We start from the raw sequence: 47,767 nt of genomic DNA, 5'->3' as shown, positions 1-47,767 counted from the left end.
CATCTCCAGCACCTGGCCCTGTGCTTTCGTCTGGCCATCAGCGCTGATGAACATCCCTTTGTGTGCCCGGATGGCTCCCCACTTATCCGTCCGCAGCTCAAAACCCTCACCGCGCTTCTGCTTCTCAGCATCCACTAAATGTCCGAGATTCAGCTGGCTCTTGCCGCCGTATTCGGTGGAAATCTTGATGTGCTCTTTACCGCGCTCGTCATCGAGGCGGATTTTGTTGTTCGCCGGGGTACGCAGCACGTTACGTTTGTAGTTGCGGATGGTCACGTGGTCACCGTGGGCCGAGTCGTGCAGCACGCCTGCGATGTACGGCCGGTCCGGGTTGCCGTCCTCAAAGCCAATCGCCACCTCCGTGCCCGCCAGCAGCGGCAGGTGCAGACCGTAGGTGTCCCCGGCATACGGGCGGGACTGGCGTACCCACAGGCTCTCGAATCCGGTTTCCCAGTTATCGCGGTCGAACAGCATGTTTACCCGGTAGCGGCCGTCTTTATCAATGTGGCCGTAGGTGTCGTTTTCGGTGGTGCTGGTGACGCGCGCCGGTACGGTGCCGGCCATCACCGGGCGTAAGCCCGGCTCCGGGCGGAAGCAAAAATCCGTGCTGTCCGGGATGCCCTCAAAATGCACGCGAAAGTCTTCATCCCGCCGCGCCCGGCTGTGCATCGCCGTGATGACCACGCCCTGCGCAAACACCTCCGCCACTTCATAACCGCCGGTGACTTTCAGCACCTGACCCGGAGAGAGGGTCGGGCAGCTGGTGATGGCCCGGGTCTGCGTCTGGCCGTTCAGGTAACGCTCATGCCGGATGCGGGCATAAAACGCACCGGACTCCGGTGCCGGACTGCGGTCACAGGTACGGCCCGGTGACAGGTAGTTATCCGCCCAGTGGTAGGCATCGCCGTAGGTGGTCGCATCCCCGCGGGTCACGTCCACCAGAGCGTTCATGTCTTCCGTGGCCTGACGGTAGTTGTAGTCCCGGGTGCTGACCTGCTTCTGCACCACGCTGTGATGACTCTCCATCCCCCACACCGAATCCACGCCCTGCGAGTGCTGCCCCGACGGCGGCACCGACGGCAGCGTCAGGCCTTTCTCATAGCCCTGCTGACCGTCGCAGAACTCCACCACGTCGATGTTCAGGCGCGTGTCGGTGGTGAAGCGGAACCAGATACCGACCTCGCCCAGCAGGCGGGTGATGAAGTGCAGGTCGTCCTCACCGTACTGCATCACCTGCTCACGGCGCGGGTACTCTTTTGACAGCGAGAACAGAAAATCCTGACCGCGCATGTTGTGGCGCCCGCGCAGAATTTTTTCCACAATCTGCGGCACCGACATGTCCTGGTAGATGGCGTTCTGGTGCGAACGGTCAAGCAGCGCCAGGCGCGGCCGGAGCGTCAGGGCATAGCGGGTTTCCTCTTTAGAAGTGCTGAGGCGCTCAAAGCCGGTCACCACGCCCTGAATCACCCGTAACGTCTGCTGCACTTTACTACCGAAACCCGTGTCAGCCGGGGCCTGCAGCGTCAGGGAACCGGGCTTCATCAGCATCATCTCTTTGCTGATGGCATGGTCTGTACAGGTGAATTCAATCCGGTAGCGGAACGGTCTGCTTAAGGCTTCATCGCCTTCAAAAGCCAGCACATCAAGCTCTGCGCCACATCCCTTCACCGAAAGCCGGTGGTGGTTGTGACTGAATCTTATGGGGGGATTGTTGCTCATATGGCCACTCCTTCAGTCCGGTTGAACTCCAGTGAGACACCTTCTTCATCGCTCCAGCCGAGCGCCAGTTTGCGTGGTTTCTGCTTCGCCGCCATATGGGTCAGCAACTGCTGGCTCAGTACCGGCAGAATCTGCTGATTCAGCAGGCTGTCGACGTTACGCGCCCCGGTGTCCGGCAGCAGACAGGCGGCGGTCAGTGCGTCATAAAGTGTTTCGTCGATGTGCGTGGTTAACCCGTAGTGACGATGTAAGCGTTTGCTGACCTGAGCCAGTTTCATTTCCACGATGGTACGCATGGCCGCTTCCGCCAGCGGACGGTAAATGACGGTCTGGAAGCGGGCGAGCAGTGCCGGCTGGAAGTGGTCGCGCAGTATAGGGCGCAGCAGTTCGTGCAGGTCGCTTTCGGTGGCATCCGGCTGTTCATCGAGCAGTTGCATCAGGTGGTCGCTGCCGAGGTTCGAGGTCATCAGAATGACCGTGTTGCGGAAGTCGATTTCCCGGCCTTCACCGTCGCGCATAAAGCCACGATCGAACACCTGATAGAACAGGTTCATCACGTCACGGTGGGCTTTTTCCACTTCATCCAGCAGCACCACGCTGTACGGGCGTTTGCGTACCGCTTCGGTGAGGATGCCGCCCTGGCCATAACCTACGTAGCCCGGCGGTGAGCCTTTCAGTTGGGAAACGGTATGCGGCTCCTGATACTCCGACAGGTTGATGGTGATCAGCGATTTTTCACCGCCGTACAGCACGTCTGACAGCGCCAGCGCGGTTTCGGTTTTACCGACCCCGCTCGGGCCGACCAACAGGAATACGCCCTGTGGACCGTTTTCGGACGTCAGCCCGGTCTTCGCAGCGCGCAGGCGCTGGGCGATGGCTGCGAGCGCCACGTCCTGCCCGACCACGCGTTTACCGATTTCATTTTCCAGGGCCAGCAGATCAGTCTGTTCGTCTTTCATCAGCGACGACAGTGGCACGCCGGTCCAGTCGGCGATGACATTCGCTACGGTGCGCACGTCCACATCCACCGTCAACAACGGGTTACTGTGCTGCATGCCGTTCAGCGCCTGTTGCAGCCTGTACATCTCGCTCTGACGGGAAGTGTCCTGGCGGCATTCCATCAGTTGTTCAGTGAGTTTCAGCTCCTGAACGTACCGGGTTTCCAGCTTCCCGAGTTGCGCCATCAGGTGCGCTTCTTCCTGCTCAATCGCCGTCAGGCGTTCACGGTGGCTCTGACGACCAACGGCAATATCCTCCAGCAACGCCTGCTTCTCTATGTCGAGCGACGTCATCTGCGAGCGAATGCGGATCAGCTGTTCCGGTACAGTGTCCAGGCTCATGCGCACACGGGCGCTCGCGGTATCAAGTAAATCCACCGCCTTGTCGGGCAACTGGCGGCCTGTTAAGTAACGTCGGGAAAGCGTAACGGCAGCACGCACCGCATCGTCGGTGATGTGCACGTTGTGGTGCTCGGCATAGCGGGATTTCAGGCCACGCAGCATCAGACATGCCGTGTCATCGTCCGGCTCATCCACTTTCACCCTCTGAAAGCGGCGCTCCAGCGCGGCATCGCGTTCGAAGTACTGCTTGTATTCGGACCAGGTTGTCGCGGCAATGGTGCGCAATTCGCCACGCGCCAGCGCAGGTTTCAGCAGGTTGGCGGCATCCGCGCCACCGGCCTGGTTACCGGCACCGATAATGGTGTGGGCTTCGTCGATAAACAGCAGGATCGGCACTGGTGACTGCTGCACGGCATCAATGACGTTTTTCAGACGCTGTTCAAACTCGCCTTTCACGCCTGCGCCTGCCTGCAGCAGGCCGAGGTCAAGGGTGCGCAAGATAACCGGTTTGAGCGATTCCGGTACGTTGCCCTCGGCAATACACAGCGCCAGGCCTTCGACCAGTGCGGTTTTCCCTACGCCTGGTTCACCCACCAGGATCGGGTTGTTCTTGCGGCGGCGGGAGAGAATATCCACCATCTGGCGGATTTCCGTATCACGCCCAAACACCGGATCGATTTTGCCCTCTCTGGCTTTGGCTGTGACGTCGAGAGTGAATTTATCCAGTGCGTTCTGTAACGCTGGGTTCAGTTCGCCTTCCTTCACGTCCTCGCCAACCGGGCGAACCACAAATTCAACCTCCCCGCCGTGTCTCTGCGCCAGTTCGGCTTCCTGCTGCACTTGCGGGCGTTCGTCTGACTGTGCGTCCAGCAGCGGACGCAGGCGTTCAAGCTGGCTTTGCCCCAGGGTCAGCAGCGGCCATAGACCATCACAGCGTACCAAATTCTGTTTTTCAACCAGCGCCATCAACAGGTGGTGACTTCGGATCTGTTCTTCACCGTTAAGCGAGGCAATCAGCCAGGCTTCCTGCATCAGAGACTGGATATTATCGGAGAGCTGCGGTCGGTGGCGCACGGAGCGCGGCTGTTTATCCAGCCAGCCGAGTAAATCCTGCCAGATGCTGTCCATGTCCCACTCGTAACGGCGGGCCAGCACCGTCAGGTCACCTTCCCCCTGTTCGAACAACTTCAACAGCCAGTGCTCCGGCAGGATTTCTGCATGGGCGCGGGTCTGACACAGAGAGGCAGCCCCTTCCATCGCGCGGGCGCAGTAAGGGTTGAGACGTCGAAGAAGGATTGCCGGGTTTTCCATGTTTTTAAACTCGCTCTCTGAAGACCTTCAGGCACGCTACCGCCCATCGCTTTCCTGTTGTCAGGAACCTAAGCGCATCAGGTCAGATTTCTCGGTTGTAGGATGTTTTGCTCAGTACCCGCCGGGCAGGCACTCAGAAAAACTGCGGACAAGTCGCCCTGCCCGCATCAGGCTTACGCCGTGGCGCGTTCGTTCCACGAATCGGAATGAATGATGTTGCCGTCTTTGTAGGTCCAGGTGATTTTTTCGTAACGCAGTTCAATGCGCTCAAGGTGGTTGTGCTTCTCTTTAGAAGGGTCCTTGATGTCGTACATCTCAGGGTTCACTTTCACCACTTTTACGTTTTCCAGTTTAGTGTTGAAGTACTCCACTTCCTGGCCCGCATCGTTGATCTTGAACCACCTGAATTCCGCAGACTTGAGGGTCTGGCCGGTGGTCACCGCCTTGTAGAGATACGGGCTGGAGGAGTCGATCTCCTTGGTGAACAGGAATGGGGTGTGAATGCGGGTACCGGTCAGCTTGCCGGTGTTGTTATCGGTCGGGATATACAGGTTATGCTCCTGAGCCACCACTTCGATGCTGCCTTCACGATCCTGAACGTCCACAGACCCTTTAATGTCCGCGCCGCCGTCGTCTTTCAGCCAGAGATAAACAGGAATTGCCATGGAATTACTCTCCATTGTGTAGTGATGCGCCATCATCCTGAGATGACGCCTGGGTGTGGCCCGGTACCTGGCAGGCATTGGCCTGTGGTACCAGACTGATTTCGACACGGCGGTTGAGCGCGCGCCCATCCGGGGTGTCGTTGGTTGCGATCGGACGGCTTTCGCCATAGCCCTGCACCGCAAAACAGCTTTCCGGCACGTCGCCGGTGTCACGCATCCAGTCGCGCACCGATTCGGCACGTTTCAGTGACAGTGTTTGGTTGATCTTCGGGTTACCGCTGTTATCGGTATGGCCGGACACAACAATCAGCCAGCCCGGCTTCGCTTTGATGCCGACCAGCGAGTTCACCAGCATTTTGGTGGAGCCGTCTTTCAGCGCCGATTTCCCCGAATCGAACAGCGACATGCTGTTGAGGCGCACGATTTTTGGTTCAGATTTGGGTGTCGGCTGTGGTGCGGATGGCTGTGGTGCGGATGGCTGTGGTGCGGACGGCTGGGGAGGCGGCACATACGAACGGATCGCATCCAGCACGGGCATTCGCAGGCGCTCGCCCCGATACAGACCGAGGCTCATTCGGATCGGCTCACCATTGCGCGCCCAGCTATCCAGTTCTGCCGCATCGTTACGCAGGACAGCAACGGCAGCGGCTTTGGGTGCGACATCATGCATCGGGATACGGTCATAGCGGGCAATATCGAAGCTTACGCGTTGCAATAGCTGGCGATTGTTCCAGCCACTGCTGAGCAACGAAGCAATCGCCGCCACAGTGAACATTCCGAGCGCCCAACGGAAGGCTCTCCCACGTGGCGTCAGTCCTTGCCCTTCTGGCAGCAGCGGCAGGATAAAATCCGGGAACGGGGAAATAACCGTGCTGTCGGTTCCCACCGGCTGCCAGCCCTTCACCTGCTGCATCCCAGTGTGACGGGAAAGCCATGCCGTCCAGGCCGATGTGGCCAGGCTTCCGACCAGAATCGGCCCCATTCCCCACAGCACCGCAGTAGGTGCCATGACAGGAACATCGGGGTTTTCATCCATAAAGACAGCTTTGACATGCTGATGGAACCAGCTCATCAGGCTGTTCATCAGCACCTGCTGCTGCATCGCAGGCGTTCCGCCGGTAGTGACCCATGCCGCGATTGAGGCCGGTGCTGAAGATTCGCGCCAGACTCTCACCCCTTCTCCCGGGATAGCCGCCTGCCAGAGCGGGTTAGTCGTCATCGCGCTGCCGATCTGACCATTCAGAATCAGCGGCACTGCATGGCCGGTCTCTTTACGCAGTTGGCTGATTTGCCAGCGCAGGGCCAGCAGGCAACAGGTCAGGGCTTCGCTGTCTGCGTGTTTCTGCGGACAGACGCTGACCATCACCGACAGCTGACGTCCCCAGTCCGGACGCAGCCACAGTACTTCACGGGCTACCTGCTCAAGATCCTGACCATCCGCCACGCGAATCCAGCATCCCTGCGTGACAGTGAGCACCGGTGACGGCTGCGGCCAGGCCAGCGGCAGATCGCCACACACCAGCACAACGGGCTGACGGTAAGTGGCTTCCGGAAGATCATCCAGAGGCAGGGTAACGTTGTGCTCCGCGCGACGACTGGCGACAGTCCAGAACGCCAGGATAAGCCCCAGCATCGCCAGCAAGACAAGCACAGATCCCCATCTGGATATCGGTAAAAAACTCAGACATACCGCCGCGCTCAGCACGGCGGCCCACAGCGCAAGCCCACGCTGTTGTGCAGGACTCATTTCACGGCCCCCGGCAACAGAGTCAGCAGCATCTGATCCAGCCAGTGATCCAGTCCCCACCAGAGTACGGCAACCACCACCACGCTCAGGCCGATACGCACGGGCCATGACGCCAGCACGCCGCCCATTCCTCGTCCGATATGGCTTTCCGCCAGTATCGGATGGTTTTGTGGATAGCTGAACGGTGTGACATATTCACTGAGTGCGTTAACGAGTTTCTGGCGCTCAGGGTCGTTTAGAGAGCGGAAACTGCCGAGGAATCCCAGCATCATGACTCGCTGGAAGCAGGTCACGACAGCATGGTCAGGCGCCGGTTCACGCAGCACTTCGCGCATCCGATCGCACAGCGTATCACCGGCGTCCATGGTGCCGAGGAAGTGCCCCTGCAGAGGAATGTGATACCACTGCACACAGGCGTCATCCTCCACACCGCGACCTTTGACCGCCTCATCAAGCAACGCACACTGTGCAGTGAGGATGTGCTGACAGCTGGCTTCATCAAGTTCGCTCGCTTTCAGCTCACGCTGCACACGCTCGACATCAGCGATGCAACGCTCCCACAGCGTACGCCCTTCTCCATCCTGAAATTTCGGGCCGTGACGCAGGCTGACCACCTGTAGCCAGGTATCCTGCAGCAGGGCATCAATATCAATGGACGCGGCAGCGCCGCGTTTACCCTCACTCATGTTCTTAGTACCGCAAAGAGTTCAAGTTCAGGCTCGCCAAGCATACCTGGAACATAAAACATACAGGTGCCGCTCTGGAGCATGTCGTTGGCCAGAGGATGAGAGACATCAAGGCTGAAATACTGGTTTTCCAGACGCAGTGGAATGGCGGCAGGCACATGACGCAGTGGCGTCAGAGGTACGCCCACCCGCGATGAATTGACGATACTCCTGACATGATCGGGACTGCCGACCTTACACTGGCGCGGGAACTGTTCCTGCAACTGTGCCACCGGAATCGGTGAACGCACGGACAGATAGTAATCCGCCCCTTCACGCAAACGTGGATCGTGCAGCCGGGCCTGCCAGACGTGAAGTCGGGCATCATGCTCAAGCGCAATCGCCACCACCCGCGACGGCAGGCTGGCTTCCAGCAGATCGCCCAGTAAATCAAACAACGGCGGGAAGACGTGATTCAGTTGCTCATGCTGCCAGACCGGGATTGCACTCACCTGGTGCTCCAGCGAGAAAGTCAGCAGGCTGCCAGCGAGTCGTGCCAGTTCCAGATACAGGCGCTCAGGCGGGCTTTGCGGGTGGCGCTGAAACTGTCCGAGCACCGGCTCGGCGCTATTCAGGGCATTCAGCAGCCAGAAAAGGGACACGTCGGCCACGGCAAAATCGGCCATCCGCTCATTGCTTTCACGACGCATTGCCATCAGACGACTCAGTCGGGCACGTAACTGGGTCATCAGCTGCTCCAACTGGGTCAGCAGCCAGTGGCTGCCCTGGATGGTCAGAAGTGGGGGCAGAAACGTCTCATCACGTTGCCACGATCCCTGCGAATCCTGCTGCAGGCGCGCGACCGGACAGGTCAGGTAATCGCTGTTGTTCTGATGGCTAAACCGCAGCGTCAGCTCGGGTTGCATCACCGCAATCTGGCGGATATCGTCTCCGAACGTATTGCGGACATCCCGCCAGCACTGGCGATAACGCACAGGACGCTCGGCCACTTCATCAGGTTTAAGGCAGTTACCGCCATTCGCCCGCAGCAGCGGAAGTGCCAGAACCACCACGACCTCCTGTGATTCCCCCTCAAGCGCCAGTACCGGAGGCAGGTCGTCAGCATTATCCGTGTCGATAAGCGTCCCGTCCGGAAAGCGGATGTGCAGATGGCTGGCCTGCAGGCGGCCCAGTTTCAGTGTTTCCGGTTCAAAAGCGACATTGATCACGCCCCAGGGCTGTGTTAATCCCATTCGGGCGATACCTTCGGCAGACCAGGCCGCATATGCGACCTGTTGCTGGAAGTGCTGGGGAGAGATCATAATGCCCCTGCCCCATAACGGTTGTTCCGTTTTCATCGGCTTCCTGCCTTTCGTTACGATTTCGCCTTCGGCATCTGGGAAACCAGTGACAGGTTGACGTCCATGCCTTCTACCTGGAAATGCGGCACCGCGAAGAGTTTCACGCGGAAGAAGCCCGGATTGTCTTCGATGTCTTCCACCACCACTTTCGCATCACGCAGCGGGTGAGACGCCTGCAGCTCATCGCCCGGATCGGTCATCTCCGTGACCAGACTGCGAACCCAGGTGTTCAGCTCAAGCTCCAGCAGACGGCGGTCTTTGGTCGTACCGATATTTTCACGCTGGATCAGCTTCAGATAATGGGCGATGCGTGACAGCAGGAAGATGTAGGGCAGACGGGCATTGATACGGCTGTTGGCGGTCGCATCCGCTGTATCGTACAGCGCCGGTTTCTGGGTGGAGTTCGCCGAGAAGAAGCACGCGTAGTCACGGTTTTTGTAGTACGACAGCGGAATGAAACCCAGGTTGGCGAATTCAAATTCGCGGGTTTCCGGGATCATCACTTCAGACGGGATCTTCACCTGATTACCGGTGCCCAGATCGTACAGATGGATAGGCAGGTCCTGAACGGCACCGCCCGCCTGTGGGCCGCGAATCTGGACGCACCAGCCGTTGTTGATAAAGCTGCGTACCATATTCGCGGCAAAGGCAAACGAGGCGTTGGTCCACAGATATTTGTTATGATCCGGGCCTTTCACCTCTTCGACATAGTTGAAGCTGCGGACCGGCGTGGTATCCGGGCCATACGGCAGGCGGCCCAGTACACGCGGCATCACCAGACCGATATAGCGGGAATCATCGGTTTCGCGGAAGGATTTCCACTTGATGTATTCCGCGCGGTCAAAGTAGTTGCCGATATCCTTGATGGCCGCCACCTCCTCCATGGCGTCCTTGAGGAAAAATTTCGGACCTGCGGAGCCGATAAACGGCATATGTGCTGCGGCAGAGACTTTCGAGATATTGCGCAACAGGGCCACATCCTGTGCAGAGGCATCAAATTCGTAGGCGGAGATCAGCGCGGCAATGGGTTCGCCACCCGGTGTGTCATATTCATCAATGTAAGTGTGTTTATACAGTCCGCTCTGGATAATTTCCGGGCTGTCTTCAAAGTCCTGACGCAGGTCTTCTTTCGACATATCCAGCAGTTCAACTTTCACGTTCTGGCGGAAATCGGTTTTATCGACCAGGGATTTCACGCCGCGCCACAGACTTTCCACCGCCTGAAAAGCATCGTGATGCATGACGGCATCAAGCTGACGGCTGATCTGGTGATCCAGTTCGGCGATATGATGGTCAATCAGGTTTCTGTCGAGTTTCTCAACTTTTGAGCCAGATTTTGTCAGGCATTCCAGAAACACCTGCATGCCGGCGGTCAGACGTTCATCCGCCGTTGCATCCGACATCGCCTGTGCATCCTGCCAGATATCCAGTGCGCTCAGCTCAGACACCGGGTTCAGATTGATTTTTTCAAACAGGGACGCATAAACCCCACCCGCGGCTGGGCGTTCCAGTACCACGCTTTCGCCACCCGCAGCCTTCTCATTTTTTACAGACATCAACATCTTCCTTATTAATCCGTTATTAATCCGTCAAAACACTCTGACCGTTAGGGCTGTTTCGGGGCCAGAGCAGACAGCTCAGACCGAAGTTCGGCACTTAATGCCGGATCGAGCAGAATGTTTTCCAGCTCTTTTCGGAAAGTCTGGTTATCCAGCAGGTTGGCCTTTAAATCACGAAGCAAATTGCGCATGGAAAGCATGGCTTTCAGTTGAGGTATTTGTCGGGACACCTGTTCCGGAGAGAAATCTTTCATGCTCTGAAATGTCAGACGGATATTTTCTTCGCTACCGTCACCGGCAAGCGTGTTTTGAACGGTAAGATTGACTTCTGGGGAATATTCGGAAAGTACGGCGTCGAAATTATTTTTGTTCAGATTAACTTTTTTTCGCTCGGATAACGGTGCGGTCTCCTTGCCATGACTGAAATCACCCGCAACAAGTAATTTCAGGGGGAGCTCTGTTTTCTTGCTCGCGCCACCGGTATGCAGTTCAAGTTTTAGATTAATACGTGCTTTCGGAATTTCGGACTGATAGGAAGAATTAGACATGGCTGTCCCTGTTCTATTGCGTTATAGAAACGGTCAATGCCAGCGAGAAATTAATAAGAAAAGCAAACCCAGCAAGAACAACGTCCCGGTTCACGTCATCCGACGAGAATAAAAACCCGGAATCAAAAGCGGGTGCATTCCATTCACCAGCATGTCGACACTGTATTGTTGAGCGTTTATCTGTGATGGAAAACATTCGGATAAACGCCAACGGACAGAGTGTAAGAAGGTTAAACACATGACAGTAAATGAAAAAGTGTAACAAAACGTTACAATAATCAGGCTTAACATTTTTATATCATCTTTTTGATTTATATGACTTTTAATTAATAACCCTTTCATGCCGCATGGGACAAGGGTGTTCAGTAAGTGATCAATTTAGCTTAGGGATTGAATCCCGAAAAATCCCGACCACAATGTGAAATATTTAATTTTAGTTTTAACAAAAATAATAATCAGGATGCGACTGCACTCGGGAAAATATGAAGACATGGTCATACTTTCATAATTCTCTTTTCGTTAACCTGGGGGTTATTTATTTTTATTGAAGGAGAGTAACGATCACCACTGGGCTCTTCACCTTTTTCATGCCAGTGCCTGTGACAGGTAAATCTCAGGCACCAGGTGCCTGGACGATCGGGAACAACAACCGTCCAGGCGGCAATAAGCAGGGAGCGGCGCAACTCACTTTTCAGCGATCTGAACGCGTCGATAAACTGAATGGCATCATCGACAGACAGAATTCGGTAACATTGCCTGCTCAATAGTGATGAGCCAGATTAAGGTAATATTTTAAAACTTCCCATCCATCCCCTGATAAAATCGTGCAAATCACATTGGTGACGCGAGCGATTAGTATCGTTTGGCAGCGGGCCCCAGCAAACTAACGCCGTGTGGTGCTGAAAATATCCGGGCGGTTGAGGTTGATATAATCTACCCCCGCAGACGCTATTTCCTGATGAACCTTTATGTCGTCACCACCGTAATAAACCATGATCTCAAGGCCAGCCTTACGGCTTGATTCAAGGATTCCGGGATTACGCATCTGCTCAACGTTCACCTCGATGATAGATCCATGATGCAGGGTTGCAACAAGAGAGGGAGACATGGCGATATCGAGGGTCATCATTTTGCGAAACTCCGGTGCCACAGCCTGAAGGCCAGTGCGCATCGCGTCGGAAAACGAAAAGAAGAACGTGTCGCGCACCATACCGAGATCCCGTACTAACGCAGCCACTTTGAGTGGATCGCAGTATTTCAGCTCAATATAGACACCCGCGCGACCGCGCAGATGTTCAAGGTAGTCATCAAGCCGCGGCACAATGGCACCTTTAAAGCGGTCGTCGAACCAGCTTCCTGCATCCAGTGTATCAATATCGCGCGACAAGGCATGGCCAACGAGGCCCGTGCCGTTCGTCGTGCGATCCAGGGACTCGTCATGGATAACGTAAAGCACACCGTCTGCGCTCTCTCGCACATCCAGCTCAATGTAATCGGCCCCCTGCTCAAGCGCCAGGTCTGCGGAAAAGAAGGTGTTCTCTGGTGCAAAATGGTTGGCACCACGGTGTGATACGACTCGGGTCATTAACGTATTTTCCTGTTAGCTAGCCAGCATAAACATGTTTGCTGGGGTGGCAGAATACAGAGAGGTTGGCATGAAGATCGACGATGCGTTTACCAGAAGCATTGAACATAAGGGTCAGTTCGGGTTGACATGCGATACCGATCCGGGAACCGGTCGCATGACGCACCGCTTCACCATATTCCAGCGCGCGGAGAATGCCGGCTGGCGTGTCAATCGTGTAGAAAACTTCACGTCCCATCGGCTCAACGGTGATAACGTCACCACAGAGAGGCGCATGATCGGCGGCAACCAGGTTGATATCCTCCGGACGCAGACCGAAACAAACGGGGCCATCGTATCCGTGATTCAGTTCAAAGGATGATTGTCCTAATTGCAGAAAACGGCCAAGTGCCTGTCCTTTCACAAGGTTCATGGGCGGTGAGCCGATGAATCCTGCAACAAAGAGATCGTCCGGGCGCCTGTAAAGGTCGTCTGGCGTGCCGATCTGGACTATCTCGCCGTGATTCATACAAATGATCCGATCGGCCATCGTGATGGCTTCCAACTGGTCATGGGTGACGATCAAGGTGGTGAAGCCGAGGCGTTTCTGAAGATTCTTGAGCTCCGTGCGCATGGTGATACGGAGTGTTGCGTCAAGGTTAGAAAGCGGCTCGTCAAGTAACAGGATATTCGGTTCCTTGACCAGTGCCCGGGCCAGCGCCACGCGTTGTTGCTGCCCACCTGAAAGCTGCGATGGGCGTCGATCGAGCAGCGCGCTTATTTGCACAAGAGTAGCCGCCTCTTCCACGCGCCGGGCCATCTGGTCCTTATCTATTTTTTTAAAACGTAACGGAAAGGCGATGTTGTCGCGCACCGTCAGGTTTGGGTAAAGCGCATAAGACTGGAAGACGATACCGACATTACGATCGCGGGCATCAATGCGATTGACATTGTGCCCGTCAAACGCGATCTCACCGCTGCTCGGCGCATAAAGCCCCGCCAGAAGAAACAGCGTCGTCGACTTACCGCATCCGGATGGGCCGAGAATGGCAACGAATTCACCGTTCTCAATGGCAAGATTCATCGGTTTCAGGACCTGGGTCTCACCCCAGTTTTTGGTGACATTGTTGAGCGTGATCGAGGCCATGACAATTATCCCTTAATACCGCCAAAACTCATTTGGGTGATGTATTTCTGCGTGAAGGTGTAGAGAACAAGCACGGGAAGTAAGTAGATGATGCCGACGGCGGCGATCATGCCGTAATCTGCGCCCGTATTATCCTGTGCAACAAAGAAAAGGTAGAGGCTCATGGTCATCTGGCTTTTGTCGATAAGTAGCGTCTGGACAAAAACGTACTCCTCCCAACCGCGCAAAAAGGTGAAGGTAGCAATCGCAATCAACCCGCTACGCACCTGTGGCAGAACCACCAGGCGAAAGGCCTGGAAACGGGTCGCGCCATCTGTCACCGCACTCATCTCAATATCCCAGGGCACGCCGTCAAAAAAACCCTTAAGGACGAAAATCGCGTAGGGCAGCTCCAGCGCACTCATCACCATCACCACGCCGGAGAGATGGTTGAGCAGGCCCATATAGTGAAGCTGGATGAAGATAGCGATGGTCAGGGCCAGCGCGGGAAAAGCATGTAACAGAAGCAAACCGCGAAGGAAATTTTCCCGACCGGCAAAGGCAAAGCGCGATAACGCGTAGGCTGCTGGCGTCGCGACGATCGTCACAATCAGTGTTTGGGAGACGGCAAAGATCAGGGAGCTCCCCAGTGCCGTCCAGGCCGACGGCATCAGCTCCACGCGCGTTGTGCCGGTATTCGCAATATCCCGGTTCCACAGAAAACGGTAGTTGTGCACTGTCATATGGGGCATCAGGAAAATCATCACGAGGAGCAGCACAATGATACCGAGCGCAGTCCAGGACAATATCGGTCTGCGCAGGCGATCTGCCAGAAAGGCAAGCACGATCGCCCCGAAATAAGCCACGCCCGCAATGGCGCTGGTGCGCCAAAGCACAAGCCGGCTGACGGACTCATCAGAGGTGGTCAGGGATTTTGCCAGGAGCCAGAGGTAAGGCAGCAGAATCGGGACCGAAATAATCGTCAGGAAGAGAATGACCGCAGACAGGAAGCCGACACGATTGACGGTGCCTCGACGTTCAAGACGCGCCCATTTCGATTGGGCAACCGCTGTGGTTTGTACGCGTGACATCACAATACCTCGATTTTCGGCGCGGCAAAGGTCGCGCGCATATTACTAACACGCCATTGCACTAAGGTCGCGGCCACGCCAATCACCATCAAACCAAGCGCCAGCGCCGCGCCATAGGCGTAAGCCCCATTTTCAAAGGCACGACGGTAGATGTAGAGCGCATACGGCGTGGAATCGTAGACAGGGCCGCCTCCGGTGATGAGCAGAATGTATTCGTAGGTGGTCATTAGGGAAAGGCCCTGATAGATCGTGATAAATCGAATGGGCTGAGACAGCGCGGGGGCCACCACATAACGCAGCACGCCCCATTCGCTCGCCCCGTCTATCCGCGCCGCATTGGCGAGATGTGAGGGGATGGAGCGAATTGATGACGTCAGAATGACCATGGCAAAGGATGCCCCCACTAACCCATTCGCCACGACGATCAGAAACAAGGGGAAGTCATTGCGCAAATTCACAGGCGGCAGGCCTAAAGACCCGGTTACCTGATTAAGCAAACCGGACGGCGTGGGATCGGCAACCCATATCCACAGAATGCTGTAGAGTACGGCCGGTGACATGCGTGGCAACAGCCAGAGACCGCGAAACAGATTACCGAGTCTGTCGGGGATGGCCGTCGACGTTATGGCCAACAGGGCACCCAGCCCGACATTGAAAATAAACAAAGTCGCCGTGACGTAGATTAGCGTCGTCAGGAGCACGCCAGGAATGCGCGCATCGCGTGACACGATCCGCTCGAAATTCTGCAGTGTAAATTGGCCGACCCGAAGATCCGCGCCCATATCGGTAAAGGCGATGACAGTATTGACGATGATGGGCGCCAGGAAAAAGACGACCAACAACGCGATAGCGGGCGCGAGATAGAAAACGGGTCGGGCTGGCCGGTGCGCCCGAGGCTGGAACTGAGACATGACCTCATCTCCTTAAATATTAACGATCACACTAAGCGCGACACCCGACGGGCTAAACACTATTTGTTGGCGACAGAGGCGCGAATCTCAACATCGTCGCCGAACTGCAGTTCAAGCTCTTCAGCGATAAAATCAACCGCCTGTTTTGCGGTCATTTTCCCTGTCTCAACGGCCTGAAGACCGCTGAACAGCACCTTGTTATAGCTGCCAAACTGAATGTGATTGGGCACGAACTTCGCATGCGCCATCATTGGCGAGGCGGCTGACAGCACCCAGTTATCCCGGTATTTCGGCATCGCCGTTTGCGCGTTGCTGATGGCCGTATGATAGGAGGTCACAGCATGCTCGTTGTTGAAATAGGGTAAGGTTGCCAGTGCGACGAGTTCGGCAGCAATATCGGCATTTTTACTTTTGGCATTCACCGTATAGAGAAGCGGATGCGACAGGTTTGAAGGCTGACCGCCCTTTTTGGCCGCCGGGGCCGGAATCCAGCCTATCTTATGAAAATAACCCTCTTTGTCTGACGGCCAGACCGCCCCATTTTTGTCCCCCACCTGCCAGGCAACCGCCCAGACACCCTGGTGAAAGATAAATGCCTTCTCCTGTTTGAATGCCCCCTGAATGGCATCCCAACTCATCGCCGTATTATCGACAGGGGTAACACCCTGCTTCGCATTACGCGCATACCAGCCAAGGGCGTCGGCCATTTCAGCCTTGGGGAACATGAGTTTGCCGGTCTTCTCATCCATGAATTTCACGCCGTAAGACTGAAAAACCATAAGATAATCAATACCGACGTTCGGGCGGTGCAGCATGCCATATTGGGCTGCTTTGCCGTCCACGACTTCTTTGGCAAGGGCGGTCAGATCGTCGAGTGTAAAATCACCGGACTCAACTCTGGCCGGAATAGCGTTAATAAAGGCTTCATCCTTGCCGATTTTTCTCAACATATCTTTGTTGTAAAAAAACATCCGTATTTCAGCATCCTGCGGTATGCCATAGATCTTTCCATCTTTTGCTTTCGCCGATTCCCACAGCACAGGCAGGATATCGCTATAAACCCACGGTGCAGCGGCGATCTTATCGTTCATTTGCAAGGCATAACCGTCCTTAGCAAACTGACCGATCCACTCATGGGGCAGCACATAGATATCCGGTCCCTGGCCGACGGACATTGCCTTCAGCATGTCCATGGCAAAGTCGTCCCAGCCTTTGACAGCACTGCTGTTGGCCTGAACCACAATATGCTTGTCGACACCCGCAGCCTTAAATTGCTTGTTCATGATGTCGGCGGCATCTTCGATATTGGTGATGCGGTTGGGAGCACTCCGCTCGGCGAGTGTGGAGAGCTTGATGGTTATCTCCTCGGCGTGGGCAAGGCCGCCACACAGCGCGGAAATCACCAAGGTGGCGAGGACAGTCAATTTTTTCGACATGGTTTTTATTCCCGTTGTGCCTATTATTTAAGTAAGTTAATTTATTTAAATGACAAGTTCATGACCATGTGAAAATGACCGGGAGAAGATGAGTTGACTTCATCGAAGCATTGGGAAGGAATCGGTACAACGCAGTCTGCCGTGTTACGTTATCTTCGTCGCAACGACTCTGCATCGCGTGCTGAAATCGCCGATTGTTGTGGCGTGACAGCGGCGGCGGTGAGCATGATGACCCGCGATCTCATCAAGCGAGGTATCGTCGTCGAAGGGGCTCGTCGTCCGTCTGGCCGGGGCGCACCGCACATCGATCTTACGCTTAATTCCGCAATCGGTTATGCCATAGGGATTCATGCCAGCCGCTTTTCTATCACGCTGATGCTGCTTGATTTCAAAGGCAAGTTGGTCGATGAAATTGAACTGATCGGCCTCTATGAAACCTTTGCCGAGGCTCGGTCAGCGATGCAGGAGGGTCACAAAACGCTGCTGGAAAGAAATCACATACCGCATCGTTTACTGATTGGTGCAGGCATCGCCATGCCGACACGGTTTCAACGCGGTATTGCGCCTCTCCATCTGGCCCCCGAAGTGACCTCCTGGGATGAACCCGGGCTGTATGAGTCCATCCGGCAGGCTTTGGGCTGTCCGGTGTTGATCGAAAATGATGCCAATGCTGCAGCAATGGGCGAGATGGCGCTCGGTAATGCGGCTAATCATCAAGACTTTGTCTATCTCTATCTGTCAGAAGGCATCGGCAGCGGCATTATTTTGGGCAAACAACGCTATCGCGGTCATCTTGGCAATGCGGGCGAAATTGGCCTGTTACTTCCACTCGAAAGACCACGGCCCTCTTTTACTGACCTTGCTGCCTGGTGTAAAAATCACCTCGGCGAGATACCGGATGGTCGTTCACAAGCTGTCTGGCACCGTTTCCTGAGCGAAAACGTATCGGTTCTCGACGGGTGGATTGAACGCACAGGCCCGGAAATCGCACGCCTGGGCTTTATGCTAAACGCTGTCCTTGCGCCAGCGGCTATCTATCTTGGGGGCACACTGCCGCAGGTCGTGCGTCAACGGCTTGCTGTCTGGCTCGATTTTTCCGCGTTAGATACGTTAAATGGCACCCAAGTCGTGCAACCTGAAATCTGCCTGCCGGATATCTCAGCTACGGATACCGTCGCATTCGGTGCCGCCGCCATGGTTCTGCACAATGTGGCTCAGCCGGATGCGGGGGAATCGTAGCGCATTTAACCGCCACCTCAGCGTGATTTAACATGGCTTAAAAACACGTCGCCATGGGCGGTAAGCGCTGTCCCGCTAACGTAAAGTGGAAGCCGTCCAACAGGGTATTTATCGTGGCCATTCTGTTTCCAGCGTTGTAATACCTCTCAATATCCACCTCCGCCGGGATCGGTCTGGGTTGATGCGCGTTTATCCCGGCCTCCACCTGAAAAAGCAGCCCGCACCGACAAATAAAACCACTCGCTTCTGTTTCTGTCTTTTCACAGGGGAGAACAGATTTGCCGGGGTGAATATCCCGTTCTGGCAGGAAGCGATCATCGAGTGCGCGTGAAGCATTGAGAATAAACCGGCCGGCAAGGCGAATATTCACACAACAATGCCAGAATAAAGAAGAGCCGCCGCCATCAGACCAGAGGCAGGCGTTTTATTCCGCGTGATCAGAACCGGCAGAGTTGGGATGCCACGCGATCCAGCGCTCTGTCATAACTGGCCCGTTCCCCAGCACTCAAGAATCCCTGCTTCTTAACAAATTGATTAGTGTCTTTTCGCACCTGCTCAACCTGCCGCCACATTTTTTCCGCCTGTGGTTGTGTCAGAAGACGGGCTTTGCGTGCAGTAGCAATATCGGCCTGAAGGATATTGGCACGTACGGCGATATGCGCCTGACGGGGATCGGTAATGGCACCGCCCACATTGCCCTGCACATCATGTTGCGTGTTGAGATCGCATCCCGGATAGTCTGGCGCAGCCGACGCGGCGAAGGTGCTAAAAGCGATCAGATAAAGCATGGCGTAACATAGCATTCTCATGGCGGCTATCCTGGTCATCGTCGTTAATAAACCTGTTCGGCTGGCACGTCGGGCAGCCCTGAGGCGAAAATCCACTACAATCCCCACTCAGGCCCGTCGGATGAAAGCGTAATGGTTACAGGTTCTCCGCACACTTCAACACAGGGCGCGTCATGCGTATTCCAGCGAAACAGGCAGAGATGCCAACCGTCGGGGATGATACGAGAACAATCAATGATCCCATATGCGCCTGACGCCCTTGCCTTATCGGCATTTTCCCAGGACAACGGCATCAGCCCTTGCTTCAGCGCTGCTCGCCAGGGGCTGTTGGATGCCTCGGGGATTATCCCCATTTGCAGGCAACCTGCCTTATCCCGCTGATCGATGACCCTGGCACCGCTCACGCGAAGCGGAATAAGCACACGCGCTAATCCATCTTCCCGCATATAACCCGAAACCGCCATGATGGACCATTCAGGAATGGGGCTCATATAAAGTGCGGGCTGCCCCTGTCGGTGATAACGTCCTGCGCTTTGCGGCCCAGGCGCGGCGAGAGCGGCGTGCGCATTCGTTGACAACACCGAGCGGTAAAACTGGCCCGAAAGGGGCAAAAAAGCGTCAGCGTCCATTTCCCTCACCTTATTAAGCGCCCGGGCGACATTCAGGCTGGCTCACCTAAACGCTCTCAACGCCCATCTGTTTGTGCCGGTGCTGTTTTCTGGTCGATGGCGGATGACACCGCTCATGTGTGCCCGGCAGATAATAGTGACCATCAGCAGAGCGCGCCGTACCACCGGGACAACCGTCCATTCCGCGCTGCCCGTTCTTTCCCGCAAGGCCCTCACCGCCAGGCTGTCCATTTTGGCTGCCGCCGTTGCCACCTGCGCCCCCATTACCACCCGATCCGGCGTAGCAGGCGGATACCGATAAAAGCAACATTATCCCGGTTACAGCAGCTAACTTATGCATGAACATACCGCCTTCATTCGCCATTATTATTCGACAGTAATTGAGTCCGGTTTTTGCGCCACGATCTTAAGCGAGGTGCCTTTTATCGCGTCACTGACCGCTTCCCGGAGGGTCATGGTTCCCTGCACCGGATTGACGTGGACAGCGCCGGTTCGCGACAGATCTGTCTCAATAAAACAGCCTGAAGCATGGGCTAACTGCTGGGCCGTTTCATCAAAGCGCGGGAGGTTAACATGGTAAGTGCCCTCGATATCACATTTACCCGGAGAAATGTGACCAGAGGATGAAGGGCTGCATGACGTGCAAGCGGCGGCGAGCATCAGCACGCCAAGGCTTTTCAGACTGACTGAATACATAAACCTCTCCGGCAGAATAAACAGGGATTTATTATTCTCACAAGCCAGGGGGGACTGTCTGCATGCGGAATATGTCTGAGTATGACGCGCTCAGGTACGTGCAGGCACTTAATCGCCGGTTAACCAATCGCTCTACCGTCGCCCACTGTTACGCATCGCCAGCATGACCATCTGGGGTAAGCGTGAGATTTAGCAGGATTTATCGATACTAATGCCACCGGAGCGAGGGAGGTGATGCAGTTATGATTAAGCGCGGAGGGGAAAAAGCGAAATGCGATGCAGGTTAAGAAGCTAAAGATGAGAGGTGAAGTAAAACTGAGGACAGGTAAAGTTAAGGATATCGACGCCATCCCTGGCATTACCATGATGATACGGTCAGTTTTCATACATTAGGCATGAGCCGCTGTCACGCTCTTGCTACAGGCTGAACCGTACCGGGCGTGGAACCCTTTCCTGTCCGGGCGTCATGCCCATTGTTGCTGCTGATTGACAAGATGTTGTGGTTGATTTATTGCCTTACGCGCAATCCAGTAGAGCAGAACTCGCTCGTCGTCACTGTCACGATCCGCCATTGACAATAATTTCAGCGCCAGCGTAGATTTAGTGACAGGCTGCTGCTCTGCGCTCAATTCAATCACTGCCTGACCGATAATGCAGCAAACCTCATCCTCACTGGTGACGGATTCATATGTCCGGTCTTTCATATTTCCTCCTGTTGAATGAACTTTTAGCATGGCAAAAAAACGCTGACTCTGCCGGAAAAAAGCACTGTTTGTAACATTCCCTTACTGCTATTTACCTGGGGTCATCACATAGCTATACCGGTAACGTTTATCGCTCCTGCCATTCATGCCACTCTCGCGGCATTTCATTCCATTTTGCATTCCATTCATGCCCTTTCTCCCCGCACGCGCAAGGCTAAGGTTTATTCTGGCCGCAGTTTCCAGTTTCCCATCGGGAGTAAACATCATGAATAAGCCACAACAGGCTGTCTGCCAGCGTACACGCTGGTTAACTCTTATCGGTACGGTGATTACCCAGTTTGCGCTGGGGTCGGTGTATACCTGGAGTTTGTTTAACGGTCAGCTGTCGCAAAAACTGTCGGCATCGGTCAGCGAGGTGGCCTTTTCATTTGGGTTGCTGAGCCTGGGACTGGCGGTGGCGTCTTCGCTGGCTGGCAAACTTCAGGAACGGTTTGGCGTCCGTAAGGTGACTATCGGCGCGGGCGTGATGATGGCGCTGGGTTTATGGCTGACCTCACATGCCGATAACCTGATGATGCTGTATCTCAGCGCAGGCATTCTGCTGGGCCTGGCTGATGGCGCAGGCTACCTGATGACGCTGTCAAACTGCGTTAAATGGTTTCCTGAACGTAAAGGGGTGATATCCGCCTGCGCGATTGGTGCCTACGGACTAGGAAGCCTGGGGTTCAAATTTATCTGTGGCGCGCTACTGGCTAAGTTTGGGCTCGAACAGACCTTCATTATCTGGGGATTATTGGCCATGACGATGATGATCATCGGGGCGCTGATGATGCGCGATGCGCCATTGCAAAGCCCGTCGACCGTGCAAAACCAGGCAAACCGCAACTATACGCTGGCGGAATCAGTGCGCCTGCCGCAGTACTGGATGCTGGCGCTGATGTTCCTGACGGCCTGCATGAGTGGCCTGTACGTGATTGGCGTCGCTAAAGATATCGGGGAAGGCTTAGTGCATCTCAGCACCCAGACGGCGGCTAACGCGGTGACTGTCATTGCCGTGGCTAATCTGAGTGGTCGGTTAGTGCTGGGCGTACTGTCTGACAAAATGGTTCGTATCCGGGTTATCTCGCTGGCCCAGCTGATTTCGTTAGCTGGCATGAGCGTTTTACTGTTTACCCAGATGAATCAAACCACCTTTTTCCTGTCTCTGGCCTGCATCGCTTTCAGCTTTGGCGGCACCATTACCGTTTTCCCTTCGCTGGTCAGCGACTTTTTTGGCCTCAATAATTTGACCAAAAATTATGGTCTGATTTATCTGGGATTCGGTATTGGCAGCGTTTTAGGTTCGCTGGTCGCCTCACTGTTTGGCGGTTTTACCGTAACGTTCAGCCTTATCATGACGCTATTGGTGATGTCATTACTGCTGTCACTGACGATTCGTATGCCGCAGAGCCCGTCTGTTCGCGAGCCGCTGCTGCAGCGTCAGTAATCGCGAGGGGCCAGGTCAGACTGGCCCCTTTTTTTAGCCGCGAAAGCGCGGTTCCGCCATACCGGCCACATCAAGTTCAACAGCAAAAATATCACCCGACTCTGGATAGCGCTCCCGATCTTCTTTACTGAGATTCTCTCTTGAACTGGTGATATACAGCGTTTTCAAATCGCGACCGCCAAAGGCGACCATCGTTGGCCACTTAACCGGCAGACTGATCTCATCCACGATTTCGCCATCTTGTGGATCGATACGCACCACCCGACCGCCATCAAATAATGCCGACCAGTAAAAGCCTTCGCTGTCTACGGCTGCACCATCAGGCAAGCCCCCACGAGCATCGAAACGTCGGAAAACCTCACGTTCCCCCGGTTCGCCCTGGGCATCCAACGGATAGCGGTAAAGCACTTCGTTCGGCGTGTCCGTGTGATACATCCACTGACGATCGGGTGAGAAGGCTACGCCGTTTGAAATCTTGATGTCACGCGCTTTGACATCAAGCTTCAGATTGGGCGTCACACGGCATAGCAACCCTCCGTTTTTATCCTGTGGCTCCCACAAGCTACCGCACCAGAAATTACCCCAGGGATCGACACGTCCGTCATTGAAACGGCTTTTCTCCGCGATGCCTGGATTATCAGCCACTTTCTTCTGCGGTTTACCCTGCTCATCCAACAGCCACACGCCACCGCGCAGGGCGGCGATGATACCGCCCTGCTCACGCAATCCAATGCACCCCACCTCTTCCTGTTGGGGAAACGTCGTCAGTTCGCCACTGATGGGATCAAAACGATGAATAGCTGGAGCCAAAATATCAACGCACCACAATACCTGTTCCTTGACCGACCAGAGCGGGCATTCCCCTAACTCCGCCTGAAGTTGCAGAATATTTTTTACCTTGTGAGCCATGTTTGCCTCCATTTATTGTCCTGCTAATAATGTAGCGCCAATTTCCAGACCCAGGAGAACTATTTTCACCGTATTTTTAAGACGGTTCTTACTTCTGCTTGCGCTTATTCATCCCATTCTGATGGGAAGATTAAAATCGCTTTGTCGACATTACCGAAAAAGAAATATAAAGAAATACTTATGCAGGTAACTCTACAATCGCTACATGTTTGCTCCACTATTTCGGCGTAATATCTAAAACATCGAAAAAGAGGAGATGGCGTATGAAAGAAATAAGTACAACAGTCCTTCCCATGGTCGCAGCGGGTTATTTTATAAACGGGCCAAAAATGCTATCAGGACATAAGGATGACAGGCAGCGACAGGGAAAATGGTCTGCCAGAGATGAGAACCACTGAAGGGCAAAGATTTCACACAGCATAATATAAAAAAAGAAGGTGGGATTAAATCCCACCTCGTTTTATTGGTTAACTCTTCACCGCATAATTACACTGATACCAGGTTTTCTTTAAGCCTGGTATTGTGCTGTCCTGAACAGGTAAATTTTCTACCTTATCAAAACCTTTATTCATGCAGTAATTCGCCACATCAATTTCCATCGCGTCGCGATTAACTTTTGACGGGTCGAAACGGTACTGTACGGTGTTTGAATGAGTATCTTCATCTACTCGCTCAAACGCCCCGGGTTTGCTGGCAGTACAGCCGCTCAGCAGAATAAGTGCCAGTGCACCAATAACTATTTTTTTCATTTTTACCTCACATTTTGTCGCAGTGTAAGGCGCGGCAAAATGGGTATCTATAGGAATAGTACGCGAGCTGTTGCGTATTTACGAAGTTTTACCAATTGATTCAATACGGTTAAACAGTTGGCATAATGTGCCATTAAACTGCGAAACTGCATTCAACGGAAAACATTCAAAGCACAACACCAGGCATTACTCTAAAAAAAAGCCTCTCTCAATTCAGCCCGCGTTTAGCGGGCTTTTTTTCGCTTATCCCTCGCCCGAAAGCGCAATCATTCTACGAAGCAGATTGGCGGCTTGCTTGTCAGGGAGTGCGAGAATCGCCGTGTAGAGATCGATGGACATGGCACACATAGATGAGCGATCAACCGCCGTGTCTGCAGGCATATTGAGCTGTTGCAGCTTATCACCCCATTTTTGGTAAAGGCGATCCACGATATTTTTCAGGTCGTGCTGAGCCTGGTCGCGATCCATCGGCTGTTCTTCGGTCAAACTGTTAAGCAGTAAATACTCGGTGGCTTCTGCATCCTTTTGATTCAGTGCGGCTGGCAGCGTTTTGGCCAGATTCACCCCGCCCTTCACCTGCGGATAAAGGAATTGAAAACAGAGTCCGGGATCAATTTTATTCAGCGCCTGCATTTCGTCGACGGAAACGCCAATATAATTAACGACGGCGCGACTTGAGCCGCGCATCAGCCGCTGATTAATCACATCCGTGAGCCAGCCTCTTAGTTCACCGACGGCCTGAATCATCGGCTCGCCTTCACGCAGTTTGTGAGACAGTTCGCGCGTCAGTAACTGCCACAGGGCGGGTTCCTGGGTGCGCAGCACGCGATAAACCGTCGCCTGCGCCATATAGTCCGCCGCCCGCTCATAGCGTTTTTCCTGTTGCTGCTGAGGCAAAATCCAGTTGAACCACAACATATTCGACAGGATAAGCGGCAGGATAAACAGCACGACGCCCTGCCACACCCGCAACCGGGTGGTTCTGACCAACATCACAATGATAAGCGCCAGTAGCACAAAGGCCACCAGCGTAATAAAAAGCAGGGAAGTCATACTACGTTGTTAATCCTTACGCACATCAATCAGTACCGGGCAATGCGCGCGTTCAACAACAGCGGCACTCACAGATCCTTTTAATAAACGGTTAAAGGGTGACAAATGGCGCCGCCCCATAATAATCATATTGGCGTTTAGCTGTTGCGACTGGGCGACGATGGTATCAGCGGCTTCACCGGCCAGTATAATGCCACGCGCCTTAATGCCGGCCTGCAGCAACGGGGCCAGTGCATGCCGTACCACCATCTCAGCGGTATTTTGTTCATCCTGAGCCGCCACAAAATCCGCCGGATCTTCGCCTGCATCAATATCAATAGGTTGGCTGCAGGATGAATAAGCGGGATCGATACAGCATAAAACGACGACTTCCGCACGGTGTGCCTGCGCTTGTTCAATCGTTAAAGAAACCACTTTCTTCGCCACCGGAGAATTATCAATAGCCATCAACACTGTTTTCATTGAGCAGTCATCCTTCAACAGCGGCAATTTTGCCAATTTCGCGAATCAACGCCTGTTTGCATTGCAACATTTCCTCACGATAACGAGCCTCGTGTTTCTTAAAACGTGCCGTAGGCACCAGTAATGACACGGCAAAACGGCCAAAGAGCGTGTCCAGCGCAAAGGCCATCGTCGAGATACCTTCAAGCGTTTCACCGCGATCGTAGGAAATGCTGGTTTTACGCACCTCATGAATCATCTGTAAGAGCTCGGCCAGCGTCTTAACCGTTTTATCAGTCAGTTCGCGCCAGGCGTCGCCCACCCGTGCCTGCACGTCAGCATCACTTTCCAGCGCCAGCAGCGCTCTGCCCCCTGAGGTGCTGTAAAGCGGCAGATCCAGCCCGATACGCGGAACAACCCGCAACTCTCGTGATGCCACCACGTAATGCACAACGGCAAGCTGTGAACCGCTGGCGCGGGCCAGTGATACGGTTTCATTGGTATCCGCAGAGAGTTTTTCCATCAGCGGTTTGACTAAATCCACCACATCCGTGTTGACGCTGGAGAGGAGCTTAAGCAAAGCCGGGCCAAGGCGCAGTCCACCCGCACCGCTGCTACGAACCAGCTCTGCGCTATCCAGAGCCGCAACGATGCGCTGAACGGTGGAACGCGGCAGATCAACCACCTGTGCGATCTCGCCCAGGCTCATGCCACTGGGATGTTCGCCTAAGGCATTAAGAATTTTTGCCGCACGTGCAATAACCTGAATGCCGCCCGTTTTTTCATCCTCGCGGCTGGATGATTGATGAGTCATAGCGTCGTCCTTTTTGAGCTGGCTTACTGTAACCCGAAAAGCGCACCTTTTACAGCATGTACCGCATTGCAATACAGCATATTGCCATGTAATATCGCCGCGCTGTATCGCATTGCAATACATCGAATCATAATAATAACGAGACCACCTGCTATGACGACCCGGCCTGGCAATGCGCCGACGCTGCATCCCTTTACCCTGCGCCTGGCATTAGGCTTGCTTGGCGTGTGGATCGCTGCGCTCACCTCAGGACTTAACGATCGGGTCAGTGATATCGCCCTGGCCGATATTCGTGCCGCCCTTGGCATCGGCTACGACCAGGGAAGCTGGATTGTCTCTGTCTATCAGGCTGCCGAAGTCGCCGCCATGATGATTGCGCCCTGGTTTGCCGTCACGTTTTCCCTACGCCGTTTTTCGCTGATCATGTCCGCGGGGTTTTTACTGTCCGGCATACTGCTGCCGCTCATGACCAATCCTGTTCTGTTTATGGCGTTGCGCGTCGTACAGGGTTTGTTTGGCGGCGCACTTCCGCCTATGCTGATGACCGTCGCGCTACGCTTTTTGCCGCCGCCGATTAAGCTCTACGGCCTGGGTGCCTACGCGCTGACCGCCACCTTTGGGCCCAATATGGCGGCTTCTCTGGCTGCCTTCTGGACAGATGAAGTCAGCTGGATGTTTGTCTTCTGGCAGGTCGTGCCCGGCATGCTGATTGCCATCTTACTGATGGCCTGGGGATTACCTCAGGATCCGCTCCGTACTGAACGTTTTCAGCAGATCGACCTGTTTGGTATGGTCACCGGCTGTAGCGGCATGGCGCTAATCATTCTGGTTCTCAGCCAGGGCGAACGTCTGGACTGGCTTGATTCCCCCATTATCACAGCAATGCTTTTCGCGGCGTTACCGCTCCTGGTAGTGTTTTTGATTAACGAGTGGTTTCATCCGCTGCCGCTGTTTAAGTTGCAGATGCTGAGACGGCGTAATTTGATGCACGGTTTACTGGTGTTGGCGGGTGTGCTCATTGTGTCGTTATCCGGCTCGGCCCTGCCTTCAACCTATTTTGCTCAGGTCGACGGATTCCGCATTGGACAGTTTGCGCCGCTGGCTTTAACCATCGGCTTGCCGCAGCTGGTTATTGCGCCGTTTATCGCCGCCCTGCTGAATATTCGCTGGATCGACTGTCGCTGGATGCTGTCGCTGGGCCTGATCTTTCTTATCGCCTCATGCCTGCTGGGTATGCAGATCACGACGGGCTGGTCGCGGGACAACTTTTGGCTGATTCAGGCTTTACAGGCCGTGGGTCAGCCGATGGTGATTCTGCCAGTATTGATGAGTGCCACCAGCGTCGTTGCCCCACCGGAAGGCCCGTTTGCCTCAGCGATGTTTAATACGGTTCGGGGTTTTTCCAGCATTGCCGCCTCCACGCTGGTGTCGTGGTTCGTCAGCCACCGTGAGCAGTTTCACTCCAACATTCTGGTTAATCAGGCAGCCAGCAGGCCCTGGTTGATGACGGCGCCAGACAGCAGCCAGGCCAGCGCCAGCTATCCGCTCCTGCCGGACGGCAGCGCCAGCTCTGTCGAAAATCTGCGCGGCTTTGCCATGCAGGTCAAGCATCAGGCGCTGGTACTCGGCCTGAGTGATACCTGGATGCTGCTGATCGGTTTTGCGCTACTGCTGCTGCTGGTGACGGCTCTGGTACCCAAACGGGTCTGGCCTCCTCAAACCTTGATCCAACCTGCAACCTCCACGTCGGGATAACTGAATATGCGTGCTTTAGCAATGAGAAGAACCCTGCTGCTTTCCCTCCTGCTGCTGGTTTTACTGGCGATGGCGCTGGCGGTATGGGCGGTGATGACCCGTAACGATCACCGCACCAATGATGCCTGGGTAAATGCCGATTACACCATTGTCGCCCCGAAAGTGTCGGGCTACATCGCCCGTATCAACGTGAAGGATAACCAGCAGGTCGCGGCGGGCGAACTGTTAGCCACACTGGACGATCGTGATTATCAGGTGGCGCTTGAGAGTGCCAAGGCCGACCTGCAGGTCAGTGAAGCCAAACTGTTGAGCAGTCAGGCACAGCTGGAGCAGCAGCAATCGGTGATTGCGCAGCAAAAGGCCAGCGTCGCGGCCAGCCAGGCCACAGCGCAGTATGCCGGTCAGAGTGCAGAACGCTATAACCGTCTTTATCAGCGTGGCACGGTGGCCGCAGATGAACAGCAAAAAGCCAGTTCTGCACAACGATCCGCGAGCGCCACGGTGCGCCAGAGTGAAGCGGCCCTGGCCTCGGCGGTTAAGCAGGTCGGCGTGTTACAGGCGGCGGTCAGATCCTCAGAAGCCGATGTCGCCGCAGCGAAGGCCAGCGTCGATCAGGCGCGTCTGAACCTGTCTTATACCCGCATTATGGCACCGGTGGCCGGCATGGTGGGACAGCGTACCCTGCGCCTGGGTGCCTGGGTGTCAGCAGGCACGCGTCTGCTGGCGGTGGTGCCGTTGCAGCACACCTACATCACGGCAAATTATCTGGAAACCCAGTTGAAGGATGTTCGTCCGGGGCAACCCGTTAGCATTGAGGTCGACGCCTTGCCCGATCAGGTCTTTACCGGTCATGTCGACAGCATTGCGCCCGCCACGGGCGCGACGTTTTCAGCGATTTCTCCTGATAACGCTACCGGCAACTACACTAAGGTCGTTCAGCGATTACCGGTGAAAATTGTGCTGGATGAGGGACAGCCGAATCTGGCCCAGTTACGCGTCGGCATGTCTGCGGTTCCAGAAATTAACGTTCAGTAAAAAATGTGAACAAACTCTCAGAACCAAACTATTTCTTTTCGGTCTGATTACGCGTAGATTAGCCCCGATCCTGTTCTGAGTTATTCAGTTCGTCCGGGAGACCGTTGACCGTTGACCTGAACGGCGACCTGTCCCATCTGTCCGCGTTGCGCTGGATCGGGATCGCCAACATCGTAACCGCTCAGAGGAGTTCGCTTGTGAAATATGCTTTGATGGGAATTTCTTTCTTCGTACTGCTTTGGGTCGGCACCTTTGTGCTGATGCTGTAGTATCTGCAAGCATTCCGCAGGGGGCGACAGACGGTCGCCCCAGTGGCGGACTAGATTTGTTCTTCCATGTTTTTCACGCTGCCCGGCAATATACCATCCGCACGAAACATCGCTTTAATCCCTCTGACTGCCTGACGTATACGATCGCTGTTTTCAATCAGCGCAAAGCGGACATGCGTGTCACCGTAGTCACCAAAGCCAATGCCTGGCGAGACGCAGACTTTCGCCTCCTGCAGCATGTGCTTCGCAAACTCCAGCGAACCAAGGTGGGCATAGTGGTCAGGAATTTTCGCCCACACGTACATCGACGCTTTCGGGATATCGACCATCCATCCCGCTTCGTGCAGCCCTTTTACCAGCACATCACGCCGCCGTTTATATTGCTCAGCAATATCGCGCACGCACTGCTGATCGCCTTCCAGCGCCGCAATCGCAGCCACCTGTAAGGGCGTAAATGTGCCGTAATCGTGATAGCTCTTGATACGCGCCAGCGCGGCGACTAACTCTTTGTTACCCACCATAAAGCCAATGCGCCAGCCCGCCATGTTGTAGCTTTTTGACAGCGTGAAGAACTCTACCGCGACATCACGTGCCCCTGGCACCTGCATGATGGAAGGCGCTTTCCAGCCATCATAGACAATGTCCGCGTAGGCCAGATCGTGAATCACCAGGACGTTGTACTGCTTCGCCAGCGCAATTACGCGCTCGAAAAAGTCCAGTTCGACACACTGAGATGTGGGATTGGAGGGAAAACCGAGCACCATCATTTTGGGCTTGGGATAGCTTTCGCGAATAGCGCGTTCCAGCTCATTGAAGAAATCGATCCCTTCCACCAGCGGTACAGATCGCACCTGTGCACCCGCGATAACGGCACCGTAGATATGAATAGGGTAACTGGGGTTGGGCACCAGCACAGTGTCGCCATGATCAAGCGTCGCCAGCATCAGGTGAGCCAGCCCCTCTTTGGACCCGATGGTGACGATAGCTTCAGATTCAGGATCGATATCAACCTGATAACGCTCTTCATACCAGCGAGAAATCGCGCGACGCAGGCGAGGAATACCGCGTGAGGTCGAATAACCGTGCGTGTCTTCACGTTGTGCCACCTGGCACAATTTTTCTACGATATGAGGCGGCGTTGCCCCGTCGGGGTTGCCCATTGAAAGGTCGATGATATCTTCGCCACGCCGACGCGCAGCCATCTTCAGTTCAGCGGTGATGTTAAAAACGTAAGGCGGCAGGCGTTCAATACGTGTGAAACGACGGGTTGTGCTGTTATCAGCCATGGTGTCCTCTGGGAAACGTTAGCGCCCGGACCGTCCGAGCGACGCTGGTCACTGCGGTGACCTCTACAAGAACATAACTTGCAGATAACAACTTTGTCGAGAGGAGCAGAAAATTTTTTATATTTGCGGATTGAGCCGTTCAAGCAGCCAGTCATTCACCCAGCGGTCATTTAACAGATAATTATTTTGCAGCGTGCGCTGTAGCGTGAAGCCATTTTTTTCCAGAATCCGCCGTGATGCCCAGTTGCCCTCCACCACCAGCGCCTTGAGCTTGAGGAAACCGGCGTCGAACAAACACTGACATAACGCCCCCAGGGCTTCACTGCCGAAGCCCTGGCCACAGTAGCGGTGCAGCAGCATGTAACCGATTTCGGCCTGGCGAGCGGGCTGCCATTCAGGCGTACAGCCAAATAAGCCAATGGCTTCTCCGCTATCACGCAGCCTGGCGACCAGGCACAGCATGTGAAAGCTGCCTACCTGCCAGGGTGCCAAACGCTGGCTGAACCGTTCACGGATATCCTCTTCGTCAGGAATTTCACTCACCCAGTTCATCGTGTCGCGATCTTCGTGCACCGCCCGGAACAGTTGCCAGTCTTCCGGGCGTAATGTCGTTAACGTCAAACGTGAAGTGGTCAGATGCATACTCTGCTCCCGGCAGACAGGTCTCAAAGGAAAGCGACTGCGCTGATAATTCTGTCAGGCTTCAGTACCCCGCCCCGAATCCAAAAGAGGGAAATAAGCGTTCCCCTTTATCGTGGTCAACATTTCCCCTTTTCGCTGTTTTAGAGAAATTGATCTAAAACATGAACAGTCATGCTGACCGCTGGGCGCGCTGGCGCATTATCATTACATTTTTTATCATAGCGTTCTTTAACATAGCTGAAGAGTCGCCTGTGACCTCACACTTTAACATGCTCCTGGCCGTCTTTGATCGCGCGGCGCTCATGCTGATTTGCCTGTTTTTTCTGACGCGAACCCGGCCTTTTCGTCAGTTATTACAAAAAGATGAGCACACCTCGCTGGAAAAAAGCGCTGTCATTGCCATTTTTTCCCTGTTTGCCTTATTCAGTACCTGGTCAGGTGTTAACGTTGAAGGTTCATTGCTTAACGTGCGGGTTATCGCCGTGATGGCGGGCGGTATTCTTTTTGGCCCCTGGGTGGGGATCGTGACGGGCGTGATTGCGGGCCTGCATCGATTTTTGATTGATATTCACGGCGTGACGTCCGTGCCCTGCCTGATTACCAGCATCATTGCCGGGGTGGTTGCGGGCGGGATCAATCGTCGGGTGCAGCGCGAGCGACGCTGGCTGGTAGGCATTCTGGGCGGGATGTTCTGTGAAAGCCTGACGATGCTGCTTATTCTGTTATGGGCGAAACCTGTCGCCCTGGGGCTGGCGATTGTGTCCGAAATCGCCCTGCCGATGATCCTCGGCGCATCAAGCATTGGCTTAATCGTGTTACTGGTGCAGAGCGTTGAGGGCGAAAAAGAGGCCAGCGCGGCACGTCAGGCCAAGCTGGCGCTGGATATTGCTAATCAGACGCTGCCGCTTTTCCGGCAGGTAAACAGCGATTCACTTCGGAACATTTGCGACATTATCCGGCGAGAAATCAAAGCAGATGCCGTCGCCATGACCAACAAGCAGAAAATTTTGGCCTATGTCGGTTACGGCGAGCAAAACTATCAGCACGGCGATGACGGCATCAGCCCCACCACGGCTCAGGCTATCCACAGCGGTAAAATCATCATTAAAAACAATGATGAAGCCCACAGAACAAAAGACATTCACTCCATGATAGTGATTCCGTTACGGGAAAAAGGCAACGTCACCGGCACCTTAAAAATCTACTATCGTCGCGCGCACCGTATTACCGGCTCGCTGAAAGAGATGGCCGTTGGCCTGTCGCAGATTATCTCGACCCAGCTTGAAGTCTCCCGCACCGAGCAGCTGCGTGAAATGGCCAATAAAGCGGAACTCCGCGCGCTCCAGAGCAAAATAAATCCGCATTTCCTGTTTAATGCGCTCAATGCAATATCGTCTTCTATCCGGCTCAATCCAGATACGGCGCGTCAGTTAGTCATCAATTTATCGCGTTATCTGCGCTACAACCTCGAACTGAACGACGATGAGCTTATCGATATCAAAAAAGAGCTGTGGCAGGTAAAGGATTACATCGCCATTGAGCAGGCCCGCTTTGGCGATAAGCTCACGATGATTTACGACGTGGATGAGGATTTGCATTTTTCTCTGCCCAGCCTGCTTATTCAGCCCTTAGTCGAAAACGCCATTGTGCACGGCATTCAGCCCTGCAAAGGCAAAGGTGTGGTGACATTGAGCGTGCGCGATTTGGGCGACCGGGTGCGCATTGCGGTGCGGGACACCGGGCAAGGCATCAGCGATGAGGTCATTGACAGAGTTGCACGCAACGAAATGCCGGGCAATAAAATCGGCCTGTTAAACGTGCATCACCGGGTTAAATTGCTGTCGGGCCAGGGACTGCATATCGTGCGTCATCACCCCGGGACCGAAATCGCCTTTACCCTGAGCAAAACCGGACAGCCACTGGTGGGAAATCTTGCATGAAAGCCATCATCGTAGAGGATGAGTTCCTTGCCCAGCAAGAGCTGAGCTGGATGATTCAGCAGCACAGCAACATTGAGATTGAAGCCTGCTTTGATGACGGACTCGACGTGCTGAAATACCTGCAGCAGCACCGGGTGGATGTGATATTTCTCGATATTAATATTCCGTCGCTGGATGGCATGTTACTGGCGCAGAATATTCATCAGTTTGTGCATAAGCCTCTGATTGTTTTTATTACCGCCTGGAAAGAACATGCGGTAGAGGCCTTTGAGCTGGAGGCGTTTGACTACATCCTGAAGCCCTATCATGAGTCACGTATTATCACGATGCTCAACAAGCTGGAAGCCAGCTGGCAACAGCAGCACACAATTACCCAGGCACCCAGCGCGCAAAACCCCCTTACGGTTAACCTGACCAAAGACGATCGCATCATCGTGACCGACGTGAATGATATTTACTACGTCGAGGCTCATGAGAAGTTAACCTTTGTGTATACCCGCCGTGAAGACTATGTCATGTCGATGAATATCAGCGAATTTTGCTCACGCCTGCCCGAGCAGCAATTCTTTCGTTGTCACCGCTCGTACTGCGTTAATCTGAATAAGATCAGAGAGATTGAACCCTGGTTCAATAATACCTATCTGCTCAAATTAAGGGACAAGGACTTTCAGGTGCCCGTCAGCCGTAGCAAGGTAAAAACCTTCAGGCTGCTCATGCGTTTGTAGGGAAACCACAGGACGGAGAGAACCCTTCCCGTTGGGGAAGGGCAATGGCGGTCATCAGAGAATACGGCCCAGGGTTTGACGCAGGTGAGCACCTGCACCTAACAAGCCTGGCTGATCGTGGGTGATCATATAGACCGGAATATCGGCAACGTAATCGCGAAAACGCCCTTTGTCTTCAAATGCCGCACGGAAACCCGAGGATTTAAAGAATTCCAGGAAGCGCGGCACAATGCCGCCTGCGATGTACACGCCACCAAAGGTGCCGAGGTTCAGCGCCAGATTACCGCCAAAACGCCCCATGATGACGCAGAACAGCGACAGCGCACGACGACAATCTGTACAGCTGTCCGCAAGCGCACGCTCACTCACCTCTTTCGGCTTCAGATTCTCGGGAACGCGTTGATCCACTTTCACAATCGCCCGATAGAGATTGACCAGACCCGCGCCTGACAGCACGCGCTCGGCTGACACATGGCCCAATTCTTCCCGCAACACTTCCAGGATTTGATCTTCTTCTTCGCTGTTGGCCGCAAAGTCAACGTGGCCGCCCTCACCAGGCAGGCTGACCCAGCGCTTATCAACATGCACCAGATGACTGACGCCCAGTCCAGTTCCCGCGCCGTAAATGGCCACTGGCTTGTCTTTAACCGGCTCTTTGCCACCAAACTGGATCACATGTTCTGCGCCCAGCATGGGAATGGCCATAGACACCGCGGTGAAGTCGTTAATAATTTCCAGGTGTTCAAAACCGATGTTCTCTTTGAGCTTTTTAGTGGAAAAAGCCCAGTCATGGTTGGTCATTTCAACCCAGTCATCGGTAATCGGGCAGGCAATGGCGATACAACCGTCTTTGATATCCTGCTTTTGTTCATCAAGATAGTGGCGGATGACGGCTTCGAGGCTGTCGTAGTCTGATGTTGCGAATGTTTTGGCCTGGGAGATGCTGCCGCTTTCCACCTCACACAAAGCGAGGCGGGCGTTGGTGCCGCCGACATCGCCGACCAAGGCATAAGTTGTCATTCTTCTGGTGCTCCGCTTGGGGGTCTTAAAGAGTTGGAGGACACTATAAAATCCTGCCGATAAAACAACAACGCTCACCGAAGCTATGGGTGAGCGTCTGACTCGTGTGTGCAACAGCCTAACCGCGTTAGTCTGGCGTGCACAGAGGCAACTTTCCGAATCTCAACCGCCGTTGCGCTGGCTCAGGCAGGCTGAGACTTTACGCAGTAACGGCGGCAGGTCATCTTTTTGCATCACCACTTCAATAAACGACAGCCTGTGCTGTTGTTTAAGTAGCGTCATCAGTGCCTGCAACTGCAAGGTTTCACTGATGCGCCAGCTCTGCGCCTGACATTGCAAACTCATTGCCTGCGGCAGCGCTGTCCAGTTCCATTGCGCGATATCATTATAACGTTGAGCGGCACCATGAATCGCCCGCTCTACAGTATAGCCTTCATTATTGAGGAGAAAAATAATGGGATGCTGTTGATCCCGCAGCATGGAACCTAACTCCTGAATGGTCAACTGGGCCGAACCGTCGCCAATAATCAGGATAACGCGCTGAGCAGGCTGGGCAGTTTGCGCACCGAACGCGGCGGGTAAAGTATAGCCGATAGAGCCCCAGAGCGGCTGTACCAAAAGCTGCGCACCGACGGGCAACCGCAGCGACGCGGCACCAAAAGCCGCCGTCCCCTGATCGGCCAGAATAATATCACCCGGCTGCAGGAACGCCTGCATCGCCTGCCAAAAAGCAGACTGACTGATGATAGCTGCATCCGGAACCGGCTCTGGGGCCGACGGCGGACAGGCGGCCTGCCAGTCGGCACCATGTCGTTCAAACACCGGCAGTAACGCGCTTAGCGCATCCGCCATCGTCAGGGGCGCGAACGTTTGCCCGCCCACGCTGGCGCTGTGCGGCTGGATGTCAATAAGCCGTGCCGCGCTGAATTGCTGGGTAAAACCGGCCGTAATCGTGTCGGTAAAGCGTACGCCAGCGCAAATCGTCACGTCCGCGTTTTCAATTTGCTGGCGCACCTCACCTTCACTCCCTTCTCCCGCATAGGTACCGACAAAACCCGGTTGCTGTTCATCCAGCACACCTTTACCCATCAACAAGGTGGCACAGGGAAACGCGCGTCCCGCCCGCAAGGCTGCCAGAGCCGGCTGCTGCTGCCAGCGCTGCGCCAGAAAATCGGCGAGCAGCGATACACGCTTCGCAGGTGCCAGCAACCGCTCTGCCGCCTGCTGAAACGCGATGCGCACCTCATGAGGTGAAGCGGTAGGGCGCATTAGCGGCTGCTCAGGCGCTGAGGTTTGCCGCTGGGCCACATCCACCGGCAGCATTAAATAGCCAGGACGGTGCTGCTGAAGCGCGGCCAGGATGACCCGGTCAATTTCAGCCGTGGCATTGTCGGCCGTAAGCTGTGCCGTGGCAGCGCTCACCTCCTGCGCCATGCGGATGAAGTGACCAAAGTCGCCGTCTCCCAGCGTGTGATGCACACAATCCCCCTGCTGCATCGCCTGACTCGAAGGCGCGCCCACAATGTGGATAACGGGCACATACTCGGCAAAGCTGCCCGCCAGACCGTTAATCGCGCTGAGTTCACCCACGCCAAACGTGGTCAGCAGCGCCGCTACGCCGGAGCAACGCGCATAGCCATCGGCTGCATAGGCTGCATTCAGTTCGTTAGCACATCCCACCCAGCTAATGTCCGGATGGGCAATAACACGGTCGAGAAACTGCAGATTGTAGTCGCCCGGCACACCAAATAAATGCCTGACACTGCACTCCTGCAAGCGAGCCAACAGATAATCACCAACCGTAAAATCGGACATAGCGCGTTCCTTTTAGGGGATTGTTCTGATAAGTATCTGACATGGCGTAAATTTGGCGAGAACGGCTGCAGATTTTAGCCAATCTATTGCATGGCAAGCCCGCGTTACGACCGTGTATTATTCCGTGAATATGCGACTTCACGCGGATTAATACTGAGTGTAAGCGTATACACTCCTCCGGTTTTGGCACATTTATTCGTTTTCACTCAGGACCCTTATATGACAGCTTTCCCTCATCCGGACCGATATCAGCATATGCAGTGGCGTCGCAGTGGGCGCAGTGGCCTGAAACTTCCTGCGATTTCACTGGGCCTGTGGCATAACTTTGGTGACAGCACACAGTTGGATGTCAGCCGCCAGCTATTGCGCCACGCTTTCGACTGCGGTATCACGCATTTCGATCTGGCGAATAACTACGGCCCGCCTCCTGGCTCAGCTGAAACGAACTTTGGTCGTATCATGCGTGAAGATTTTCAGGCACACCGCGACGAATTGCTTATTTCGACGAAAGCCGGTTACACCATGTGGGAAGGCCCGTATGGTGACTGGGGTTCGCGCAAATATCTGGTGGCCAGCCTGGATCAGAGTCTGCGCCGAACGGGACTGGAATACGTTGATATCTTTTATCACCACCGTCCCGATCCGGAGACGCCGCTGGAAGAAACCATGCGCGCGCTGGATCATGTCGTACGCCAGGGAAAGGCGCTGTATGCCGCGATTTCAAACTATCCCGCGCAACGGGCGGCTGAAGCGATGGCGATTCTGCGCGATCTGGGTACGCCTTGCCTGATCCATCAGCCTCGCTATTCGTTATTTGAACGCACGCCAGAGCAGGGATTACTTCAGACACTGGATGAACATGGTGCAGGTTGTATCGCGTTCTCACCCCTGGCAGGCGGTGTCCTGACCGATCGCTATCTACAGGGTATTCCGCAGGATTCACGCGTTGCCAGCGGCAGCAAGTTCCTCAACGAAAATCAGCTTACTGATGAAAAAATGGAAAAAGTCCGCAAGCTAAACGCCATTGCTCAACAGCGCGGCCAGAAGCTGGCGCAGATGGCGTTAACGTGGGTGTTACGTGATCCACGCATTACATCAGTGCTGATTGGGGCCAGTAAAACGGCACAAATCGATGATGCAGTACAGATGCTGAATCAGGCTCCTCTCACGGATGACGAGCTTGCCGCCATTGAGTCTGCCCTGCAGTAACATGCGCCGCCTGCTTCGCCGGGCGGCCATCCCGGAATACTCTTAAACCCTGATTTTTCACGGTTTTTCAGACGGTTTCCACAGGTTTCTCAGACGCAATATCGACAGAATAGCGAACCAGCAGCGGAGACACGCTGCCGTCAGGAGAAAATCATGATACGTGGAATTTTACTGGCTGCCTTTGTAGCCATGTTAACGCCGCTGGCAATGCACACCGCTCAGGCCTCAGGGTCATCAATTAATCTTGCGCCGGGCGTATCGCTTCATCTGGGCGATCGCGACCGCCGCGGCTATTACTGGGACGGCAACCGCTGGCGCGAGCCGCGCTGGTTTAACGATCGCTATGCGTATAAAGAGCGTCGCTGGTGGCGACACGAAGCGTGGCGACGTCATCAGCATTGGGAACGCGAACGCCAGTGGCACGCGCGCGACCGGCAACGTCGTTGGGAGCATGAACGACGCCACTGGCACCACGAACGCCGCGCGCACCATCGTTACCCGGAACGCTATCGCTAAAGCGCCTCTGTCGGCCCACGCGTCGGCAAATCACCTGAGGCGATAGCGCTAGAGGTGTTTCACTCTTGCCATAACAAACCCATCCCAGCCCTTTTCACCTACGGTTTGAATGGCTGTGGCCTCCAGACGGGCATCGCTGGAAAGCAGCTCGAAAAACGCACGTACCCCCTGCACGTTGATGTCTGCGGAATCGGCATCGGTTACCGCCCCGCCGCGCACAACGTTGTCGGCGATAATCACGCTGCCAGGACGAGCCAGGGCTAATGCCCAATTCAGGTAAGCGGGATTATTTTTCTTATCCGCGTCGATAAAGATGAGATCAAAGGGTCCCTGCAGGTGAGGCAGTACATCCAGCGCCGCACCGATGCGCAGATCGACGCGTCCAGACAACCCGGCATTGCGGATGTTATCACTGGCAACCTGCGCATGATGGGCGTCGGCTTCAAGGGTGGTGATTTTCCCTTCTTCGCCCAGCGCCTGCGCCATCAGGATGGTGCTGTAACCCCCAAGCGTGCCGATTTCCAGTACGCGTGCTGCGTTTAGCATTTTGATAAACAGTGCAAGCATGTTGCCTTGCAGGGCAGAAACGTCGTGGGCAGGCAGCCCCGCCTGACTGTTGGCAACCAGCGCGGCTTGAGCAAGGCGATCGGTAGGGAGGAGTAACTGAGAAAAATAGTCGTCGACCGCGGCCCATTTTGCGTGGTCTTCTGAAGGATAATCCGGCTTCCGCATCATTTTGCTCCTGAATCATCAAGACAGAAGAAAATATAAACCAATGCGGATAAACCTCAAGACAATATCATTCACACCGAAAACAGACGCCTGCCTGACCGTTTATCAGGCAGGCGCGTTACATTCCCATTGCCTGACCGATTAACAGATAAGCGTTAAGACTCACCACCAGCACCACGATGACGCGCCCCGTATTTTGCATCAGCCGTGAATTGACCAACGCATCGCCCATCAGCTCGCGGTTGCCGGTAAACGCCAGCAGCGGAATGAGTGCCAGTGCGATACCGAAGCTGAGCAGCACCTGACTCATGACTAACACGCGCGTCGGGTCCCAGCCCGCCCAGATCACGAGAAACGAGGGCACCATGGTCACTGCACGTCGTACCCACAGTGGAATATAGAATTTAATAAACCCTTGCATAACCACCTGACCGGCCAGGGTGCCGACCACGGTTGAAGACAGCCCCGCCGCGACCAGGCTTAGGCCAAATACCGTTGCGGCAGCGTGCCCCAGCAGAGGCTGTAGCGTGGTGTAAGCCTGATCGAGTTCGGCAATCCCACTGTGGCCGCTAAAATGGAAGGCGGCAGCGGCCGTGGCCATCATCGCCAGGTTGACAAACCCCGCGATGGTCATGGCAATGGCGACATCCAGTTTGGTTGAGGAATAGCGCTGAGCCTGACTGTCATCGCTTTTCCCCTGGGTTAAGGCGGAATGCAGATAAATCACGTGCGGCATGATGGTGGCTCCCAGTACGCCGGCGGCAAGAAAGACCGCGTCGGTATTGGGCAGTGACGGCAGCGCCATGCCTTTAACCAGTTCACTCACTTTTGGCTGTGAGAAAAACAGCTCCACAATATAAGCCGCCGCCACAAACAGCAGTAGCCCGCCAATCACCAGCTCCAGCGGTTTTTGCCCACGATTTTGCAGCATCAAAATTAGCACGGTGGCCACGCCGGTCAGCACAGCGCCCTGCATCAGAGATATCCCCAATAGCAGTTTGAACCCCAGGGCTGCACCGATGAACTCTGCCAGATCGGTCGCCATGGCAATAATCTCTGCCTGCACCCAATAGAACCACACCGCCGGACGGGGAAAACGATCGCGGATATGTTCAGCCAGGTTTTTACCCGTTGCGATGCCCAGCTTCGCTGACATCAACTGAATAAGCATGGCCATGATGTTGGCCCATACCACCACCCACAGCAGCTGATAACCGTAAGCGGCACCGGCCTGAATATTGGTCGCAAAGTTACCCGGATCGATATAGCCGATAGCGGCGATAAAAGCAGGCCCTAACAGGGCGAGTTTGACTTTTCTGGCTCCGCGAGCGGCGCGCTCGGCGGCACGGCTTTCAAACATAGTGGCTACCCTGTCTTTGTTTTACCTGTGCAGCTTAAGGCGACGCAGGCGCAAGTGAAATTTGGTTTTGGTAATCGCTGTAATAGATAGTGCTATGAAGTATAGCCTTTGCTATACCCTGGGTATGTAAAAACCCTACAACTTAAGGCGCAATTCCGTCACTCTACGTGTTGTGTAAATTACAGACAATAGATTTAAGTGAATATGATGTGAACAATTTGGTTACAGGGCGTGATCGGTGAGAGTTTTCTGAGAAATTTGGCGATATTGAATACTTATATTGTGGTAGAGATCTCGTTTTTCGGTAAGCCGTTACATAGAATACGCAGCAAAATACAATCCTCCTCAAATTTGGAGCAATCATGTCCCATATTTTGCAGTTTCTTTTAGCACTAGTGGTTGTCGGTGTGCTGGCCTTGCTGGTCAGCCACGACAGAAAAAGTATTCGAATTCGCTACATCGTACAGCTTCTGGTCATCGAAATCATTCTGGCATGGTTCTTCCTGAACTCAGAAGCCGGTCTGGGCTTCGTCAAAGGATTTGCCGGTTTCTTCGATCATCTTCTGAAATATGCGGCTCAGGGCACTAATTTCGTCTTTGGCAACATGAATGATAAAGGCCTCGCCTTCTTCTTCCTGAACGTGCTGTGCCCCATTGTCTTCATCTCGGCGCTGATCGGTATTCTTCAGCACTTCCGCATCCTGCCATGGGTGATTCGCGGTATCGGTACTGTGTTGTCCAAGATTAACGGAATGGGCAAACTGGAATCGTTTAACGCCGTAAGCTCTCTGATTTTGGGACAGTCTGAGAACTTTATCGCGTACAAAGATATCCTGGGCAAAATGTCACAACGTCGTATGTACACCATGGCGGCAACCGCGATGTCGACGGTTTCTATGTCTATCGTGGGTGCTTACATGACCATGCTGCAGCCTAAGTATGTGGTCGCGGCGCTGGTGCTGAATATGTTCAGTACCTTTATTGTGCTGTCGCTCATTAACCCTTACCGCGTAGACAGCGAAGAAGATCTGCAGTTGCAGGACCTGCATCAGGGTCAGAGCTTCTTTGAGATGCTGGGCGAATACATTCTTGCTGGTTTCCGCGTCGCCATTATCGTTGCGGCCATGCTGATTGGTTTTATCGCACTGATTTCCGGCCTGAACGCGCTGTTTGACTTCATTTTCGGTGTCACCTTCCAGGGCGTGCTGGGTTATGTCTTCTATCCGTTTGCCTGGGTAATGGGCGTGCCGTCTGGCGAAGCGCTGCAGGTTGGCAGCATCATGGCAACGAAACTGGTTTCCAATGAGTTTGTGGCTATGATGGATCTGCAGAAAGTTGCCGGTCAGCTGTCACCCAATGCAGAAGGCATCCTGTCGGTGTTCCTGGTCTCGTTCGCTAACTTCTCGTCTATCGGTATCGTTGCCGGTGCGATCAAGGGCCTGAACGAAGAGCAAGGTAACGTGGTTTCACGCTTTGGTTTGAAACTGCTGTACGGCTCAACCCTGGTCAGCGTGCTGTCTGCGGCGATTGCAGGCCTGGTACTGGCATTCTGAGTTAGCGCTCTGCAAAACATTAAGGCGAGTCAAATGACTCGCCTTTTTTGTCTTTATCCCGCCTGTTTGCTGGCTTGTGTTCAGACACAATGCTTGATCACGCTTACCACACTCATCAATACTGCCCGACTAGTGGGAGCGCGCCCCGATTATAATCCAGAGCGAATCCCCTCTTTCCATCGGTTATGTTTGTTTAACAGGAGCCATGATGAGTCTGGACCCCGACGGCTATATTCCCACGCTGCCGACAGCTGACATTCAGCCGGCGTTTCAGGCTGTCGTCAACGCAGCCGTGGCCCGTCTGAGCGCTGACTATCGGGATGGCCTGCACAGCATTTATCTTTACGGTAGCGTGGCGTGCGGAAACGCCGTCAAGTGCAGATCGGATTTAGATCTGTGTTTACTCTTCAGCCATCCACTCCGGCAAGAGCAGCAAGACAGACTGTCAGCGTTAAAACAGGCACTGGCGGAAGAGCATCCTGTGGTGAGTAAAGTCGATTTTGATATCGGCACGGTCAATGAGGCACTCGCGCCGGAAAACCGCCTTTCCTGGGGCTACTGGTTAAAGCACCACTGCCGCTGCCTCTATGGCCTGGATCTCTCTGTGTACTTTGAACGTTTCCGCCCGTCCCGCGCGTTGGCACGGGCAATAAACGGTGATGTCGCAGCGGTATTGAGTGGCTATGCCACGTTATTATCCCGCGCCAGCCAGGCTCGTGAGCAGCAGCAATATCAGCGCGCGGCGGCCAGAAAACTGATTCGCTCAACCAATATGTTACGCACAGATAACGATATCGACTGGCCACGCAGCCTGGAGGATCATGTTGTACGATTCGTTGCGCTTTATCCGGAACGTGAAGACGCGATCACCTTCTTTTTAGCAGAGAGCAAGACGCCACAGGCAACTGTTGCGGAATTTACTTCACGCCTTAATGATTTCAGTCGATGGCTGTTGCAGCAATTAGGTTGAACGGGGGCGGAATCCAGGCGTTAAGTGGAATGAGAATGCAACGCAGTGCAGTTGAAAGATGTCAGGAGGCGATAAGCGGGATATATATAACAGATGTGCTTATAAGCAAGCGCTACGAACAAAATGATAATGGCTGAAAAGCCAGAGATTTGGTGGAGATAAGCGGGATCGAACCGCTGACCTCTTGCATGCCATGCAAGCGCTCTCCCAGCTGAGCTATACCCCCACATCTGGAAATCGTTTTTTCAGTGCCAAACTTTTGGGAAGAAGTTTGGTGGAGCTAAGCGGGATCGAACCGCTGACCTCTTGCATGCCATGCAAGCGCTCTCCCAGCTGAGCTATAGCCCCGTACCGAAAAAACCGTCGTGTTAAGCGACGGACGGCATAATATGAAACCCCCCATGGAGTGTCAACGGCAAAATCACATTCTGTGTTTGATCGCTGAAAAAGACGGCAAACTCAGCGTGATGACGGGCGTTTGTTTCTCTCTTGCCCTTGTTAACATCATGAAAGGAGCCTGGGTTTGATGAGTAATTTTTTATCGGCTGCTAGGTTAATACGCGGTTAAATATGTTATAGGAATTATCTTGTCTTCCCTGTAATGTCGTGTAAAACTTAGCCCGCTATGTAATACGGCTGCATGGTTTTCTCCAGCGCACCGTTCTTCAACCAGGCGTTTTCGCTCCAATACTAAAATCAATAGAGAATATATGTCGCTGCATACACCCAAAGAGATCGCCCAACTGGCGATTCAGGCTGGCGTGGCAAAAAGCCATGCCTCCATTAGTTCCTTAATTATTCTTGGCTTCATGGCAGGCGCCTTCATCGCTACAGGCTTCTTGTTGGATGTCCACGTTATCAACTCACTCCCAGCGGGCTGGGGTTCATTTGGCGGCTTTTTAGGTGCTGCGGTGTTCCCGGTCGGTTTAATCCTGACCATTCTGGCCGGTGGCGAGCTGTTAACCGGCAATATGATGACGTTGCCTGTTGCCTGGTTTGCACGCCGCGTAAGTGGCTACAGCGTATTACGTAACTGGTTCTGGGTAACCATTGCGAACTTCCTTGGCAGCATCGCTATCGCCTGGTTCTTTGGGCATATGCTGGCCATGACCGAAGGCGACTACCTGAAAAAGACATTGGCTATTGCTAACGCAAAAGTGCATGCCGATTTCCTGCACGCCTTTATCTCTGGCATCGGCTGTAACTGGCTGGTATGTCTTGCCGTGTGGCTGGCATTCGCCAGTAAAGACGTGGTAGGCAAAATTTTCGCTATGTGGTTCCCGGTTATGGCGTTCGTCGCCATTGGCTTCCAGCACGTTGTCGCGAATATGTTCATCATCCCTGCTGCGATTTTCGCCGGACAGATGAGCTGGGCTGAATATTTCCCCAATTTCGTGGCGGTATTCTTAGGTAACGCCGTTGGCGGTGCCGTCTTCGTTGGTCTGGCTTACTTCCTCGCTTTCCGCCCCGCTGCCGAGCAGCCACGCACCGCGCAATAAACTTTCTTTGCCTTTTGTTGAGAGACAAAAGGCAATTTCGTTTCCAGTTACTTTCACGCGTTACGATTTGCTGTAATATGTATGGCTAATGTATTTAACAGGGACAGCATCGTGAAAAAGGAATGGCTAACTCCGGAAGAACTGGCAATCGAAACGGGCTACAGTCGGCAGACGGTGAACAAATGGATCAAACGCGAGAACTGGACGACCACGCCAAAGCCGGGTGTTCAGGGCGGAAAAGCAAGACTGATTCATATTGATGAACGCGTGAAAAGTTTCATTCAGTCGACGCGCAATCTTAATGAACCCACGGCAAATTACACGCCTCCAGCGAATTCTTTACCTGCGTTATTGATAAGCTCTGTCCAGCAAATGAGTCAGAATGAACAAGATCAGCTTACGGCGTTGATTCTGCGGGAAGGGATTAAAGGTGTACTCGGCCGTCTGGGGATTAGTGAAGAGTAAGAAACCGGAAGCGTAATGCTTCCGGTTTTTTTATTAGTTCTGTGCTTCGCGCTCGGCAATAAAGGCCAGCGCTTTTTCAATACGCGCGACACTGCGGGTGCGACCAATCGCTTCCACCGTGACATCCAGTCCTGGGGACTGACCTGCGCCGGTCACGGCAACGCGCAGTGGCATTCCCACTTTACCCATGCCTACGCCCAGCTCATCCGCGCTCTGCTGAATCGCCTGATGCACGGTTTCGGCATTCCAGTCAGTCAATGCAGCCAGCTTATCGCGAACCACTTCCAGTGGTTGACGTGCAACCGGACGCAGATGCTTTTTCGCGGCATCGGCATCGAATTCTGAAAAGTCCTGATAAAAATAGTGGCATGACGCCGCCATCTCTTTCAGCGTCTTACAGCGCTCACCGAGCAAGGTCACCAGCTTCGCCAGCTCCGGGCCAGTGCGGGTATCAATATTCTGCTGTTCGATGTGCCATTGCAGATGTGTTGCCACATATTCTGGCGGCAGCGCGTTGATGTAGTGATGATTTAACCACTGCAGCTTTTCGGTATTAAAGGCGCTGGCGGACTTACTGACCGCGTCCAGGCTAAACAGCTCTGTCATTTCTTTGACAGAGAAGATTTCCTGATCGCCATGAGACCAGCCCAGACGGACTAAATAGTTAAGCAAGGCTTCTGGCAGATAGCCGTCATCACGGTATTGCATGACGCCTACCGCACCATGTCGCTTAGACAGTTTTTTACCGTCGTCGCCCAGGATCATAGAAACGTGGGCATAAACCGGTACCTGTGCACCGATAGCCTTGAGAATATTGATCTGGCGCGGGGTGTTGTTGATGTGATCTTCACCACGCACAACATGGGTAATGCCCATATCCCAGTCGTCGACCACGACGCAGAAGTTATACGTCGGTGAGCCATCGGTGCGACGGATTATCAGATCGTCAAGCTCCTGATTGCTGAACTCAATCGGGCCACGAATCTGGTCATCAAAAATAACCGATCCCTCTTGTGGATTACGGAAGCGCACCACATGCGGTTCATCATCGGCATGATGTTCATGGCTGTCGCGGCAACGGCCGTCGTAACGCGGTTTTTCACCGTTAGCCATTTGCGTTTCACGCAGCGTTTCCAGACGCTCTCTGGAGCAGTAACATTTATAAGCCGTACCCGCTTCCTGCATTTCATCAATAACGGCGTTATAGCGATCGAAACGTTTAGTCTGGTAATAAGGACCTTCATCCCAATCCAGGCTCAGCCAGTTCATCCCATCCATAATGGCTTCAATGGCTTCCGGTGTTGAACGCTCAAGATCGGTATCTTCAATGCGCAGCACAAACTCGCCCTGATGATGACGGGCAAAGAGCCATGAGTAGAGGGCGGTACGCGCGCCACCTACATGTAAGAAGCCGGTGGGGCTTGGCGCGAAGCGAGTTTTGATTTTCATTCAGTATTGCCTTAAATGCGCAGGTTCGTTGTCTGGATGACAAAAAACAGGTTAGACGCGAAAAGAGTGCGCATATTCTAGCATCTGATGATGAATCCTCAATGCATGCAAGGCAGCTGAGCGCCAGCAAACCCTATATTTCTGCTAAGAAAACCAGCACATTGGATAAAATCGCTACGGGATGTTTAAAATTAAACCGAACGCACAATTATGTTTTAAAAAGCGTTGACTCAAAATCAACTATCCCTATAATGCGACTCCACACAGCGGGGGTGATTAGCTCAGTTGGTAGAGCATCTCCCTTACAAGGAGGGGGTCGGCGGTTCGAACCCGTCATCACCCACCACTCTTAACAAGGTTTAAGATGGCCCGCAGTGTGCAAGAGATAAGATATGGGTGATTAGCTCAGTTGGTAGAGCATCTCCCTTACAAGGAGGGGGTCGGCGGTTCGAACCCGTCATCACCCACCATATCTTAGTCAGATGACACTCTTGTGAAGCAGTACCGAAGTGGGTGATTAGCTCAGTTGGTAGAGCATCTCCCTTACAAGGAGGGGGTCGGCGGTTCGAACCCGTCATCACCCACCACTTCGGGTCGTTAGCTCAGTTGGTAGAGCAGTTGACTTTTAATCAATTGGTCGCAGGTTCGAATCCTGCACGACCCACCAATGTTGAAAGGCGCCCTAAAGGCGCCTTTTTGCTATGCGTAAAACGTGCAGGATGAGAACCTGCTGCAGGTTCGACTGAATCGCAAAGCGGTTCAGGCTGATGCGCCAGCATCACCCGAAGGGCGAGGCCCACCGGGCCGAGGCAATCCTGCACGACCCACCAATGTTGAAAGGCACCCTAAAGGCGCCTTTTTGCTATGCGTAAAACGTGCGGGATGAGAACCTGCTGCAGGTTCGACTGAATCGCAAAGCGGTTCAGGCTGATGCGCCAGCATCACCCGAAGGGCGAGGCCCACCGGGCCGAGGCAA

General features: G+C 54.1%; 44 protein-coding genes, 6 tRNA genes and 1 other RNA gene. 18 read left to right on the top strand and 33 right to left on the bottom strand.

Features of this window, described 5'->3' with window-relative positions; all coding sequences use genetic code 11:
* The 13 genes from vgrG to CMR03_RS24275 form a co-directional block, all read right to left on the bottom strand.
* Positions 1–1,719 (bottom strand): type VI secretion system tip protein VgrG (vgrG, locus tag CMR03_RS24340; RefSeq protein ID WP_096012602.1); only part of this gene is annotated, 1,719 nt, incomplete at its 3' end.
* Positions 1,716–4,370, bottom strand: a complete 2,655-nt coding sequence (tssH, locus tag CMR03_RS24335; RefSeq protein WP_096012903.1) for a type VI secretion system ATPase TssH — start codon at positions 4,368–4,370, stop codon at positions 1,716–1,718. The genes vgrG and tssH, both read right to left, overlap by 4 nt.
* A gap of 173 nt (positions 4,371–4,543) precedes the next feature.
* Positions 4,544–5,035, bottom strand: coding sequence for a type VI secretion system effector Hcp (gene hcp / locus CMR03_RS24330; protein WP_096012902.1), 492 nt, complete (start codon positions 5,033–5,035; stop codon positions 4,544–4,546).
* A gap of 4 nt (positions 5,036–5,039) precedes the next feature.
* On the bottom strand, positions 5,040–6,782 hold the full coding sequence (locus CMR03_RS24325; RefSeq protein ID WP_096012901.1) for an OmpA family protein: 1,743 nt from the start codon (positions 6,780–6,782) through the stop codon (positions 5,040–5,042).
* Positions 6,779–7,468 carry a type VI secretion system protein TssL, short form gene (gene tssL, locus CMR03_RS24320; protein WP_096012900.1) on the bottom strand — a complete coding sequence of 230 codons (690 nt, stop codon included), beginning with the start codon at positions 7,466–7,468 and terminating at the stop codon, positions 6,779–6,781. The genes CMR03_RS24325 and tssL overlap by 4 nt, the downstream gene beginning before the upstream one ends.
* Positions 7,465–8,805: a type VI secretion system baseplate subunit TssK gene (gene tssK / locus CMR03_RS24315; protein WP_096012899.1), complete on the bottom strand. Its 1,341-nt coding sequence runs from the start codon at positions 8,803–8,805 to the stop codon at positions 7,465–7,467. The genes tssL and tssK overlap by 4 nt, the downstream gene beginning before the upstream one ends.
* Before the next feature lie 17 nt (positions 8,806–8,822).
* On the bottom strand, positions 8,823–10,370 hold the full coding sequence (gene tssC, locus CMR03_RS24310; protein WP_063880420.1) for a type VI secretion system contractile sheath large subunit: 1,548 nt from the start codon (positions 10,368–10,370) through the stop codon (positions 8,823–8,825).
* Between the two features lie 44 nt (positions 10,371–10,414).
* The gene (gene tssB, locus CMR03_RS24305; protein ID WP_063880421.1) at positions 10,415–10,915 is read right to left on the bottom strand and encodes a type VI secretion system contractile sheath small subunit; all 501 of its coding nucleotides are present in this window, start codon (positions 10,913–10,915) and stop codon (positions 10,415–10,417) included.
* A gap of 883 nt (positions 10,916–11,798) precedes the next feature.
* Complete coding sequence (gene ugpQ / locus CMR03_RS24295; RefSeq protein ID WP_096012897.1) at positions 11,799–12,500, bottom strand: glycerophosphodiester phosphodiesterase; 702 nt, start codon at positions 12,498–12,500, stop codon at positions 11,799–11,801.
* A gap of 19 nt (positions 12,501–12,519) precedes the next feature.
* Positions 12,520–13,626 (bottom strand): ABC transporter ATP-binding protein, encoded by a 1,107-nt coding sequence (locus tag CMR03_RS24290; RefSeq protein ID WP_063880424.1) that lies wholly within the window; start codon positions 13,624–13,626, stop codon positions 12,520–12,522.
* Between the two features lie 5 nt (positions 13,627–13,631).
* Positions 13,632–14,696 (bottom strand): carbohydrate ABC transporter permease, encoded by a 1,065-nt coding sequence (locus CMR03_RS24285; protein ID WP_063880425.1) that lies wholly within the window; start codon positions 14,694–14,696, stop codon positions 13,632–13,634.
* Positions 14,696–15,607, bottom strand: a complete 912-nt coding sequence (locus CMR03_RS24280; protein ID WP_096012896.1) for a carbohydrate ABC transporter permease — start codon at positions 15,605–15,607, stop codon at positions 14,696–14,698. The genes CMR03_RS24285 and CMR03_RS24280 overlap by 1 nt, the downstream gene beginning before the upstream one ends.
* A 59-nt stretch (positions 15,608–15,666) precedes the next feature.
* Complete coding sequence (locus CMR03_RS24275) at positions 15,667–17,043, bottom strand: ABC transporter substrate-binding protein (protein WP_096012895.1); 1,377 nt, start codon at positions 17,041–17,043, stop codon at positions 15,667–15,669.
* A gap of 93 nt (positions 17,044–17,136) precedes the next feature.
* Between CMR03_RS24275 and CMR03_RS24270 the strand changes: the two genes are divergently transcribed.
* Complete coding sequence (locus CMR03_RS24270) at positions 17,137–18,282, top strand: ROK family transcriptional regulator (RefSeq protein WP_096012894.1); 1,146 nt, start codon at positions 17,137–17,139, stop codon at positions 18,280–18,282.
* Between the two features lie 37 nt (positions 18,283–18,319).
* On the opposite strand, the gene CMR03_RS24265 is transcribed toward CMR03_RS24270, so the two are convergent.
* The 6 genes from CMR03_RS24265 to CMR03_RS24240 all read right to left on the bottom strand — a co-directional run bounded on the left by CMR03_RS24265 (position 18,320) and on the right by CMR03_RS24240 (position 21,099).
* Positions 18,320–18,652, bottom strand: a complete 333-nt coding sequence (locus CMR03_RS24265; protein ID WP_096012893.1) for a hypothetical protein — start codon at positions 18,650–18,652, stop codon at positions 18,320–18,322.
* Between the two features lie 67 nt (positions 18,653–18,719).
* Positions 18,720–19,091 carry a hypothetical protein gene (locus CMR03_RS24260; RefSeq protein ID WP_096012892.1) on the bottom strand — a complete coding sequence of 124 codons (372 nt, stop codon included), beginning with the start codon at positions 19,089–19,091 and terminating at the stop codon, positions 18,720–18,722.
* A gap of 74 nt (positions 19,092–19,165) precedes the next feature.
* Positions 19,166–19,699, bottom strand: a complete 534-nt coding sequence (locus tag CMR03_RS24255) for an RES family NAD+ phosphorylase (RefSeq protein ID WP_096012891.1) — start codon at positions 19,697–19,699, stop codon at positions 19,166–19,168.
* Between the two features lie 46 nt (positions 19,700–19,745).
* On the bottom strand, positions 19,746–20,039 hold the full coding sequence (locus tag CMR03_RS24250; RefSeq protein ID WP_128604253.1) for a hypothetical protein: 294 nt from the start codon (positions 20,037–20,039) through the stop codon (positions 19,746–19,748).
* Positions 20,040–20,065: 26 nt separating this feature from the next.
* A complete protein-coding gene (locus CMR03_RS24245) occupies positions 20,066–20,395 on the bottom strand; it encodes a hypothetical protein (protein WP_063880432.1) in 330 nt (109 codons plus the stop codon).
* A gap of 464 nt (positions 20,396–20,859) precedes the next feature.
* Entirely contained in the window at positions 20,860–21,099 is a 240-nt protein-coding gene (locus CMR03_RS24240; RefSeq protein WP_063880433.1) for a hypothetical protein, read from the bottom strand.
* A 265-nt stretch (positions 21,100–21,364) separates the two neighbouring features.
* Here CMR03_RS24240 and CMR03_RS24230 point away from each other — a divergent pair, with 265 nt between their 5' ends.
* Positions 21,365–22,585, top strand: a complete 1,221-nt coding sequence (locus CMR03_RS24230; protein ID WP_096012889.1) for an L-lactate MFS transporter — start codon at positions 21,365–21,367, stop codon at positions 22,583–22,585.
* Positions 22,586–22,618: 33 nt separating this feature from the next.
* Here CMR03_RS24230 and CMR03_RS24225 read toward each other — a convergent pair whose 3' ends face one another.
* The 5 genes from CMR03_RS24225 to CMR03_RS24205 all read right to left on the bottom strand — a co-directional run bounded on the left by CMR03_RS24225 (position 22,619) and on the right by CMR03_RS24205 (position 26,551).
* Entirely contained in the window at positions 22,619–23,494 is an 876-nt protein-coding gene (locus CMR03_RS24225) for an SMP-30/gluconolactonase/LRE family protein (RefSeq protein ID WP_096012905.1), read from the bottom strand.
* Between the two features lie 467 nt (positions 23,495–23,961).
* Positions 23,962–24,243, bottom strand: coding sequence for a lipoprotein (locus tag CMR03_RS24220; RefSeq protein WP_063880436.1), 282 nt, complete (start codon positions 24,241–24,243; stop codon positions 23,962–23,964).
* 243 nt (positions 24,244–24,486) lie between these two features.
* Complete coding sequence (locus CMR03_RS24215) at positions 24,487–25,296, bottom strand: hypothetical protein (protein WP_096012888.1); 810 nt, start codon at positions 25,294–25,296, stop codon at positions 24,487–24,489.
* 9 nt (positions 25,297–25,305) lie between these two features.
* Positions 25,306–25,758 (bottom strand): universal stress protein, encoded by a 453-nt coding sequence (locus CMR03_RS24210; RefSeq protein ID WP_063880438.1) that lies wholly within the window; start codon positions 25,756–25,758, stop codon positions 25,306–25,308.
* 7 nt (positions 25,759–25,765) lie between these two features.
* On the bottom strand, positions 25,766–26,551 hold the full coding sequence (locus tag CMR03_RS24205; protein ID WP_096012887.1) for an IclR family transcriptional regulator: 786 nt from the start codon (positions 26,549–26,551) through the stop codon (positions 25,766–25,768).
* Between the two features lie 153 nt (positions 26,552–26,704).
* Between CMR03_RS24205 and CMR03_RS24200 the strand changes: the two genes are divergently transcribed.
* The 3 genes from CMR03_RS24200 to ypdK all read left to right on the top strand — a co-directional run bounded on the left by CMR03_RS24200 (position 26,705) and on the right by ypdK (position 29,610).
* Positions 26,705–28,306 carry an MFS transporter gene (locus tag CMR03_RS24200; protein ID WP_096012886.1) on the top strand — a complete coding sequence of 534 codons (1,602 nt, stop codon included), beginning with the start codon at positions 26,705–26,707 and terminating at the stop codon, positions 28,304–28,306.
* 6 nt (positions 28,307–28,312) lie between these two features.
* On the top strand, positions 28,313–29,341 hold the full coding sequence (locus CMR03_RS24195; RefSeq protein WP_096012885.1) for an HlyD family secretion protein: 1,029 nt from the start codon (positions 28,313–28,315) through the stop codon (positions 29,339–29,341).
* Between the two features lie 197 nt (positions 29,342–29,538).
* Complete coding sequence (gene ypdK / locus CMR03_RS25735) at positions 29,539–29,610, top strand: membrane protein YpdK (RefSeq protein WP_006120362.1); 72 nt, start codon at positions 29,539–29,541, stop codon at positions 29,608–29,610.
* 50 nt (positions 29,611–29,660) lie between these two features.
* Here ypdK and alaC read toward each other — a convergent pair whose 3' ends face one another.
* Complete coding sequence (gene alaC / locus CMR03_RS24190; RefSeq protein WP_096012884.1) at positions 29,661–30,896, bottom strand: alanine transaminase; 1,236 nt, start codon at positions 30,894–30,896, stop codon at positions 29,661–29,663.
* A 117-nt stretch (positions 30,897–31,013) separates the two neighbouring features.
* Positions 31,014–31,538, bottom strand: a complete 525-nt coding sequence (locus tag CMR03_RS24185) for a GNAT family N-acetyltransferase (RefSeq protein WP_096012883.1) — start codon at positions 31,536–31,538, stop codon at positions 31,014–31,016.
* A gap of 269 nt (positions 31,539–31,807) precedes the next feature.
* On the opposite strand from CMR03_RS24185, the gene CMR03_RS24180 reads away from it, so the two are divergent.
* Both CMR03_RS24180 and CMR03_RS24175 read left to right on the top strand, forming a co-directional pair.
* Positions 31,808–33,478, top strand: a complete 1,671-nt coding sequence (locus CMR03_RS24180; protein ID WP_096012904.1) for a sensor histidine kinase — start codon at positions 31,808–31,810, stop codon at positions 33,476–33,478.
* The gene (locus CMR03_RS24175) at positions 33,475–34,203 is read left to right on the top strand and encodes a LytR/AlgR family response regulator transcription factor (RefSeq protein WP_063880444.1); all 729 of its coding nucleotides are present in this window, start codon (positions 33,475–33,477) and stop codon (positions 34,201–34,203) included. Before CMR03_RS24180 ends, CMR03_RS24175 begins: the two co-directional genes overlap by 4 nt.
* A 54-nt stretch (positions 34,204–34,257) precedes the next feature.
* Here the strand turns inward: CMR03_RS24175 and glk are convergent, their stop codons facing one another.
* A complete protein-coding gene (gene glk, locus CMR03_RS24170) occupies positions 34,258–35,223 on the bottom strand; it encodes a glucokinase (protein WP_063880445.1) in 966 nt (321 codons plus the stop codon).
* Positions 35,224–35,385: 162 nt separating this feature from the next.
* Positions 35,386–37,038 carry a thiamine pyrophosphate-binding protein gene (locus tag CMR03_RS24165; RefSeq protein WP_096012882.1) on the bottom strand — a complete coding sequence of 551 codons (1,653 nt, stop codon included), beginning with the start codon at positions 37,036–37,038 and terminating at the stop codon, positions 35,386–35,388.
* Between the two features lie 219 nt (positions 37,039–37,257).
* Between CMR03_RS24165 and mgrA the strand changes: the two genes are divergently transcribed.
* Together mgrA and CMR03_RS24155 are read left to right on the top strand one after the other, a co-directional pair.
* Positions 37,258–38,247 carry an L-glyceraldehyde 3-phosphate reductase gene (mgrA, locus tag CMR03_RS24160; RefSeq protein WP_096012881.1) on the top strand — a complete coding sequence of 330 codons (990 nt, stop codon included), beginning with the start codon at positions 37,258–37,260 and terminating at the stop codon, positions 38,245–38,247.
* Positions 38,248–38,400: 153 nt separating this feature from the next.
* Positions 38,401–38,763 (top strand): DUF2502 domain-containing protein, encoded by a 363-nt coding sequence (locus tag CMR03_RS24155; RefSeq protein ID WP_096012880.1) that lies wholly within the window; start codon positions 38,401–38,403, stop codon positions 38,761–38,763.
* 48 nt (positions 38,764–38,811) lie between these two features.
* On the opposite strand, the gene CMR03_RS24150 is transcribed toward CMR03_RS24155, so the two are convergent.
* The gene (locus CMR03_RS24150; RefSeq protein WP_096012879.1) at positions 38,812–39,495 is read right to left on the bottom strand and encodes an O-methyltransferase; all 684 of its coding nucleotides are present in this window, start codon (positions 39,493–39,495) and stop codon (positions 38,812–38,814) included.
* A gap of 118 nt (positions 39,496–39,613) precedes the next feature.
* Positions 39,614–40,855 (bottom strand): Nramp family divalent metal transporter, encoded by a 1,242-nt coding sequence (locus tag CMR03_RS24145; RefSeq protein WP_063880450.1) that lies wholly within the window; start codon positions 40,853–40,855, stop codon positions 39,614–39,616.
* A gap of 362 nt (positions 40,856–41,217) precedes the next feature.
* Between CMR03_RS24145 and CMR03_RS24140 the strand changes: the two genes are divergently transcribed.
* A complete protein-coding gene (locus tag CMR03_RS24140) occupies positions 41,218–42,408 on the top strand; it encodes a NupC/NupG family nucleoside CNT transporter (protein WP_063880451.1) in 1,191 nt (396 codons plus the stop codon).
* 205 nt (positions 42,409–42,613) lie between these two features.
* On the top strand, positions 42,614–43,378 hold the full coding sequence (locus CMR03_RS24135; RefSeq protein ID WP_244181422.1) for a nucleotidyltransferase domain-containing protein: 765 nt from the start codon (positions 42,614–42,616) through the stop codon (positions 43,376–43,378).
* Between the two features lie 150 nt (positions 43,379–43,528).
* Here the strand turns inward: CMR03_RS24135 and CMR03_RS24130 are convergent.
* Together CMR03_RS24130 and CMR03_RS24125 are read right to left on the bottom strand one after the other, a co-directional pair.
* Positions 43,529–43,604: transfer RNA gene (locus CMR03_RS24130), tRNA-Ala, on the bottom strand.
* A 46-nt stretch (positions 43,605–43,650) separates the two neighbouring features.
* Positions 43,651–43,726, bottom strand: a tRNA-Ala gene (locus CMR03_RS24125).
* Between the two features lie 362 nt (positions 43,727–44,088).
* Between CMR03_RS24125 and CMR03_RS24120 the strand changes: the two genes are divergently transcribed.
* Both CMR03_RS24120 and CMR03_RS24115 read left to right on the top strand, forming a co-directional pair.
* Complete coding sequence (locus CMR03_RS24120; protein WP_096012877.1) at positions 44,089–44,877, top strand: formate/nitrite transporter family protein; 789 nt, start codon at positions 44,089–44,091, stop codon at positions 44,875–44,877.
* 111 nt (positions 44,878–44,988) lie between these two features.
* Positions 44,989–45,342, top strand: coding sequence for a YfeC-like transcriptional regulator (locus CMR03_RS24115; RefSeq protein ID WP_063880457.1), 354 nt, complete (start codon positions 44,989–44,991; stop codon positions 45,340–45,342).
* A gap of 33 nt (positions 45,343–45,375) precedes the next feature.
* On the opposite strand, the gene gltX is transcribed toward CMR03_RS24115, so the two are convergent.
* On the bottom strand, positions 45,376–46,791 hold the full coding sequence (gltX, locus tag CMR03_RS24110; RefSeq protein WP_096012876.1) for a glutamate--tRNA ligase: 1,416 nt from the start codon (positions 46,789–46,791) through the stop codon (positions 45,376–45,378).
* Positions 46,792–47,061: 270 nt separating this feature from the next.
* Here gltX and CMR03_RS24105 point away from each other — a divergent pair.
* The 5 genes from CMR03_RS24105 to CMR03_RS24085 all read left to right on the top strand — a co-directional run bounded on the left by CMR03_RS24105 (position 47,062) and on the right by CMR03_RS24085 (position 47,621).
* Positions 47,062–47,137: transfer RNA gene (locus CMR03_RS24105), tRNA-Val, on the top strand.
* Positions 47,138–47,185: 48 nt separating this feature from the next.
* A tRNA-Val gene (locus CMR03_RS24100) sits at positions 47,186–47,261 on the top strand.
* A gap of 41 nt (positions 47,262–47,302) precedes the next feature.
* Positions 47,303–47,378: transfer RNA gene (locus tag CMR03_RS24095), tRNA-Val, on the top strand.
* 4 nt (positions 47,379–47,382) lie between these two features.
* A tRNA-Lys gene (locus CMR03_RS24090) sits at positions 47,383–47,458 on the top strand.
* Between the two features lie 31 nt (positions 47,459–47,489).
* Positions 47,490–47,621: non-coding RNA, RtT sRNA (locus CMR03_RS24085), on the top strand.
* Positions 47,622–47,767 lie beyond the last annotated feature (146 nt).

Source organism: Pantoea allii, assembly GCF_002307475.1.
Lineage (GTDB): Bacteria > Pseudomonadota > Gammaproteobacteria > Enterobacterales > Enterobacteriaceae > Pantoea > Pantoea allii.
This window is presented reverse-complemented; position numbering and strand designations above follow the sequence as displayed.

What these genes read in the sequence shown, in the direction of transcription:
- tssH (WP_096012903.1), bottom strand. Translation starts at nt 4,370, where the DNA reads ATGGAAAACCCGGCAATCCTTCTTCGACGTCTCAACCCTTACTGCGCC.
- hcp (WP_096012902.1), bottom strand. Translation starts at nt 5,035, where the DNA reads ATGGCAATTCCTGTTTATCTCTGGCTGAAAGACGACGGCGGCGCGGAC.
- CMR03_RS24325 (WP_096012901.1), bottom strand. Translation starts at nt 6,782, where the DNA reads ATGAGTCCTGCACAACAGCGTGGGCTTGCGCTGTGGGCCGCCGTGCTG.
- tssL (WP_096012900.1), bottom strand. Translation starts at nt 7,468, where the DNA reads ATGAGTGAGGGTAAACGCGGCGCTGCCGCGTCCATTGATATTGATGCC.
- tssK (WP_096012899.1), bottom strand. Translation starts at nt 8,805, where the DNA reads ATGAAAACGGAACAACCGTTATGGGGCAGGGGCATTATGATCTCTCCC.
- tssC (WP_063880420.1), bottom strand. Translation starts at nt 10,370, where the DNA reads ATGTTGATGTCTGTAAAAAATGAGAAGGCTGCGGGTGGCGAAAGCGTG.
- tssB (WP_063880421.1), bottom strand. Translation starts at nt 10,915, where the DNA reads ATGTCTAATTCTTCCTATCAGTCCGAAATTCCGAAAGCACGTATTAAT.
- ugpQ (WP_096012897.1), bottom strand. Translation starts at nt 12,500, where the DNA reads ATGACCCGAGTCGTATCACACCGTGGTGCCAACCATTTTGCACCAGAG.
- CMR03_RS24290 (WP_063880424.1), bottom strand. Translation starts at nt 13,626, where the DNA reads ATGGCCTCGATCACGCTCAACAATGTCACCAAAAACTGGGGTGAGACC.
- CMR03_RS24285 (WP_063880425.1), bottom strand. Translation starts at nt 14,696, where the DNA reads ATGTCACGCGTACAAACCACAGCGGTTGCCCAATCGAAATGGGCGCGT.
- CMR03_RS24280 (WP_096012896.1), bottom strand. Translation starts at nt 15,607, where the DNA reads ATGTCTCAGTTCCAGCCTCGGGCGCACCGGCCAGCCCGACCCGTTTTC.
- CMR03_RS24275 (WP_096012895.1), bottom strand. Translation starts at nt 17,043, where the DNA reads ATGTCGAAAAAATTGACTGTCCTCGCCACCTTGGTGATTTCCGCGCTG.
- CMR03_RS24260 (WP_096012892.1), bottom strand. Translation starts at nt 19,091, where the DNA reads ATGAGAATGCTATGTTACGCCATGCTTTATCTGATCGCTTTTAGCACC.
- CMR03_RS24255 (WP_096012891.1), bottom strand. Translation starts at nt 19,699, where the DNA reads ATGGACGCTGACGCTTTTTTGCCCCTTTCGGGCCAGTTTTACCGCTCG.
- CMR03_RS24250 (WP_128604253.1), bottom strand. Translation starts at nt 20,039, where the DNA reads ATGCATAAGTTAGCTGCTGTAACCGGGATAATGTTGCTTTTATCGGTA.
- CMR03_RS24245 (WP_063880432.1), bottom strand. Translation starts at nt 20,395, where the DNA reads ATGTATTCAGTCAGTCTGAAAAGCCTTGGCGTGCTGATGCTCGCCGCC.
- CMR03_RS24240 (WP_063880433.1), bottom strand. Translation starts at nt 21,099, where the DNA reads ATGAAAGACCGGACATATGAATCCGTCACCAGTGAGGATGAGGTTTGC.
- CMR03_RS24230 (WP_096012889.1), top strand. Translation starts at nt 21,365, where the DNA reads ATGAATAAGCCACAACAGGCTGTCTGCCAGCGTACACGCTGGTTAACT.
- CMR03_RS24225 (WP_096012905.1), bottom strand. Translation starts at nt 23,494, where the DNA reads ATGGCTCACAAGGTAAAAAATATTCTGCAACTTCAGGCGGAGTTAGGG.
- CMR03_RS24220 (WP_063880436.1), bottom strand. Translation starts at nt 24,243, where the DNA reads ATGAAAAAAATAGTTATTGGTGCACTGGCACTTATTCTGCTGAGCGGC.
- CMR03_RS24215 (WP_096012888.1), bottom strand. Translation starts at nt 25,296, where the DNA reads ATGACTTCCCTGCTTTTTATTACGCTGGTGGCCTTTGTGCTACTGGCG.
- CMR03_RS24210 (WP_063880438.1), bottom strand. Translation starts at nt 25,758, where the DNA reads ATGAAAACAGTGTTGATGGCTATTGATAATTCTCCGGTGGCGAAGAAA.
- CMR03_RS24205 (WP_096012887.1), bottom strand. Translation starts at nt 26,551, where the DNA reads ATGACTCATCAATCATCCAGCCGCGAGGATGAAAAAACGGGCGGCATT.
- CMR03_RS24200 (WP_096012886.1), top strand. Translation starts at nt 26,705, where the DNA reads ATGACGACCCGGCCTGGCAATGCGCCGACGCTGCATCCCTTTACCCTG.
- CMR03_RS24195 (WP_096012885.1), top strand. Translation starts at nt 28,313, where the DNA reads ATGCGTGCTTTAGCAATGAGAAGAACCCTGCTGCTTTCCCTCCTGCTG.
- alaC (WP_096012884.1), bottom strand. Translation starts at nt 30,896, where the DNA reads ATGGCTGATAACAGCACAACCCGTCGTTTCACACGTATTGAACGCCTG.
- CMR03_RS24185 (WP_096012883.1), bottom strand. Translation starts at nt 31,538, where the DNA reads ATGCATCTGACCACTTCACGTTTGACGTTAACGACATTACGCCCGGAA.
- CMR03_RS24180 (WP_096012904.1), top strand. Translation starts at nt 31,808, where the DNA reads ATGCTCCTGGCCGTCTTTGATCGCGCGGCGCTCATGCTGATTTGCCTG.
- CMR03_RS24175 (WP_063880444.1), top strand. Translation starts at nt 33,475, where the DNA reads ATGAAAGCCATCATCGTAGAGGATGAGTTCCTTGCCCAGCAAGAGCTG.
- glk (WP_063880445.1), bottom strand. Translation starts at nt 35,223, where the DNA reads ATGACAACTTATGCCTTGGTCGGCGATGTCGGCGGCACCAACGCCCGC.
- CMR03_RS24165 (WP_096012882.1), bottom strand. Translation starts at nt 37,038, where the DNA reads ATGTCCGATTTTACGGTTGGTGATTATCTGTTGGCTCGCTTGCAGGAG.
- mgrA (WP_096012881.1), top strand. Translation starts at nt 37,258, where the DNA reads ATGACAGCTTTCCCTCATCCGGACCGATATCAGCATATGCAGTGGCGT.
- CMR03_RS24155 (WP_096012880.1), top strand. Translation starts at nt 38,401, where the DNA reads ATGATACGTGGAATTTTACTGGCTGCCTTTGTAGCCATGTTAACGCCG.
- CMR03_RS24150 (WP_096012879.1), bottom strand. Translation starts at nt 39,495, where the DNA reads ATGCGGAAGCCGGATTATCCTTCAGAAGACCACGCAAAATGGGCCGCG.
- CMR03_RS24145 (WP_063880450.1), bottom strand. Translation starts at nt 40,855, where the DNA reads ATGTTTGAAAGCCGTGCCGCCGAGCGCGCCGCTCGCGGAGCCAGAAAA.
- CMR03_RS24140 (WP_063880451.1), top strand. Translation starts at nt 41,218, where the DNA reads ATGTCCCATATTTTGCAGTTTCTTTTAGCACTAGTGGTTGTCGGTGTG.
- CMR03_RS24135 (WP_244181422.1), top strand. Translation starts at nt 42,614, where the DNA reads ATGATGAGTCTGGACCCCGACGGCTATATTCCCACGCTGCCGACAGCT.
- CMR03_RS24120 (WP_096012877.1), top strand. Translation starts at nt 44,089, where the DNA reads ATGTCGCTGCATACACCCAAAGAGATCGCCCAACTGGCGATTCAGGCT.
- gltX (WP_096012876.1), bottom strand. Translation starts at nt 46,791, where the DNA reads ATGAAAATCAAAACTCGCTTCGCGCCAAGCCCCACCGGCTTCTTACAT.